The organism is Bacillota bacterium (assembly GCA_040755295.1).
GTDB lineage: Bacteria > Bacillota > Desulfotomaculia > Desulfotomaculales > Ammonificaceae > SURF-55.
Genome location: JBFMBK010000015.1, coordinates 1 through 57671 on the forward strand (window position 1 = coordinate 1; position 57671 = coordinate 57671).

At 54.5% G+C, this 57671-nt stretch carries 56 protein-coding genes, 2 tRNA genes, 1 other RNA gene and 1 pseudogene (1 of these 60 running past the window's edge); 7 read left to right on the forward strand and 53 right to left on the reverse strand.

What is annotated here, in order from left to right; genetic code table 11:
• Positions 1-397 precede the first annotated feature (397 nt).
• From AB1500_10570 to AB1500_10680, 23 genes are all read right to left on the reverse strand, one after another.
• Positions 398-832 carry a universal stress protein gene (locus AB1500_10570; protein MEW6183598.1) on the reverse strand — a complete coding sequence of 145 codons (435 nt, stop codon included), beginning with the start codon at positions 830-832 and terminating at the stop codon, positions 398-400.
• A 105-nt stretch (positions 833-937) separates the two neighbouring features.
• The gene (locus AB1500_10575; protein ID MEW6183599.1) at positions 938-2338 is read right to left on the reverse strand and encodes a sigma-54 dependent transcriptional regulator; all 1401 of its coding nucleotides are present in this window, start codon (positions 2336-2338) and stop codon (positions 938-940) included.
• The gene (gene atoS / locus AB1500_10580) at positions 2316-4208 is read right to left on the reverse strand and encodes a two-component system sensor histidine kinase AtoS (protein MEW6183600.1); all 1893 of its coding nucleotides are present in this window, start codon (positions 4206-4208) and stop codon (positions 2316-2318) included. The genes AB1500_10575 and atoS overlap by 23 nt, the downstream gene beginning before the upstream one ends.
• 168 nt (positions 4209-4376) lie before the next feature.
• Complete coding sequence (locus AB1500_10585) at positions 4377-5468, reverse strand: sulfite exporter TauE/SafE family protein (protein ID MEW6183601.1); 1092 nt, start codon at positions 5466-5468, stop codon at positions 4377-4379.
• Between the two features lie 18 nt (positions 5469-5486).
• Positions 5487-5726, reverse strand: coding sequence for a hypothetical protein (locus tag AB1500_10590; GenBank protein ID MEW6183602.1), 240 nt, complete (start codon positions 5724-5726; stop codon positions 5487-5489).
• Between the two features lie 268 nt (positions 5727-5994).
• A complete protein-coding gene (locus tag AB1500_10595) occupies positions 5995-6192 on the reverse strand; it encodes a hypothetical protein (GenBank protein ID MEW6183603.1) in 198 nt (65 codons plus the stop codon).
• Positions 6193-6241: 49 nt separating this feature from the next.
• Complete coding sequence (locus AB1500_10600) at positions 6242-6442, reverse strand: hypothetical protein (protein MEW6183604.1); 201 nt, start codon at positions 6440-6442, stop codon at positions 6242-6244.
• A gap of 111 nt (positions 6443-6553) precedes the next feature.
• Complete coding sequence (locus AB1500_10605) at positions 6554-6880, reverse strand: hypothetical protein (GenBank protein MEW6183605.1); 327 nt, start codon at positions 6878-6880, stop codon at positions 6554-6556.
• A 274-nt stretch (positions 6881-7154) separates the two neighbouring features.
• Complete coding sequence (locus tag AB1500_10610) at positions 7155-7586, reverse strand: universal stress protein (protein MEW6183606.1); 432 nt, start codon at positions 7584-7586, stop codon at positions 7155-7157.
• Between the two features lie 400 nt (positions 7587-7986).
• Complete coding sequence (gene leuS / locus AB1500_10615; GenBank protein MEW6183607.1) at positions 7987-10461, reverse strand: leucine--tRNA ligase; 2475 nt, start codon at positions 10459-10461, stop codon at positions 7987-7989.
• Positions 10462-10780: 319 nt separating this feature from the next.
• Positions 10781-10855: transfer RNA gene (locus AB1500_10620), tRNA-Ala, on the reverse strand.
• Between the two features lie 31 nt (positions 10856-10886).
• Positions 10887-11255, reverse strand: a complete 369-nt coding sequence (rsfS, locus tag AB1500_10625) for a ribosome silencing factor (protein MEW6183608.1) — start codon at positions 11253-11255, stop codon at positions 10887-10889.
• Positions 11256-11287: 32 nt separating this feature from the next.
• A complete protein-coding gene (locus AB1500_10630; protein ID MEW6183609.1) occupies positions 11288-11551 on the reverse strand; it encodes an RNA-binding protein in 264 nt (87 codons plus the stop codon).
• Between the two features lie 205 nt (positions 11552-11756).
• On the reverse strand, positions 11757-12365 hold the full coding sequence (gene nadD / locus AB1500_10635) for a nicotinate-nucleotide adenylyltransferase (GenBank protein ID MEW6183610.1): 609 nt from the start codon (positions 12363-12365) through the stop codon (positions 11757-11759).
• Between the two features lie 546 nt (positions 12366-12911).
• Entirely contained in the window at positions 12912-13400 is a 489-nt protein-coding gene (locus tag AB1500_10640; protein MEW6183611.1) for an HIT domain-containing protein, read from the reverse strand.
• A 244-nt stretch (positions 13401-13644) separates the two neighbouring features.
• Positions 13645-14772, reverse strand: coding sequence for a glutamate 5-kinase (proB, locus tag AB1500_10645; GenBank protein ID MEW6183612.1), 1128 nt, complete (start codon positions 14770-14772; stop codon positions 13645-13647).
• A gap of 269 nt (positions 14773-15041) precedes the next feature.
• On the reverse strand, positions 15042-16307 hold the full coding sequence (obgE, locus tag AB1500_10650) for a GTPase ObgE (protein MEW6183613.1): 1266 nt from the start codon (positions 16305-16307) through the stop codon (positions 15042-15044).
• Between the two features lie 3 nt (positions 16308-16310).
• Positions 16311-16835, reverse strand: coding sequence for a Spo0B domain-containing protein (locus tag AB1500_10655; GenBank protein ID MEW6183614.1), 525 nt, complete (start codon positions 16833-16835; stop codon positions 16311-16313).
• 166 nt (positions 16836-17001) lie between these two features.
• Positions 17002-18222 (reverse strand): cofactor-independent phosphoglycerate mutase, encoded by a 1221-nt coding sequence (locus tag AB1500_10660; protein ID MEW6183615.1) that lies wholly within the window; start codon positions 18220-18222, stop codon positions 17002-17004.
• A 430-nt stretch (positions 18223-18652) separates the two neighbouring features.
• A complete protein-coding gene (rpmA, locus tag AB1500_10665) occupies positions 18653-18916 on the reverse strand; it encodes a 50S ribosomal protein L27 (protein ID MEW6183616.1) in 264 nt (87 codons plus the stop codon).
• A gap of 114 nt (positions 18917-19030) precedes the next feature.
• Positions 19031-19339 (reverse strand): 50S ribosomal protein L21, encoded by a 309-nt coding sequence (gene rplU, locus AB1500_10670; protein ID MEW6183617.1) that lies wholly within the window; start codon positions 19337-19339, stop codon positions 19031-19033.
• Positions 19340-19553: 214 nt separating this feature from the next.
• Entirely contained in the window at positions 19554-20042 is a 489-nt protein-coding gene (locus tag AB1500_10675) for a methylated-DNA--[protein]-cysteine S-methyltransferase (GenBank protein MEW6183618.1), read from the reverse strand.
• Positions 20032-22446 (reverse strand): AAA family ATPase, encoded by a 2415-nt coding sequence (locus AB1500_10680; GenBank protein MEW6183619.1) that lies wholly within the window; start codon positions 22444-22446, stop codon positions 20032-20034. Before AB1500_10680 ends, AB1500_10675 begins: the two co-directional genes overlap by 11 nt.
• Positions 22447-22755: 309 nt before the next feature.
• Between AB1500_10680 and selD the strand changes: the two genes are divergently transcribed.
• Complete coding sequence (selD, locus tag AB1500_10685) at positions 22756-23775, forward strand: selenide, water dikinase SelD (GenBank protein ID MEW6183620.1); 1020 nt, start codon at positions 22756-22758, stop codon at positions 23773-23775.
• Positions 23776-24024: 249 nt separating this feature from the next.
• Here selD and AB1500_10690 read toward each other — a convergent pair whose 3' ends face one another.
• Positions 24025-25347, reverse strand: coding sequence for a methyl-accepting chemotaxis protein (locus tag AB1500_10690; protein ID MEW6183621.1), 1323 nt, complete (start codon positions 25345-25347; stop codon positions 24025-24027).
• A gap of 330 nt (positions 25348-25677) precedes the next feature.
• Here AB1500_10690 and AB1500_10695 point away from each other — a divergent pair, with 330 nt between their 5' ends.
• Positions 25678-25932 carry an AbrB/MazE/SpoVT family DNA-binding domain-containing protein gene (locus tag AB1500_10695; protein MEW6183622.1) on the forward strand — a complete coding sequence of 85 codons (255 nt, stop codon included), beginning with the start codon at positions 25678-25680 and terminating at the stop codon, positions 25930-25932.
• A gap of 9 nt (positions 25933-25941) precedes the next feature.
• On the opposite strand, the gene rsmI is transcribed toward AB1500_10695, so the two are convergent.
• From rsmI to AB1500_10775, 16 genes and pseudogenes are all read right to left on the reverse strand, one after another.
• Positions 25942-26808 carry a 16S rRNA (cytidine(1402)-2'-O)-methyltransferase gene (rsmI, locus tag AB1500_10700; GenBank protein MEW6183623.1) on the reverse strand — a complete coding sequence of 289 codons (867 nt, stop codon included), beginning with the start codon at positions 26806-26808 and terminating at the stop codon, positions 25942-25944.
• Positions 26809-26840: 32 nt separating this feature from the next.
• Positions 26841-27491 (reverse strand): annotated as a pseudogene (locus AB1500_10705) (stage 0 sporulation family protein).
• Between the two features lie 458 nt (positions 27492-27949).
• Positions 27950-28918 carry a DNA polymerase III subunit delta' gene (gene holB, locus AB1500_10710; protein ID MEW6183624.1) on the reverse strand — a complete coding sequence of 323 codons (969 nt, stop codon included), beginning with the start codon at positions 28916-28918 and terminating at the stop codon, positions 27950-27952.
• Positions 28915-29544 carry a dTMP kinase gene (gene tmk / locus AB1500_10715; GenBank protein MEW6183625.1) on the reverse strand — a complete coding sequence of 210 codons (630 nt, stop codon included), beginning with the start codon at positions 29542-29544 and terminating at the stop codon, positions 28915-28917. Before tmk ends, holB begins: the two co-directional genes overlap by 4 nt.
• Before the next feature lie 206 nt (positions 29545-29750).
• Complete coding sequence (locus AB1500_10720; GenBank protein ID MEW6183626.1) at positions 29751-31172, reverse strand: aminotransferase class I/II-fold pyridoxal phosphate-dependent enzyme; 1422 nt, start codon at positions 31170-31172, stop codon at positions 29751-29753.
• Between the two features lie 349 nt (positions 31173-31521).
• On the reverse strand, positions 31522-31770 hold the full coding sequence (locus AB1500_10725; protein MEW6183627.1) for a ferredoxin family protein: 249 nt from the start codon (positions 31768-31770) through the stop codon (positions 31522-31524).
• A gap of 13 nt (positions 31771-31783) precedes the next feature.
• Positions 31784-32350 carry a 2-oxoacid:acceptor oxidoreductase family protein gene (locus AB1500_10730; GenBank protein MEW6183628.1) on the reverse strand — a complete coding sequence of 189 codons (567 nt, stop codon included), beginning with the start codon at positions 32348-32350 and terminating at the stop codon, positions 31784-31786.
• Positions 32343-33113, reverse strand: coding sequence for a thiamine pyrophosphate-dependent enzyme (locus tag AB1500_10735; protein MEW6183629.1), 771 nt, complete (start codon positions 33111-33113; stop codon positions 32343-32345). Before AB1500_10735 ends, AB1500_10730 begins: the two co-directional genes overlap by 8 nt.
• Positions 33114-33127: 14 nt before the next feature.
• Entirely contained in the window at positions 33128-34216 is a 1089-nt protein-coding gene (locus AB1500_10740; protein ID MEW6183630.1) for a ferredoxin oxidoreductase, read from the reverse strand.
• 37 nt (positions 34217-34253) lie between these two features.
• On the reverse strand, positions 34254-35048 hold the full coding sequence (locus tag AB1500_10745; protein MEW6183631.1) for a hypothetical protein: 795 nt from the start codon (positions 35046-35048) through the stop codon (positions 34254-34256).
• Positions 35049-35135: 87 nt separating this feature from the next.
• Positions 35136-35399 (reverse strand): pro-sigmaK processing inhibitor BofA family protein, encoded by a 264-nt coding sequence (locus AB1500_10750; protein ID MEW6183632.1) that lies wholly within the window; start codon positions 35397-35399, stop codon positions 35136-35138.
• A gap of 133 nt (positions 35400-35532) precedes the next feature.
• Entirely contained in the window at positions 35533-36132 is a 600-nt protein-coding gene (recR, locus tag AB1500_10755; protein ID MEW6183633.1) for a recombination mediator RecR, read from the reverse strand.
• A gap of 5 nt (positions 36133-36137) precedes the next feature.
• Positions 36138-36434, reverse strand: coding sequence for a YbaB/EbfC family nucleoid-associated protein (locus AB1500_10760; protein MEW6183634.1), 297 nt, complete (start codon positions 36432-36434; stop codon positions 36138-36140).
• 49 nt (positions 36435-36483) lie between these two features.
• Positions 36484-37797, reverse strand: a complete 1314-nt coding sequence (dnaX, locus tag AB1500_10765; protein MEW6183635.1) for a DNA polymerase III subunit gamma/tau — start codon at positions 37795-37797, stop codon at positions 36484-36486.
• A 174-nt stretch (positions 37798-37971) separates the two neighbouring features.
• An RNA gene (gene ffs / locus AB1500_10770) (signal recognition particle sRNA large type) lies at positions 37972-38235 on the reverse strand.
• A 39-nt stretch (positions 38236-38274) separates the two neighbouring features.
• Positions 38275-38368, reverse strand: a tRNA-Ser gene (locus AB1500_10775).
• 310 nt (positions 38369-38678) lie between these two features.
• Between AB1500_10775 and AB1500_10780 the strand changes: the two genes are divergently transcribed.
• Positions 38679-39473, forward strand: coding sequence for an HD domain-containing protein (locus AB1500_10780; protein MEW6183636.1), 795 nt, complete (start codon positions 38679-38681; stop codon positions 39471-39473).
• 98 nt (positions 39474-39571) lie between these two features.
• On the opposite strand, the gene AB1500_10785 is transcribed toward AB1500_10780, so the two are convergent.
• From AB1500_10785 to AB1500_10795, 3 genes are all read right to left on the reverse strand, one after another.
• The gene (locus AB1500_10785) at positions 39572-40735 is read right to left on the reverse strand and encodes a M48 family metallopeptidase (GenBank protein ID MEW6183637.1); all 1164 of its coding nucleotides are present in this window, start codon (positions 40733-40735) and stop codon (positions 39572-39574) included.
• Positions 40736-40956: 221 nt separating this feature from the next.
• Positions 40957-41715 (reverse strand): acyl-CoA dehydratase activase, encoded by a 759-nt coding sequence (locus tag AB1500_10790; GenBank protein MEW6183638.1) that lies wholly within the window; start codon positions 41713-41715, stop codon positions 40957-40959.
• Positions 41716-42990, reverse strand: coding sequence for a double-cubane-cluster-containing anaerobic reductase (locus AB1500_10795; GenBank protein ID MEW6183639.1), 1275 nt, complete (start codon positions 42988-42990; stop codon positions 41716-41718).
• Between the two features lie 167 nt (positions 42991-43157).
• On the opposite strand from AB1500_10795, the gene AB1500_10800 reads away from it, so the two are divergent.
• The 3 genes from AB1500_10800 to AB1500_10810 all read left to right on the forward strand — a co-directional run bounded on the left by AB1500_10800 (position 43158) and on the right by AB1500_10810 (position 45631).
• Positions 43158-43760, forward strand: coding sequence for a TetR/AcrR family transcriptional regulator (locus tag AB1500_10800; GenBank protein MEW6183640.1), 603 nt, complete (start codon positions 43158-43160; stop codon positions 43758-43760).
• Positions 43761-43828: 68 nt separating this feature from the next.
• Entirely contained in the window at positions 43829-44767 is a 939-nt protein-coding gene (locus tag AB1500_10805) for an alpha/beta hydrolase (GenBank protein MEW6183641.1), read from the forward strand.
• A gap of 105 nt (positions 44768-44872) precedes the next feature.
• Entirely contained in the window at positions 44873-45631 is a 759-nt protein-coding gene (locus AB1500_10810) for a glycosyltransferase (GenBank protein MEW6183642.1), read from the forward strand.
• 278 nt (positions 45632-45909) lie between these two features.
• On the opposite strand, the gene AB1500_10815 is transcribed toward AB1500_10810, so the two are convergent.
• The 5 genes from AB1500_10815 to AB1500_10835 all read right to left on the reverse strand — a co-directional run bounded on the left by AB1500_10815 (position 45910) and on the right by AB1500_10835 (position 48963).
• Positions 45910-46248: a cupin domain-containing protein gene (locus AB1500_10815; protein ID MEW6183643.1), complete on the reverse strand. Its 339-nt coding sequence runs from the start codon at positions 46246-46248 to the stop codon at positions 45910-45912.
• A gap of 214 nt (positions 46249-46462) precedes the next feature.
• On the reverse strand, positions 46463-47269 hold the full coding sequence (locus AB1500_10820; GenBank protein ID MEW6183644.1) for a prohibitin family protein: 807 nt from the start codon (positions 47267-47269) through the stop codon (positions 46463-46465).
• A gap of 501 nt (positions 47270-47770) precedes the next feature.
• Positions 47771-47995 carry a hypothetical protein gene (locus AB1500_10825; GenBank protein MEW6183645.1) on the reverse strand — a complete coding sequence of 75 codons (225 nt, stop codon included), beginning with the start codon at positions 47993-47995 and terminating at the stop codon, positions 47771-47773.
• Positions 47996-48059: 64 nt separating this feature from the next.
• Positions 48060-48431 (reverse strand): hypothetical protein, encoded by a 372-nt coding sequence (locus AB1500_10830; protein ID MEW6183646.1) that lies wholly within the window; start codon positions 48429-48431, stop codon positions 48060-48062.
• A 211-nt stretch (positions 48432-48642) separates the two neighbouring features.
• Positions 48643-48963, reverse strand: coding sequence for a hypothetical protein (locus tag AB1500_10835; GenBank protein MEW6183647.1), 321 nt, complete (start codon positions 48961-48963; stop codon positions 48643-48645).
• A 424-nt stretch (positions 48964-49387) separates the two neighbouring features.
• Here AB1500_10835 and AB1500_10840 point away from each other — a divergent pair, with 424 nt between their 5' ends.
• Positions 49388-49897 carry a DUF3231 family protein gene (locus tag AB1500_10840; protein ID MEW6183648.1) on the forward strand — a complete coding sequence of 170 codons (510 nt, stop codon included), beginning with the start codon at positions 49388-49390 and terminating at the stop codon, positions 49895-49897.
• A gap of 743 nt (positions 49898-50640) precedes the next feature.
• Here the strand turns inward: AB1500_10840 and AB1500_10845 are convergent.
• The 5 genes from AB1500_10845 to AB1500_10865 form a co-directional block, all read right to left on the reverse strand.
• Entirely contained in the window at positions 50641-51711 is a 1071-nt protein-coding gene (locus AB1500_10845; protein ID MEW6183649.1) for a hypothetical protein, read from the reverse strand.
• 252 nt (positions 51712-51963) lie between these two features.
• Positions 51964-52197, reverse strand: a complete 234-nt coding sequence (locus tag AB1500_10850) for a hypothetical protein (GenBank protein MEW6183650.1) — start codon at positions 52195-52197, stop codon at positions 51964-51966.
• A 167-nt stretch (positions 52198-52364) separates the two neighbouring features.
• Entirely contained in the window at positions 52365-54869 is a 2505-nt protein-coding gene (locus tag AB1500_10855) for a LuxR C-terminal-related transcriptional regulator (GenBank protein MEW6183651.1), read from the reverse strand.
• 1666 nt (positions 54870-56535) lie between these two features.
• Positions 56536-57558, reverse strand: a complete 1023-nt coding sequence (locus AB1500_10860; GenBank protein MEW6183652.1) for a hypothetical protein — start codon at positions 57556-57558, stop codon at positions 56536-56538.
• Positions 57542-57671, reverse strand: partial view of a serine/threonine-protein kinase gene (locus AB1500_10865; protein MEW6183653.1) — the 3' portion only. Its footprint extends 2591 nt past the window's final position; 130 of the gene's 2721 nt are visible here — the last part of the coding sequence; its start codon lies beyond the right edge, outside the window; it ends in the stop codon at positions 57542-57544. Before AB1500_10865 ends, AB1500_10860 begins: the two co-directional genes overlap by 17 nt.

The window sequence follows — 57671 nt, forward strand, 5'->3', positions numbered from 1 at the left end:
ATACCGATAATAAACGTGGAAACCAATAAGAGTACGGGCCATACCCACCAGGCGGTGGTGCTGCTTGCGCCCGCTGCGGTTGCGGCGGTAGACATGGCTTCCGGCGCCGCCGAGGCGACGTGGGCCAGGGCCACCGCGCTCGCTGGAATAATTTCGAACATATCTATTTCTCCCTTATCATGGTAATATGAAATAACGCTGAAATACTCATTTTTATATCTAGGTCTAACTGTCTAAGGAACGCATGTGATTTAAAGCACATATACGGATAAAAAAATTTCGGTCGTTATAATTCACTTAATAATTCAATTGTTCTCCTTTTAACTTTCACCTCCTTTTTCTGAAATTCTTTATCTATGATTATCAATCCAGATTGACAAGAAGCAGACAAGCTATCTTATTTAACCACTATTACGGGCTGTTTAGCCAGTTGAAGAACCTTATGGCAGATTCCCCCGAGCACCAGTTCCTGAATGGCGCCCGTACCCCTACTGCCCATTACGATTACGTCGGGCTGCTTCTCTTCGGCGTAGTCGATGATTGAAGTCACGGGATCGCCGGTGAGAACAACCGTTTCAACGTCGGCGCCGCTTTCCGCCAGCGCGCTTTTAGCCTTTTCCAGACCGCCGGCCACTCCTTGCTTGGCCTTGGTGATGGCTTCCTCCTGTTTCTCTTCGGATAAGGTTAAAAAACCCCAGGCCCCTGTTTTCCAGAACTCTACAATCTGCAAGACTGTAACCTGAACCCCGGAATCCAGGCGCGCCAGTCTTCCCCCGAAATTCACCGCCCGCATCGCGTTCTCGGAACCGTCAAAGAGAACCAGAACCTTCATAACACCCGCCCTCCTTTGAATAATTTATGCACTTGTTCGGCGTAAGTTTTCTTTTTCCTGCTGTGAAAGTGAATATTTTCACTAAAATTTTTGTTTTTTCTTCGCCTATTCGCCCCGTTCGTCAGCTGGAAGCTCAAGATCGAGGCCATGCTCTTTGATCTTTGCGTAAAGGGTGCGCCGGTTTATCCCCAGCACCTGGGCGGTCTTCGTGCGGTTGTAATGGTGTTCCTGAAGCGCGCGAAGGATTATGTTGCGCTCCACGTCGCATAGGATCTCCTGCAGCGTTTGTCCCGTCCACTTCTCCTCGGCGTTTGCCACCCTAAAGTCCGGGTGCAGGGAGGTGGGGATATCCTCCGGGGTGATTACCATCCCTCGGGTTAAAACCACGGCGCGCTCACAAATGTTTCTCAGTTCACGGACATTACCCGGCCAATCATATGCCTCAAGGAGTTGGAGAGCCTCGTCCGAGACCCCCTTCACCGGTTTTTCAAGTTTTGTAGACGCCTGTTGAATAAAGTATTTTACAAACAGCTGGATGTCCTCTTTCCGCTCCCGCAGCGGCGGTACCCGTATGGTCACTACGTTTAAGCGGTAGAAGAGGTCCGCCCTGAATGCACCCTCACATACCATTTCCGACAGATCCCGGTTCGTCGCCACTATGATCCGCGCATCCACCTTGATGGTCTTCGTGCCGCCCACACGGTCCAATTCCTTCTCCTGAAGCACCCGCAAGAGCTTGGCCTGCATCGCGAGCGGGATTTCACCGATTTCGTCGAGGAACAGCGTACCGCCGTGCGCAAGCTCAAACTTCCCCAGTTTCCGGCCGGCGGCACCGGTGAAAGCGCCTTTTTCGTACCCGAAGAGCTCGCTTTCCAAAAGATTTTCCGGTATCGCAGCGCAATTGATCCGGACGAAGGGGCCCTCCTTGCGCCTGCTGTTCCGATGGATCGCCCCGGCCACAAGCTCTTTCCCGGTACCGGTTTCACCCACGATCAGAATGGTATAGTCGGTATCGGCAAACTTACCGATCTGCTTATATACCTCGTGCATGGCGGCGGAACGCCCTATCAGCTCCTCTATCCTTTCCCCCGGCGCCTTTCCGGCGAGCTCCTGCCTCAGGGCTTTCATCTCCCGCGCCATCTGGTCGACCTTGACCGCCTTTTTAACCGTAAGGACGACCTCATCGATGTTAAAAGGTTTGAGAACATAGTCAAAGGCCCCCAGTTTCATGGCCTGGATCGCGGTATCGGTTGTCCCGTAAGCCGTCATCACTATCACCGGAACGTTGTATCCTTCAAACCGGACCTTGGCGAAAAACTCCAGGCCGTCGATGTCAGGCATCCTTACGTCGACCATAACGGCGTTGATCTCTTGGCCCCCGTAAAGGATTTCCAGTGCCTCTGAAGCATGCAACGCTACGGAAACCTTATAACCTTCCGATTCCAAAAGGTCGTGCAACATCCGGCAGACGCTTTCTTCATCGTCAACCACCAGTATCCGCAGCATTTTCCACCACCTCCTCCACCCTGGGAATGCACACCCGCATTATGGTACCGGACCCCACCCTGCTTTTAACATCAATATATCCCCCGTGCGCCTCGACGATCTCGTGGGCCAGCGCCAACCCCAGGCCGCTTCCCCGAGCCTTGGTGGTAAAAAACGGGTCAAAAATGCGCGAAAGGTTTTCCGGCGGGATCCCGCAGCCGGTATCGGCCACGGTAACCACAACATACCGGTTGTCGGGGCTCGGTCCCGTTTTCACCCGTACAACACCTCCCTCGGGCATCGCGTGATAAGCATTATAAATGATATTCGTCAAAACTTGCTGCATTTGCTCCGGGTCCACTTTTGCCGGCGGCAGGTCGCTCATCAGCCTGGTGTGAACCTCTACTCTACTGCCATATGCCTCGCCTACGAACTGCAAAACCCGCTCCACCAGGAGGTTAAGGTTGTAAGGCTGAAACTTTGACTCCGCCGGTCTCGCGAAAAAAAGAAGTTTATCCACGATGGCGTTAAGGCGCATCGTTTCCTGGGCCACCGTGGAAAGTGCTTCCGGCGTTGTCTTGCCGCGCCGCTGCCAGATTTGGATATAACCGCTGATCGAGGTAAGGGGGTTGCGGATCTCATGGGCTACACCCGCCACAAACTTTCCGAGAGCCGCCAGGCGTTCCTGCCGTTTCATACGCTCTTCCAGATGGTTGCGTTCGGTTACGTCCTTGAAGGTAAGCACCGCGCCTATAAGGTTCCCCGCCTGGTTGGTCAGTGGATTGCTTCCTACGATGAGTTCCCGTTCCCCGTCGGAGAAGGCCGGTTTCTCAGAAACCGGGTCGCTGCCCTGAGCCGTCGCGGCCAGCGCCGGGTATCTAACTGTAAAATCGGTGACCGTCTCCCGGTCGGAAAGCGCCCGCTTCAGAACCGAACGGATTGGGTCATCCTCCGGAAAGACCTTCCCGAAATACTGTCCCAGGACTTCCTCCGGGACGAGACCGAGAATTTCCGCCGCGTTCGGGTTAACCATAACCAGGCGCCCTTTCAGATCTGTCGCCAGAACCCCCGCGTCTACATTATCCAGAATGACCTCGTTGTAACTGCGCATCTGTTCCAGCCGTCCGGCAAGGTGGTTGACGGCCGTGGCGATTTCGCCCAACTCACCGAAAGCGGGAGGAAGCCGGTAACTCAGGTCCCCTTCGAGGTTGGCCAAACCTTCCTTCACCCGGCTGATAACCTCCAGGAACCGGTTCAGCAGGAAGAAAAAGCCGCCCACACCGATAATAATTCCGGCAAAGATGGTAAGATAGGCCTCACGGCGCATCCTGCCCAGGCGCTGGTAAACATCCCTTGCGTTTTCCTGCGCCACCACCGCTCCTATCACCTTTCCCCCGCGGATTAACGGCCGGTAGATCTCTATAAGTCCTGAACCTCCCAGGCCGACCACGTTCTTTTGCGGCTGTTTGGATTTGATAGTTTGCTCAATATCCGTCTTGCGGCGCATGGAGAAGTTTTCCCCGTAGGTTTCCGTCTTGCCGTTAATAATCACGTCCAGCTCGAGAGAGTAAAAACCAAGTTCAACACCCGGAAAATCCACGGATACCGAATCCAATACAGGCTTTAACTCGTTATTGAGCACCTTAACTTTATCCCTGTTCCGCGCGTTCGCCGGCACATGTTTTTCTTCGAGGATATTATCGAACGTGTTCTGAAACCGCTGGTCAAGAACGTACAACGCGTGTTCCAGCTTTGCCTGGTCGCCCTCCACCATACCGTGTTCCGCCCGCTGCACCACATGCAGCATGTAGAAGCTTAAAAGGCTCGGAAAACCCAAAAGGATTATCGTAAACAAAAGCAATTGCCGGCTAAAGCCGAGTTTACCCCGCAAAACAACCACCTTTCATCCCCTGCCTCAGTACCAAAGTTCTTATTCTCTACAGGCCCGGGAAAACCTTTTAGTACGATTTGGTGGTGCATTCCGTAATCTGCCATGTCTGGTGTGAAACGAATCCCACCCCCGTCCGGAGGTGGGATTCGTATATGAAGCCCTTTTATTTTAGTGCGAAGCCCGTGCCGGCGCGCCGACCGCCGCGGTTTTTTCCGCGCGTCGCCCCCGCGCCATCGCGCCCAGGATGATAACCCCCGAAACCAGGAGCGACAGCAGCATTATATAGAAACTGGTTCTGTCAAGGTAATGCGCCGCCGTCCCGCCGAGCGCTAATAGGTTCAAATCTTTCAGATAAACCGGGACCATCAGGACACGGCTCACCATCACGATAAGCATCACCGTAGCCATCACCAGCTTTATGACCCAGTCCTTTACGAAACTGGTGCCGATGGCGCCGAGCTGCACTCCGAAGAGCGAGCCGGAAAGGATCAGGAGCACGATCCGCAGGTCCACAAAGCCCGCCATAGCCCAGGTAAGGCTGCCGGCAAGCCCCATCACGAAGGCGATGATCAATTCGGTTCCGGTCCCGACAAAGCCGGAGGCGCCAAGGATATAAATCATGGCCGGAACACCGATGAAGCCGCCCACCGCAATCGTCGCCGCCAGCAAACCCGTAGCGAACCCGAGCGGCACGGTGATCCAGAAACTTACCCGTGTCTTCGCTGTCCTGAAGCTGATCATAGGCGGTATATTCAGTCTCTGCGCCCAGAGCTTCTCCGTTCGTTTTTCCGGTTGCGCCGGAGCCTCTTCCTCACTCTTGCACCGGAAGGCGTCCCGGAGCACCGACGCCCCGACCAGGCCGAGTACCAGAATAAACACGGCGCTGATATAAAGGTTGGAACCCGCTTCTCCCCAGGTGTGCAGTATCCATTTCTGAACCACGATTCCTACCTGGACTCCGATTATGGCCGAAATCCCCATGATCAACCCGAGCAGTACGTCCACGTGCCCGTATTTATGCCGCTTCAGCGCCCCCACCAGAGCCTTCGGGAACTTGTGGCACATGTTGCTGGCCACCGCCATCGGCCCCGGTACACCCACGCTCATCATCCCCGGCGTCAGAACGAACGCCCCGCCGCTCCCGATGAAGCCGCTCAGGAGACCGGCAAAGAAACCGAGTGTAGGCAAGAAAGCTTTCATCGCCGGCGTTAGTTGTACAAATTGTTTCACCGCATTCGGATCCACGGCATATCCCGCCATACTAATCCACCCCCTCGCTTAATGCTTTTTTCCCTGAATCCCGATTACTTCCCAAAAAGTGCCCGCAAAGTTGCCGTAGATAAGAGAGACACAGATTGCTATCCCCACGATAATGGACGCCTTGATAATGCCGCCTTTCGCGAGATAATCCTGGAGCGTTTCCGCATTAAGGAAGAATAACGCGTAAAGCGCGATTGATAATACCGCATACAGGATAAACTTACCTACCGGTCTATTTTGGCTGGTTGAATCGGCCACCTGCAATCCCTCCTTGTAAGGCATTCCCATAAGTGCGTTTTAACCATCTTATTAAATTGTGCTTAAAATCACTAGTTCCCTGAAAAAAGGGGGCGAAACTTGCCTCGCCGTCTAGAAACTATGCCCAACAGCGCCTTAGGCGCTTCTGTCCACTCGTCATCTATTTGCTCAGTTTGCAGCTGTTCAGCCGGTCACCTACACTTACAGAACGCGGTGGGAAATGAGCAGTGCGTTGTTTATCACCGCGCCCCCCGGAGTACCTGAATAGCTACCTTAGTCTCAATGCCACCTCCCCTATCAGGTAAAGCGCGCCCAACCCCGCAACCGTGCCGATGATTACCCAGAGATCAAACACGGAAAGGTCGAGCCGCACCGCCAGTTTTTGCATCCAAGAACGCCGGTTTTCAACGGCGGCCGTTGCCTTACTCTTTGTCATTACATCGCCCGCTGACAGTTTAACTGCCATTTTTGAAATCATCCCCATCCCTTTTATTTATTTTCCCAAACCTGTTCGCCTACCCGGCAAGTGTCGCCGCCAGTTCTCCGATCAGGTAGAGCGCGCCCAATCCCGCAACCGTACCCGCAATGACCCAGAGATCCAAAACCGAGAGATCAAACCGCACCGCCAACCGCTGCATCCAGGTACGCCGGTTTTTAATCGCAGCCTTGGCCTTACTTTTCACCATCGCTTCGTCCGCCGTGAGTTTTACCGCCATCCGAACCATCCTCCTTTAGATTTTTTAAAAAGAGGGGTATGGCGGCCGACCCTTTGAATCGGCCAGCCATACTACCACGATAAGGGCTTTGTTTTCAAGCAACAGCGACTGCTAGACCGCGTATGTGTTTTCATCGAACCCTTTTTCCGCCGCATCGTTTATCCCGGTTACCAACTGCCTGACCAGTGAGAACGCTATGTAATGTTCAATCAAGAGCATCCACAGACCGTAGAACACGCCGCCCAGAAACAACACCACAAACCCCACAACCACCGCGGTAAGACCCGCATCACTGCCGGGAGCCATTCCCAGTTCCATTTCCACCCTTAGTACGGTCGACCATAAGAAGAAAACGATACAAGCCAGAACCCCCAAGCATATAATCACCTTTAACGAGTTGAAACGCCTTCGGCGGCCTTCCGTTTTGTCTGTTTTCAAGATGCAGGTCGCCTCCATATTGATTTTTGTTTCTCAATTAAATATAAAGTGCAAAAAGCGTGCCAAATTGGAACCGGCCCGGGAAACAAGAGGGGGACGCCTTTTATGACTTGAGGCGTCCCCCTTTTTATCAAGAGTATGGGAGTTTATTTCCCACCGGCGGGTGAAATTATCCCACCCTTATAGTACGGCTTGGGGCTGAATGGCTTTTATAAAAACTAAAGAGGAATCCATTAAAGGAATTCCTCTTCCGAGATGATACGCTTATTATTGCTTACTTTCCGAGGAAAACAGGACACTCGGCCAGCTGCAGCACTTGCTGGCTGACGCCGCCGAGCAGGAGTTCCTTTAAAGGATTGGTCCCTCTCCGCCCCATCACGATTAATTCATAGTTTCCTTCCTTGACCGCCGTCACTATCTCCTGGGCGGGGTTTCCCACTTTAACGACCGGCGTTCCCTCGATGCCGGCCTCTTGCAAGATCGCCAGGGCTTTGTCAAGATCGCCTTTCGCGCGCTTCTTTTCCGCCGCTTCAAGCTCTCCGGCCGAAGCCCAGGGGACGTAGACGATGCTCGGGTCAGCCGGGGGTACGACCTCGATCACCGCCACCTGGGTCAACTGCGAAAGTTTCAGAACATCCACCGCCCGGCGGAGCGAAGCGTAAGCGTTTTCGGAACCGTCTATTGCCCCCAGTATGCGTCTGAACATCAACAAACCTCCTCAGAAAATAGTACTTCTTTCGGTGGACTCGGCGATAAGCAACGCATTGCTGCGTGTTTCAGAAGTCAGATGCATGATGTCGTAAGTCACAATTCTTGAAGGAATTCGCAGTTGCGAATTCCCACTTTAAATCTGACCTCTGATTTCTGGTATCTGACCTCTGAACCCAGTACGCTCCGGTTCGTCTCCGCAGGTCTTCCTTGCACTGCATCACTTCTCGCCGCGTTCCGTTTATGATACTCTTCTGCATCTAAGTAACCAGCTTACGGGTCGCCCCATTTTCAGATTTCGTGGTGTCGCCGCAGGCGACATGTGGGACTCCCTTTACAAACTTCGTATTCCTGAATATATGATTTAGCAAAAAGCTTGCCAAAATAGAAGTCGCTACTTATTTTACCACGATGTTTACCAGTTTGCCCGGAACGGTTATAACCTTTACCATATCTTTATCCCTAAGCATTTCCTGAATACGGGGTTCGCGAAGGGCTTCTTCCCTCATCTCCTCCGACCCGGCTTCCGCCGGCACTATGATTCGGCTGCGCACCTTCCCGTTTATCTGAACCACAACGGTAACCTTGTCCTGAACAAGGTGCGCAGGGGCATACTCCGGCCAGGATTGCCGGTGAACGCTGTCTGTGTTTCCAAGACGTTCCCACAACTCCTCGCAGATGTAAGGAGCAAAAGGTGCAAGAAGGATAGGAAGTGTTTGACACGCTTCCCGCAAGGCCCCGGCATCCCGGTCGCTCGCGGGAACGCAATCATAAAAACGATAAATCCCGTTGACCAGTTCCATAATGGCGCTGACGGCGGTGTTTAAGCTAAACCGCTCAATGTCCTCGGTGACCCTCTTAATCGTGATGTGGGTAAGCCGCCGGAGTTCCCGGTTGACCCCGATGAGCTTATCCTTTGGAGCGACCGCCCCTTTTATCTCCGGCAACACAGAATCGACCAACCGCCAGACGCGGTTTAAAAACCGGGCGCAGCCCTCCACTCCCTGGTCACTCCACTCAAGGTCGCGTTCCGGCGGCGCGGCGAACAGAATGAAAAGTCGGGTTGTATCCACCCCGTATTTTGTCATAATATCCTCGGGGCTAACGATGTTTCCTTTGGATTTGGACATCTTGGCCCCGTCTTTGAGGACCATCCCCTGGGTCAAAAGGTTGGTGAAAGGCTCCGTGCAGTCAACCAGGCCGGCGTCATTAAAAAACTTTGTAAAGAAGCGGGAATAGAGCAGGTGGAGAATGGCGTGTTCGACGCCACCGATGTATTGGTCCACCGGGAGCCAGCGGTTAACCTTGTCTTTGTCCCACGGCGCGCTTTCCTCCCGGGCGCTCGCGTAACGAAAATAATACCACGACGAACAAATGAACGTGTCCATGGTATCGGTCTCCCGCTCGGCGGGAGCACCGCAACGCGGACAGGAGGTATTAACGAATTCCGGGCAGCTTTTTAAGGGTGACTCGCCGGTGGGCTTAAAAGCCACTTCATACGGCAACAGCACCGGCAGGTTTTCCTCCGGAACCGGCACGGCGCCGCACCGCCCGCAGTAAACCACCGGGATGGGCGCCCCCCAGTAACGCTGCCGGGATATCAACCAGTCCCTCAGACGGTAGTTCAACCGCCCCTTCCCCAAACCCTTTTCCTCCAGGTAGGCGGTGATTTCTCTGATCGCCGCACGGTTGCCCATCCCTACAAAGTGACCGGAATTGACAAGGATACCCTCGTCAACGTACGCCTCCGTCATCGTCTCCGGGGAAAGCTCCCTGTCCCCGGGCTGAATGACCACCCTTACCGGAAGCCCGTACTTCTTAACGAATTCAAAGTCCCTCTGGTCATGCGCCGGTACGCCCATTACGGCCCCGGTGCCGTATTCCATAAGAACGTAATTGGCGATGAATACCGGAACCCTTTCCCGGGTCAACGGATTCTCGCAATAAGCGCCGATAAAAAGGCCGTTTTTCTCGCCTTCGCCGGCTGTACGCATCAGCTCGCTCAGGTTTTTCGCCTGGGTTACGAACCCCTCAACCGCAGTCTTTTTATCCGGCGTCGTCAGTTTTTCGACCAGGGGGTGCTCCGGTGCAAGGGCCATGTAAGTAACTCCGTAAAGCGTGTCCGGACGGGTCGTGTAAACGATTATATTTTCTCCCGTTCCCGGGACCGGGAAAGAGGCTTCCGCACCTTGGCTTCTGCCGATCCAGTTTTCCTGCATCACCTTGACCTTATCAGGCCATCCTGGCAGTTTTTCGAGGTCATCGAGCAGGCGCTCGGCGTATGCGGTAATCCTTAAGAACCACTGCGCCAGTTCGCGCCGCTCCACCGGCGTCTTGCAGCGCTCGCAGCCACCGCCCACCACCTGTTCGTTGGCCAGCACCGTCGCGCACGAAGGGCACCAGTTTACCGGCGCTTTTTTCTTATAGGCCAATCCCCGGTGAAGGAATTGAAGGAACAGCCACTGCGTCCAGCGGTAGTAATCCGGGTGGCAGGTGGCAAATTCCCGTCGCCAGTCATAGCTGACCCCGAGTTTTTTAAGCTGCTGCCGCATGGTTGCGATATTGTCCCATGTCCAGTCACGCGGGTGAACACCGTGCTTTATAGCCGCGTTCTCCGCCGGCAGCCCGAAGGCGTCCCATCCCATCGGATGCAGCACATCGTTGCCCTGCATTGTTTTAAACCTGGCCACAACGTCACCGATGGCGTAGTTCCGGACGTGCCCCATGTGCAGCTTCCCCGAAGGGTACGGGAACATTTCCAGACAGTAATATTTCGGCCTGTCGCTGAAATCTTCTATGTTGTACAATCCTGTTCTATCCCAGCGCTCACGCCATTTCTTCTCTACGGTGCGAAAAGGATACCTTTCTTCCACCAGTCTCCTCCCTCTAAAATAAGCGTTCTTCCGTAGGGCGCGGCGATGAGTTCCTAGTCGCGTTTCTTTATGTTATACTACTGCAGCTAAGCAACACGCTTACGGGTCTACATTTTCATCCTTCGTGGCGCCGCGCTGAATGCGTCATAAGGGACTCCTAAAAAAGACGTCAGACGCAGGAGGTCGGATGTCGGAGCCATCAGGAATCCGCCGCACGAATCCCACTTTCTTTCAACTCGTGACTTCTGACTTCCGGCTTCTGACTTCTGACTTGAAAAATAAGAGCCTCTCTGAGACAAGAGGCTTTGGGCAAAACCTTTGGTGGAGCTGGCGGGAATTGAACCCGCGACCTTTTCCATGCCAAGGAAACGCGCTCCCACTGCGCTACAGCCCCACGCAAAACAATTATAAGTGACAAACCCCTCTCAGGTCAAGCCGTTGACTACCGGTCTCAACACCGGCGCATCGTGCCACAGACGTTCGAGACCGTAGAACTCGCGCTCCTCCTCTAGAAAGATGTGTACCACAATATCCCCGTAATCCAACAACACCCAGTGGCCGTCGCGGAACCCTTCCCGGCGAAGAACCGGTACGTTCTGCTCCGTAAGCTTTTCCTGGATGTGCTCGGCAATTGCCTTGACCTGAACCGTCGACCTGCCGCTCAACAAGACAAAATAATCTGAGATTGGTGTTAGGTTCCCAACATGTAAAATAAGGACATCGAACGCTTTCTTTTCCCCTGCGGCCCGGACGATCAGGTCAAGCAAACCCTGGGGACCTACGTCCAACATCATTCCCCCTCTGAAAACCACTATCCAAAATAAGCTTACCGCCTGACGTCGTTCTGCCGCTCCCGGGCCTCGTTAACAACAATAACCCGGCCGCCGAACTCCGTGCCGTTGAGAGCGTTGATCATTGCGTCCGCGTCCTCATCGCGCACTTCGACAAAGCCGAAACCACGGGAACGCCCGGTTTGCCGGTCGGAAATAATCCGGCTGGATAGCACCTCGCCGTAAGACGCAAAGGCCTCTTGGAGATCCTCGGCCTTGGTCGACCACGGAAGGTTGCCCACGTAAAGGGTCCGCGCCACTTAATTCACCTCTTTCCCTTTTGAAAATTATTATTAGCAGCGGGAAACACCCCGATGCACCTCTGGGATGTCCGGACTCACCGGCCATCCCTAAAAGGTCGCCTTATTGCACATATGGATTGGGGGTGGTTGGGGGAATAATCGCAACCAGTATTCGTCAGAATGCGCTTTCCCGTTTCCATTACCCGATGCTCGTAATTCAAATTCATGCTTTTACCGTTCGGTATAACCCGTGTCGTATGATATAATCCTCCACCGTCTCGGGAAGGAGGTACTTAACCGGCTTCCCAAAATACACCCGCTCCCGGATTTCCGTTGATGAAACGGCAACCGCGGGGACTTCGACCAGATGAACCCTGCACCGGATTGACTCCGGTAACCGCGCCAGGCGCTCCTGAACCTCTCGGGTGCACCCCGGCCGGATGGCGGATGTTAACCTGCAGAGCCCCAGCAATTCTTCAAACCTGTGCCATGAAGCTATCTCGGCCACCGCATCCGTTCCGGTTAAAAAATAGATCTCCGCTCCAGGATAAAGGCGGCCGTATTCCTTAACCGTGTCCACCGTAAAGGAAGGACCAGGACGGTCGACCTCGATGTCGGACACCTCAAAAAACGGGTTGGAGGCCACCGCCTGACGGACCATCGCCATCCGGTGAACCGCCGGCGAAACCTGATGGCCTGCTTTGTGGGGTGGACGTCCTGCCGGAACAAAGACAACCTTCGCGAGTTCCAACTCGTGCCGGACCGCTTCTGCAGCCGCCAGGTGACCATAATGAATAGGGTCAAACGTACCGCCCATCAAACCTAGTCGCATTTTTTGGTACCTATTTTATTTGGTCTAAATTATAACCGCTTTGTCAAAAACAATCAACAAAAACCCGGTTTTTTACCGAAAATTAGAACTTTTTCAACCTACGCTTTTCTTTCCCGGACGCCGGAATTCCCATATTGCATCGCCGGACGCCTGTCAGGTAAAGCATGCTCCTATCATTATACGGCGGGTTCTATCGTAATGGTTACTCCTCTGAAAATAGTGCTTCCTTCGGTGGGCACTGTGATAAGCAACACATTGCTGTGTCCGCCGGGGGAGTCGAATCCTCACGTACGCACCTAGTACGCTCCGGTTTGTCTCCGCCCGCCTTCCTTGCACTGCATCACTTCTCGCCGCGTTCCGCCTTTGTTACGTTTACTGCTTCTAAGTAACCAGATTAAGGGTCTTCATTTTCATTATTCCGTTGGTGCAGGCTAAAGTCCCGCATGTGGGAACTGAGGACTTAATTTATGATTCGTGCTTCCCGACTCGTGACTCGTGAATTTCTATTAGTTCTCCTCCGTGTGCTCTGTGTCTCTGTGGTTAATCCTACCCACCAGCTTCCAGCGCTTCCTTTAATTTTGCGTAAGTCCGGTCAAGGCTCTCGGAAACCACCTTGACGTCGCCGATCACCGGCATAAAGCTTGTATCCCCGTCCCACCTGGGCACGATATGAATATGGAAATGCCCGGGGTAACCCGCCCCGGCAACACGCCCGAGATTAATGCCGATGTTGAAGCCGTGCGGTCCCATCACCCGCCGCATCAGGTCGACCATCTCCTGAGTAAGCTGGAAGAGGGCGAGTGACTCTTCCGGCGTAAGCTCGGTGATGTCCGAAGCGTGCCGGTTCGGCGATACCATAAGGTGCCCGCTGTTGTAAGGGAAGATGTTAAGCAGCACAAAACACAGCTCCCGCCGTACCAGCAGATGATTTTCCGCGTCCCGGTCGTCCTTAAGTTTATCGCAAAAAATGCATTCCCCTTCGCGCTTGTCCTTTGTTATGTAAACCGCCCGCCAGGGCGCCCATAGTGTTTCCATCACCATCCCCCATCTAACAAATATTAGTGAACCCTGTAGGGCGTGGCGATAAGCGGCGCATAGCTGCGTCAAATGATCGAGCCGAATCCTCACGTACAATCCGGTACGCTCCGGTTCGCCCCGACCATCTTCCTTGCTCTGCTTGCTTCTCGCCACGTTCCGCATTTGTAGCATTTTGCGCTTTGATGTTTTACAAATACGCGTGCTCTGGACATTGACGGCAACCTGAAGTGTATATGGTTTTTTACTGAACATTCGCAACAAGATTATTTCGGTGAATCACTTCGTCGTAAGGCTGCGCCCCAATAAGCTGAGCGATGCGCGAGGTCTTGGCTCCCTTAATCCGGTCGACCTCCGAGGCTGAATAGTTGACCAGCCCTCTTGCGATCTCCCGCCCCTGTGGATCGACGACGCTCACGGGGTGCCCGGCTTCAAAATCACCTTCAACCCTTACAACACCCGACGGGAGAAGGCTTTTCCCCCCTTCCGTCAGCGCCCTGGCTGCGCCGTCATCGACGTAAATACGACCCTGGACGGTTGCGCCGAACAGTATCCAGCGTTTCCGTCCCTCCATCCGTTCGGCCGGCCGGAACACCGTACCGACGTTTTCGCCCGCAAGCACCCGTCGGATGATGTCATCCGCGGCCGCCGCCGCGACAACCATCACCGCCCCGCTTCGGCCGACCATCTGCGCCGCCTGAAACTTGGTCGCCATTCCGCCGGTACCTACCGCGGAACCGCACCCACCGGCAAGCTTTTCAATTTCCGCGGTAATCCCCGCGACCTCGGGAATCAACCGGGCATCGGGGTCCTTGCGGGGATCGCCCGTATAAAGCCCGTCCACATCCGACAGTATCAGGAGCATCTCGGCTTCTACAAGGTCCCCGACAAGCGCCGAGAGGGTATCGTTATCGCCGAACCGGATTTCGTCAACGGCCACGGTATCATTTTCGTTGATAATAGGGAAGACCCGGAGCTTTAGAAGAGTAAGGAGCGTGTTGCGGGCGTTCAGGAACCGTCGCCGGTCGGAAAAATCGTCCCGTGTAAGCAGCACCTGGCCCACCGTAATCCTGTGTTCCGCAAAAAGCTTCTCATATCTCTGAAGCAAGAGACCCTGTCCGACCGCGGCGCAGGCCTGTTTCTCGGGGATCGTCCTGGGACGCGATTTAAATCCGAGACGTCCCATTCCGGCACCGACCGCGCCTGAGGTAACCAGCAGGACCTCCCGTCCCTCGTTGTGCGCGACGGCCAGTTCTCGGACAAGCTTAGCGATCTGCCCGAGGTTCAGCTTCCCCGTTTTATTGGTCAGGGAACTTGTGCCGACTTTGACCACAATCCGTTTAAAACGGCTGAAATCCCTAGGTTTGCCCAAGGATTACGCTCCTCCTTCGAAAATAGACCAACCGCCAATCCAGCACTCAGGCTCTGAGTGCTGGACAAGAACCCATGTATCAAGAATAAAATTATATGATAACACTTAACTCGCTGGTTCCACGTAAATTTTCATTCGACGTGGTGCCGCCTAAGGCGGCATGGACGACTCCCTTTCAAACCTGCAGGTTTACGCTGACGCCGTTACGGGCTGCGCCGTCCGAGCGTGTTTCTTAAAGCCCGTTCACAAAAACGAGACGGCCTCCGCGCCTATGTTTTTTCATCCGGCCAGTACTCGAAATGGTCCTGGCCGATGCGTACCGTCTCCCCCGGTTTTATCCCGGCCGAACGAAGGTTTTCTTCCAGCCCGGTCTGGGAAAAGTACCGTTTTAGCCGGCGGACGGCCTCGGGGTTGTCGAGGTCGGTCATTGCTACCCGACGCTCGATTTCTCTGCTTTCCACCACAAAGACCTCATCTTCCCGGCGCACGCGCAAAGGTTCTTCTACGACTACGGCCCGCGTGAGCTCCACGGGCTCCGGCGCGGGTAACTCCCGCAGATGCGCCGCCACCCGGGACATCAGCCGGTCGAGCCCCTCCCCGGTAACGGCGGAAACCGGATATATCTCCCGGTTACGCAGAGCGGCCCGCAGCCGGTCCAAGTTGGCGCGGCCTTCCGGCAGGTCCATCTTGTTCGCCGCCACCACCTGCGGCCTCAAGGACAGTTCCGGACTATATAGCTCAATTTCGCGGTTGATCGCCGCAACGTTTTCCACCGGGTCCCTGCCGTCGGTACCCGCGGCATCAACCACGTGCACCAGCAGCCGGGTTCGTTCGATATGCCGGAGAAACTGGTGCCCGAGTCCGGCGCCGGAATGCGCGCCCTCGATCAGGCCCGGAAGATCCGCCAGCACAAAGCTCTCCCCCTCGGCCGGTCTAACCACACCGAGATAGGGCTCCATGGTCGTAAACGGATAGTCCGCGATTTTCGGCCGCGCGGCCGATACACGCGACAAGATGGTGGACTTCCCAGCGTTCGGAAAGCCGATCAAGCCTACATCCGCAAGCAGCTTCAGCTCGAGTTCAAGCAGGCGTTCCTCGCCCGGTTCCCCCTTTTCCGCAAAACGGGGCGCCTTCTCCGTAGGGGTGGCAAAGCGGGCGTTTCCACGGCCTCCCCGCCCGCCGCGGGCAACAACGGCTTCCTGCCCGCCGCCTGTAAGGTCGACCAGCAACTCACCTGACGACGCATCGCGGACCACGGTACCGACCGGTACGCGCAGGACGAGGTCGGCGCCGTTTTTCCCGTGCATCTGTTTCCCTTCGCCGTGCCCGCCCCGCTCGGCTCTAAGGTGCCGCTTGGAACGGAAATCTACCAGCGTTCTCAACTCCGCGGCGGCCTGGAGGATAACGTGCCCGCCGCGCCCGCCGTCGCCGCCCGACGGACCGCCGTACGGAACATACTTTTCCCGGCGAAAAGCCACACAGCCGTTTCCACCGTCGCCCGCCTTTACGGAAATTTTCAAATAATCATAAAACATATTCTATCGTTCACCCGGTTGCAACACGACCGTTACCGCGTTTTCCCCGCCAAGTTCGAAGGAAGAGCCGGAATCGGCGGCAGCGTCGCCAACCGTCTCTATTATTTCCCGCCAGTCCCAGGGTCCGGCATAGGTCAAGGCGTAGCCCCCCGGAACGTTACGGCCGGTTATCTTTAACGGCCACTCCCGCCCCGTGCCCGAGACCCGGGAAATCATTGCCGCGTGCAGTTTACGCAAAACGGCCGCATTCGGAACTCCACTCTCCACTAAAGCCTTTTCCAACTCGCAGGAGACTTTGAGCCCCGCGGGAACCGCGTCCATCTGCAAAAGAAGAAGCGCCCAGGAGACCTCCGTCAGGCCCATCTTGGCCACCCGTCCCCGCGTCTCGAACTCTCCCGCCGCCCGCCGGACAGCATCTTTAATCTTATCCGTCCGTCCCAGGTCCACCAGACCGGATACGATCTGAAGATGGTTTAAAAAATCATGGTACTGTCCCCGTAACAACCTCAATGCCTCTTCCAGGTCCATTTCTTCCCCCGTGTTTTTAACCTTATAATTCCGCCGTCTGATTCCAACTCGACTGCGGCTCTCTTTAAATATCCGGAACTTCCTCTAATTGTACCATAAACCCAGCCCGGATGCGGATTCGACGGTGCGCGCCACGCAAAACCACGTACAGCCGCTATTGAAGCTCTTATGCCCGGCGCGACAGGAAATGCGGCATCAGCCGCCAGCCGTCGAAAATCTCCCCCCCGGAATTCCTGGCTGTTTCCTCCGTGAAGACTGTCCCCTCGACGGCCCCCGGCGCCGCGCTGTCGCCCGCGATAACGAAAGGAACCGGTTCCGCGGTATGGGTTCGCAGCGCCAAGGGCGTTGGATGGTCGGGTAAGACCATAAGCCGCCAGTCGGGGGAGACGTCCTTCAACCCGCTCAGGATCTCACCCAATACCTTGGCGTCTACGTCTTCAATAGCCCGGACCTTCGCCTCGATGTCCCCTTGGTGTCCGGCCTCATCGGCGGCCTCGACGTGCACGAAAACAAAGTCCCGGCCTCCCGCCAGCTCTTCGAGCGCCACCCGGGCCTTACCCCTGTAATTCGTGTGGATGTTGCCCGTCGCCCCCGGGACCACCGGAACCCGCATCCCTGCAAGCGCGCCGATCCCACGGATCAGGTCCACCGCCGCGATAACGCTCCCCTTAATCCCGAAAAGATCTTCGAACGCCGTAAGCTGCGGCCTTCGGCCCTGACCCCAGAACCAGACGGCGTTTGCCGGCCGCTTGCCGCCGTCGATAAGCCGGAGGTTTACGCGCTCGTCCGTAAGGAAGGCCGCGCTGGTCTCGATAAGACCGCGCAGCACCTCGCTTCCCTTGCCCTGGGGCAGGTAATCCTCCACCGTCCTGTCCGTGATGTCGTGCGGCGGGGTGAGAACCGTGTCCGCAGGACCTCCCCGCCATACCATAAGGTGGCGGTAGCTTATCCCGGGGTAAAACGAGATTTCCCCGCTCCCCAGACGCATCTGCACCGCGGCGATCAATTCCCGCGCATCATCGGAGGATATTTCGTCGGCGCTGTAATCAAGCATCACCCGCGACCCAAGTGCCCCTCCCGGTGAAAGCGTTACCAGGTTGCACCTGAAGGCCACGTCTTCGAGCCCGAGTTCAACGCCCATGCTCGCCGCTTCGAAGGGTGCCCGGCCGGTGTAACACTCACGGGGGTCATAACCCAGAACCGACAGGTTGGCCACGTCGCTTCCCGGAGGCAGTCCTTCCGGAACCGTCCGCGCCATACCCAACCCGCCGCGCGACGCAAGGAGATCCATATTCGGTGTAAGAGCGTAGGCGAGAGGGGTTTTACCTCTCAGTTCGGCACATGGATAATCGGCCATCCCATCGATCAGTACGACGACGTATTTCACATTAACCCCCGGAAATTGTTTATGTAACTATTCAGCCGTGACCTAATGCTTACGGAACGCAGCGAAAAGTAATGCAGTGCAAGGAAGACCGGTGGAGACGAACTGGAGCCCAGCACTCAGCATTTAAGTAGGCTCATCTGCACCTTTACAGGTGTAACTGAGTGCTGGGTGAGGATTCGGCTTCTCCGGCTGACGCAGCAATGCGTTGCTTATCGCTGCGCCCCACGGAAGTACCTGAACAGTTACTTGTTTTGCCTATTATAACAAAAAGGCCTCGACTTCCCAATACGATAGCCGGAATTCAGGAGTGGGGAGTGAGTTAGAGTCAGTAGATAGCATACGGCTTAATTCTATATTCTGAATTCTATACTGCTTTAAAAATAAAAACGGGGACCCGTTTATACGGATCCCCGCATTCTAATACGGAACCTTAATCAGTAATTTCCGGCAAAACGCTTACGAGCTTCTTCTCCTGGCCGCGGGAGTGGAACCGGACGTACCCGTTTGCGAGAGCAAAAAGTGTGTCATCGCCGCCCCGGCCGACATTCTTTCCGGGGTGGATGCGGGTTCCCCGCTGCCGGACGATGATGGCGCCGGCATTAACCAACTTCCCGTCCGAGCTCTTAATTCCCAAGCGCTTCGCGGCGGAATCGCGCCCGTTGCGCGAGCTTCCCATACCTTTTTTATGCGCCATGAATATACACCTCCTGACTAAAAAAGTTCAACGTTCAAGGTTCAAAGACCCGCAATCCGTAAATTTCCGTTTTCCTCTGCTGATCCCGGAATCGCGACTCGGGACTTAGGACCATTAATACGCTATCTTTTCCACCAGCAGCTCACTGAAAGGCTGGCGGTGACCCTGCTTGCGCCGGTAGTTTTTCTTCGACTTGTATTTAAATACCGTAACCTTCTTGCCCCTGCCGTGCCGGAGCACCTTCAGGCTGACCTTCACGCCCTCCAACTCGGGCGTCCCGATCTTTACCTCATCTTCCTTCGCCAGCATAAGCGCCTTGGTTTCGAACGTCTCGCCAACCGGAACGTCCATCATTTCAACCCTGAGCTTCTGACCCTCTTCAACCCGGTACTGCTTTCCACCTGTTTGAATAATCGCAAACAAAGTTTTTCTCCTCCTTTATCTGGGGACACGCCGGGAAAAGGTGCGGTGTGACTATTCAGGCATCCCGTTCCATTAATGTAATATAGGTCTGAATAGTTACTGTGCGGACCGGCTTATACCTTTCCCGCGCGGTAAAATGGAGCCAAAGTTTATTTTAACACAATAACCCTCAGTGTCAACAGACTATTATGTTTATCACTTTAGAGCAAGCATTTCACGTTCCTTCAAAGCCCTCGAGCCGCAGCAAGGTCTCCTTCCAGGAGAGTCCCGAGCTGAACCCGCCGATGGAACGACTTCCAAGGACCCGGTGGCAGGGTATGATTATCGGTGTGCGGTTTCTCCCGAGCGCCTGTCCCACCGCCCGGGCTCCACCCGGACGGCCTATGCCGCCGGCGACCTGGCCGTATGTGGAAACCGAACCGAAAGGCAGTCCCCTTATAAAACTTAACACCTGCGCCTGGAAAGGGGTGTAACCTTTAAGGTCCACCGGTATACCGGAAAAATCAACCGGCCTGCCGCAGAAATAAGCCCTCAGGTTTGCGTCCAGAACCGCGTGCCACCCTGGCAGACAGCCGGAGTTTCTTTCCACACTCAGGCGCGGTGCGCGGATCTCGCCGGGAAAAAGCAGCTGTTCCAACCCCCGCATATTCCAAACGGCGGTAAAAAACCCTTTACCCGGAACCTCTATGGTTTCAATTGTCATTGGGCTTTTTTCTCGGACTTCTCGCCGCTTTTTGCTTATCGGGACGCAGCTTTGCCGCCGCTTCTTTCAAATACGCCGCCACCTTGCCGTGTACGGACTTCTTCGGGAATGAGCCGTCCCGCCTGCGTTTACCGGCGGGCATCCCCGTTAAAATCTCTATCCCCTCATCCACGTCCCTTACCAGATATATATGGAAGCGACCTTCACTGACCGCTTCGACCACGTCCTCGCGAAGCATCAGGTTCTTCTTGTTCGTCTCGGGTACCAGTACCCCCTGAGTGCCGGTCAGCCCCTTTGCCTTGCAGATGTCGAAATAGCCTTCGATCTTCTCGTTGACCCCGCCGATGGCCTGGACCGTGCCTTTCTGGTTGACCGATCCCGTAACCGCGAGGTCCTGGCGGATGGGGACCCCTGAAAGAGCGGAAAGGAGCGCGTACAGTTCCGTACTGGAAGCGCTGTCCCCTTCGATCCCTTCGTAACTCTGTTCAAGCACCAGCCGGGCGGAAAGCGTCAAAGGCGCCTCGTTCGCATATTGTTCGACCAGATAACCGTTGAGTATCAGCACTCCTTTGGTATGGATCCTGCCTCCGAGCTTAGCCTCCCGTTCAATGTCGACAACCCCTTCTCTTCCGGCGGCGACGGTCGCCGTTATCCGTTGCGGCTTTCCAAAGCTTATCTCGCCGAGGCTCAACACCGCAAGGCCGTTTACCTGCCCTACCACCGCTCCGTCGGTGTCAATCGCTATCGTTCCCCGGACAATCATCTCCTGGAGATGGTCCTGGATCATGTTCGACCGGTAGAAGCGTTCCTCGATCGCCATGCGCACGTGCGCCTCATTCGCGTAAGCCGCGTTGTCCTTCTTGGCGTAGTGGCAAGCCTCTCTTACCACGTCCGCCAGTTCCGAAAAGCGCGTTGCCAGTTTGGTCTGGTCTTCCGCAAGCCGCGAACCGTGCTCAATCAGTTTCACCACCGCTGACGAATCGAGGTGCAGGAGATTCTCTTTTTCGCAGAGCATGCCGAAAAAGGCCGTATACTTCTGTACATTTTCGGACGTGCGGTCCATCCGGGTTTCGAATTCCGCTTTCACCTTAAACAATTCTTGAAAATCGGGGTCGTAGTGGTAAAGAAGATAGTACAGCATCGGGTCCCCGAGGAGTATAACCTTGAGGTCAAGCGGGATCGGCTCGGGCTTAATGGACTTCGTGGAGAAGAAGCCGAAACGCTCACTGGCGTCTTCAATGATCACCTGGCGCTCCCTTAGCGACCGCTTCATAACCTCCCAGGAAAAAGGGTTGCGCAGAAGTTCTTCAACCGGGGTTACCAGGTAGCCTCCGTTGGCCTTATGGAGCAAACCCGACCGTATCATGGTAAAGTCTGTAATCAGCGCCCCGAATACCGCCTCTTTCTCGATCCGCCCGATAAGGTTGTTGTAAGTAGGGTTGTATTCCATCACCACCGGGGCGCCCATGGTCTCGCTGTTGTCGACGATTACGTTTACGTCGTACCGGCGAAAAGGGTCCTCCTTCGCCCAGGGTGGGGTCTTTGACTCCGTTTCCTGGGTGCCCCGGAAGGTATTCAGGTTATCAAGTATATCCGCCTGAAGACTGTCAAGATGCGCCGAAACCTCCGGTTCTCCGGCGTACTTTTCCTGGAGTTCTTTTACCATGAGGCTGAGGACAAAACCCGCAACCTGCCGGTCGAGGTCCCGCATCGCCTCGTGGGCGTTCCGCTCTATGGTCTGTACTTCCCTGAAGGTGGCGGCCACACCCTCCTCAAGAACCTGCCGGCGTCCGATGATCTCCTGCTGCTTTTCGGACGGCAAAGCCGCAAACTCTTTCTCCTTAACAGGTTCCCCGTCAATTAACGGAATAATAAAAAGACCCGTGGGAGTAGGCTGAATCACAAATCCCGCATCGGTTGCACGCTGGTTCAACTCGGCGAAGAGCCGGCTTCGCTGCGCGGCGAAAGCCTCCCCGGTCTCCTCCCGCTTCTTGGCGTACTCCTCGCTCTCAAAGGCCCGGGGGATCTCCCGGCGCGCCGCTGAAATAAGATCCTTTATGTTGCGGGCGAACTCCGCCCCTTTCCCCGCAGGGAGCTTGAGTGCCCGGGGGCTGTATGGCTCCTTAAAATTGGAGACGTAGCACCAATCCGGAGGGGTTGGTTTAATCTTCGCCAGGTTTTCTAAAAAACTCTGCACCGCGGTGTTTTTACCGGTACCCGGCAGACCAGCGACAAAGATATTAAAGCCGCGGTTGTCGATATCCAGCCCGAACTCAAGCGCGCGGACAGCCCGCTCCTGGCCGATGATGGTGTCGAGCGGATCGATTTCGTCCGTGCGCATGGAGCCGAACTCTTCGTTAGTACTAACCGCTCTGACTTCTTCCGCCGTAGCACGCTTTATCAACAGCATCTACTCCTTTCGTGACAGAACATCGCACAGCCTTTGGGAAGTCGCCGTCTTCATTTATCTGCGATTATATTTCATTAACCGCTGAAACGGCAAGAAAACTTACGCCAAACTCCCGGCGGATTAAAGTATGCGCGAGCCGACCGTTCTTTTAAAATGGTTTTGCGCATCCATTTTTGCACACCCTAACTGAAGGGATTAGGTGAACCCCCGCGAATTCTTCCAGGTAGTGGTCTGAGACTTTTTCGGCAGTCGGACCGGAAAGGAGGCTCCCGGAGCTTGACAACTCGTAAAAAGCTGACCTCCATGACCACTAGTTCGGGGTGAGCGGCCAAGATCGGGCCCGGGACGCTGGCCCGCATACTTGATAAACTGCCGGTCGTCAACGACGAACGCCTTCTCACGAGCATTAAAACCGCGGATGACGCCGGGGTTTATCTTCTTAACGGTGACCTTGCCCTTATTCAAACGGTGGATTTCTTCACCCCCGTGGTGGACGATCCATACCTTTTCGGTCAAATCGCCGCCGCCAATGCCTTGAGTGATGTTTACGCGATGGGCGGAAAGCCGCTGACCGCGCTTAACATCATCTGCTACCCCACGGCCTGCGGCGACCTGGAAACGATGGAAAACATCCTCCTGGGCGGCGCCGCCAAGGTTAAGGAGGCGGGCGCCTTACTTGTAGGCGGCCACAGCATCGAGGACAATGAACCCAAGTACGGCCTGTCCGTTACCGGCGTGGTTCGTCCCGAAAGGCTTGTTACCAACCGCGGCGCCGCCGAGGGCGACCTTCTGGTTTTAACCAAAAAACTTGGCTTCGGGATCGTAAGCACCGCCATTAAGGCCGATTTGGCCCCGCCGCCGGTTATCGACGAAGCCTGTCGGGAAATGGCCGCCTTGAACCGCGCCGCCTCTGAAGCCATGCAGGAAGTAGGAGTAAACGCCTGCACCGATATCACCGGTTTCGGACTTCTGGGACACGCCCTGGAAATGGCCCGCGCCAGCGGTGTACACCTGACCATTGAAACCGGCAAGCTGCCGCTTCTTTCGCAGGTCAAGGATTTGGCGTCATCCGGTCTTATCCCGGCCGGGGCTTACGCCAACCGTGATTTCGTAGCTCCCCGCGTTCAATTCGCACCGGGGGTCCCCGGCGTCCTGCGGGATTTACTTCACGACCCGCAGACCTCCGGCGGCCTGCTTATCGCCGTAGCGCACGACCGGATCGAACAACTGCTCACAGCCCTCGAAAAACGTCCGGTACCCTCCGCCGCAGTTATCGGCGCCGCAACCCCGGGCAGAGCGGGCACAATCACGGTGGTTTATTAAGAAAGAATTCAGTAGTTAGTAGTCAGTATTTAGAATAACAAAACCAAAGATTATAAAGGTAGTGTTCAAAACAGGAATTTGGTAAATGTTCAGTACACCACGCACCCATCCAGGTTGTATTAAAAATTGCCCGGCACCCAACCCACTTGGCATAGATTCCGCAAAAAACGCTTTCCTTCGCAGGAACTATTCCTATTTCCAGTTGGGTTGAGTGCCGGGCCGGACCCACGTTTTTTTCGTAATAATGCTCTAAAGCTTGAACCGATCCACCAGCTGCTGGGCGTTCTCCGCCAGTTTCGCCAGCGCCTCGGCTGAAGACGAAACCTCTTGCGTCACGGCGCTTTGCTGCTCAACGGACGCCGCCACGCTCGTCACCGCGCTGCCGATCTCCTTCGCCGCCTTATCGATATTCCGTATCTGGTCGGTCACCTCGCGCACGCTATCGATAATCGCCCGGAAGGAGGCACCCGCTTTCCCGACCACACTGCTGCCCGCTTCCACCAGTTCCAGGCTCTCACCCATCGCCCCGACGGCCTGTTGGGTTTGCGACTGCATCGCCATAATCAGCGTGCGAATATCATCGGCCGCCTTTCCGGACTGCTCGGCCAGTTTGCGGACCTCTTCCGCAACCACCGCAAACCCCCGGCCGTGCTCCCCGGCGCGGGCCGCTTCGATGGCGGCGTTCAGTGCGAGAAGGTTGGTCTGATCGGCGATCTGGGTAATCAGTTCCGTAATCTTGGTGATTTCTCCCGCCCTTTTGCTCAGTTCCTCCACAACCGCGCCCACGTTCTGCGCCGCTGATTTAATCTCATGCATCTGACGGTCGACTTCCACCAGATCGCTGCTGCCCTCGCCTGCTTTTGCCGCCGCGCCCTCGGCCATGCCGGCGACCATATGAATGTCCTGGTTGATGTTTTCCACCGTGGAAGCGATTTCGTTGACCGTTCCCGCGGTCTCCGACGCCCCGACGGCCGCCTGTTCCATGCTGGCCGTGAGCTCTTCCGCGGAAGAGGCCAGTACATGCGCATTGTTTTTAATGCTGTGGATTACGTCCTTCATGACATCGGCCAAATCGTTAAGGGCCACCGCCACCAGCATGAACTCGTCCCGCCGCGGGACGATCGCTTCCTTAGAAGACAGGTTGCCCAAACCTAATTCGTACAGTTTTTCCTTCAGAATGGTGACCGGGCGCATCATTTTGTAGGCAGGCGCAAACGTAAGAATCCCGCATATCGCCATAGCGACTAAAAAGACAAGGAGAAAAACCTCGTTGGATTCCACCATCCGCGACAGGACAGCCGCAACCGTCAAAATAACTAAAGCGGGGAGAGCGACAAAAAAAGCGAACCGCGCGTAATTCGTCTGATACCACTTCAGTCTGACTATATTAGCGTAGGCCTCACATTTAAGGCAGTCGGCGAGTTTTTCGGCCATGTTTCTCGCTTCTTTTCCGGTGCAAAGCGTCCCGTTAACCCGCCAGCAACGGCGCCCCAGGTTTTGAACGTAAGCGGGGCATTGTCTCATTCGGTCGACGGAACAGTTCTTAAAGTCCCAGCAATTGGGTTTGCCCATTTTGTCCTAACCTCCTCGCAAAAACTAAGCAGGCCCTGTCATATATTCGGCACAAAGTTACCCTTTATTAACACGGTTTCACAAATTTTTTTATCACCTATTACCCACAGACCTACCAGTCCGGATTATTTAATTGGCGTTTAAAATAAAGGTTCATTGGGCAGTTTTCCGCTTTACATGGGTCTTACATTTTTTAAAACATAAAAAAGAATATGTAAACGGATAAAATTTTTTGTAATAATGTTGACTTTAACTGCCATGCCTGGTAACATTTATTTGTATTTATTTAGAGGTATTCTGACAAATCATTTCAAAGGGAGGGAAAGCGGAGTGAAATCAACGGGCATTGTACGCAAGGTGGACGAACTCGGTCGGGTTGTTATTCCCATCGAGTTACGGCGTACGTTAGGCATCGAAGAGAAAGACGCGCTAGAAATCTATGTTGACCAAGAGAAGATCATCCTGAAAAAGTACGAGCCTGCCTGCGTCTTCTGCGGCAACGCCTCCGAAGTGCAGCATTACCGCGGCAAACTGGTATGCCGTGAATGCGCTGTTGCGATGTCTGACCGGGCGAAAGCAATGTAAAAAGGCCTCCTAGCCTCTCAGATTTTCCACAATGGCATATACCTTCCGCGAGGACACGCCAAAACGGCGAGCAGTTTCTTTTATGGCTGCTCGCTTTTGCATTCCTTCCGCCGTTAATTGCTGTACAAGGGAAAAAACCACGCCTTCGTCGGGAATCGTATCTTCTTTTTCCGGTTTTGCTCCGGCCAGGACAATGGTTATTTCCCCTTTAGGCGGTTTCGCTTGAAAGTGTTCCAGCGCGTTGGAAACCGTGCCCCGGAATACCTGCTCGTGGATTTTGGTAAGTTCGCGGGCTACCGCCACCGGTCTGTCCCCTAACAACGTCATGATGCCCTTGAGGGTGGCAAGGAGCCGGTGCGGCCCTTCGAAGATGACTATGGTACGCTCTTCATTAATGAGGTTTTCTAAGGCCCGCCGCCGGTGTTTCACCGGGAGAAACCCCTCAAAAACAAACCCGCTGGTATCGAACCCCGAGGCTACTATCGCCGTGAGAACCGCGGACGGTCCCGGAAGAACCTCCACCCGCAACCGGCGTGCCAGCGCCTCCCGTATCAGCGCCGCGCCCGGGTCCGAAATACCGGGCATCCCGGCATCGGATACCAGGGCCACGGTATCGCCGCGGGAGAGCCGTCCCAGTAACTCCTCTCCCCGGGCCTGCTGGTTGTGACTGTGATAACTCTGGAGGGGCGTGTTTATATTGTAGTGGGCCAGCAGTTTCCGGGTGTGCCGCGTGTCCTCGGCGGCGATCACGGTGGCTTCCCGCAGGACCCGTAAGCTTCGCAATGTAATATCCTCCAGATTCCCGATGGGCGTCGGGCATACATAAAGGGTTCCCGGAGAAACCGTCTGGGTTTTCGAACCTGGAGCGTCGGGCATAGAGCTGATTATTCCTCTCCTCCCTCGTCCTCCTCGGGCACGCCGTCTTCCCCCCGGTAGTTCGGGCTTTCGTACCTAAGACAGCACATCAATCTGCCGCAGATGCCGGAGATCTTGGTGGGGTTTAATACAAGATTCTGTCCCTTTGCCATACGTATCGAAACCGGCGCGAAATCGAACAGCCACGTTGTGCAGCATAATTCCCGGCCGCAGGAGCCTAACCCTCCGAGCGCCTTGGCCTCGTCCCGGACACCGATTTGACGAAGCTCGATCCTGGTTTTGAAAACCGCCGCCAGGTCACGCACCAACTGCCGAAAGTCGACCCGCCCTTCCGCGGTGAAATAAAAAATAACCTTGCTTCCGTCAAGGGTATAGTCAACCCCGATGAGTTTCATGGGCAGACCGTGCGCTGCGATTTTATCCCGGCATGTCTTAAATGCCTGGCGTTCCTTTTCCCGGTTCGCCAGTATCTGTTTTATATCCTCGGGCGCCGCCAGCCGTATGACCGGCTTTAAGGCCGCCGAGTCAATATTGACGCTGGTGGGTCCGGCAACCACACAGCCGAACTCTACTCCGCGCACGGTTTCCACAATCACCTTGTCGCCCGGCTTCAACTCGAGCGAGCCGGGGTTGAAATAATAAACCTTTCCGGCCTTTTTAAAGCGTACGCCTACAGCCTCCAAACGTTCTCCTCCCTCTGAAGATAGTACTTCTTTTGCTGGGCGCCGCGATAAGCTTCGTATAGCTACGTCAGCTTGACAAGGCCGGGTCCTCACGTACCTCTTATGTACGCTCCGGCTCGTCCTTGCCAATCTTCCTTGCTCTGCTCGCTTCTCACAGCGTTTCGTTTATGTTACACTACTGCAGTTAAGCAACAAGCTTACGGATCTATATTTTATCCCTGTGGTACCGCTAGCGGTATGTGGGGGAATAAGCTTTTCTCGCTCGCGGCCCGTTTTTATACTTTGTTACCCGTTATTGTCTTAATAAATCAGGGGCGTCCCGTCGGCGAAACCACCCTGGGCATTCCTTCGTTTCGTATGCGCCGATTCTTATTATACTTGGTAATCCGCCGCCGCACTAAAAAAACACGCGCGCAATCATTTTAACTTCCGCCGCGGCCGTATCGAAAAACCCGCAGTCACCCCGAAGTGCGCATAACAGAAGCAAGGCGTACCACGAGTCCCTCGAAAACCAGGCGCGGGTTGACGTTGGCCCGCAACATCTTCTTCCCGTCCTCGACCGCTTCCACCGCCGCAATCAGGTTCTTAAGCGGTACGCCCGCCTTTTCGACCGCCGCCAGATGGTCTGTGTTGATCACCAGTTCGGGGTCTTTGGTAAACCTGTATAACAAAAGGTCGCGGTACCAGAGGCTGAAGAACTCCAGCCCTTTTTCCGCCACCGTTTTTTCAACTTTATTGTTTTTGACGAGTTCCTGAACCTTGGCGAGCGCCGGCTTCCTGGCCATTTCTATTACCTTCTCTTTCAACGCTGCCACCAGGGGGTCCATCAGCTCAAGCGCCCTGCTCATACTTCCCCCGGCAAGAACGGCCAGCACCCTTGCTTCTTTTTCAGGAACGCCGTACCTCCGGACCAGTTCCCCGGCGATGATCTCGGGCTTGAGACGGTGAAACCTCACGTCACAGCAGCGGGACACAACGGTCGGCAGGAGTGCTTCCGGCCGCGCGGAAACAAGGATGAAAACCGTTTCTCCCGGAGGTTCTTCAAGCGTTTTCAAGAAGGCGTTCTGGGCCTGGGCGGTGCAAAGCTCCGCCTGGTCGATTATCACCACATGCCGTCGATGATAGGGTTTACGGCCTACGGTAAAGACCGTCGCTCGCACCTGGTCGATGCCGATTGAAGCCCCGTCGGGAGCTATTTCGTGCATGTCCGGGTGGCCCGCGCCGCTGACCATCCGGCACTGCGGGCATCTGCCGCAGGCGGTTCCCGTGGCGGCTCCCCCGTCGCAAAAAAGAGCGGCGGCAAAGGCCTTGGCGGTGGCGACTTTCCCGACGCCGGGAGGTCCGGTAAAAAGGTAGGCATGCGCCACCTTCCCCAGACGCGCCGCGGTTTTCAGGCGTATTATCGCCGTATCCTGCCCCCGAATCATCTCGTACAATTTTCCAGGACCTCCCGAACCACCTTGTATATCCCGGTTTCCACCTGCTCCTCCGTCCCGGTGCCGTCAACAACCGCAACACGGTGTCCGCCTTCGGCGGCAAGCTGCAGATACCGTTCCCTTACCCGTTCGAAGAAAGACAAATCGAGCCTTTCCATGCGATCCGCGGTCTTAGTCCGCGACAGTCTGGCCAGCGCCTCGTCCGCCGGGAGGTCTATGATTATGGTAAGACCAGGATAAAGACCGCCCGTGACCAGGGTGTTAAGCGCACGCAGAAGCTCTTCAGAAAGACCTCGTCCCGCACCCTGATAGGCGATCGTAGAATCCGCGTAGCGGTCGGCCAGGACGATCTTTCCGGCCTCCAGCGCCGGCTGGATCACCTGCGCCACCAGTTCGGCCCGGGCGGCAGCGTACAGGCAGGCTTCCGCCCTTGCGTCGATGGTCCTTGCCGGATCCTTCAGAACGTCCCTGATCGCCTCGCCGGTTGCCGTCCCCCCGGGTTCGCGCACCGTTACCAATTCAAGTCGCTGCCCCCGGAGCCTTTCCGCCAGCCGTCGTACCTGCGTGGTTTTTCCCACGCCGTCGATTCCTTCGAGAGATATGAAAAATCCGCCCACTGTATCTGTTCAGCCTCCTACATCACACTGACGGTCCTACATCACATTGACGGAACGTAGCAAGAAGCAATGCAGTGCAAGGAAGACCGGGCGGGGGCGAACCGGAGTGTACACGGAAGTACATGAGGATTCGGCTCCGCTCGGCTGACGCAGCAATGCGTTGCTTATCGCTACGCCCACCGAGTATCTAAAAAGCTACCGCCCGCTTATCGCACCACCCTGAGGGTTTCCAACCGCCGGTCGGCGGTTCCGTGAACCGCAACACCCGCATCGCGCAATGACTTCAGATAGGCCACCGCTTCGGGGGTAACCTCCTCGCCCGGGACCAAAACCGGAATCCCCGGCGGCGCCGGCGCAGCCGTTTCGGCGCTCACAAGCCCCACGGCGCTTTCGAGCGCAACCTGTTTCGCGGGGGCCAGCCAGGCCTCCCGCGGGTTAATCCGCAACGGCGGCGCTTGGGGAAAAGGTACCGTCATCCTCGTTTTCGGTCCCTTCAGTGCCGTTTCCACCGCCCTCAGCAGCACCTTCAGGTCCCGCATACGGTGGGCGGGGCTGAATAGAAGAACAACTCCGGTGAAATCCGCCATCTCAACGACCACCCCGCAGCGGCGCATCTGTTTCGCCGCGGTGAGACCGCTGACGCGGGCTTCTTTAAAGCTTACCACCAGCCGCGTCGGATCAATCATATAACCTTCCGGCAAACCGCGAAGCACACCCACCCCGGGCAGCCGGGAAAGCGCCCGGCGTGCATGCTCCGCCAGTTCGATCTGCCGCTCGCAGATGCTGAAGCCGGATACCTCTAATTGCCGCCGCGCCCCGTCGAGTGAAGCAAGCAGCAGATAAGACGGGCTGGTGGTGGTCAGAATCCGGAGGGAGTCCCGTATCCGGGACCGCTCCAGCCTGTCCCCCTGTACGTGCAGCCAGGCCGCCTGTGTAAGCGCGCCGGCCCTTTTATGAACGCTTTCCACCGCTGCGTCGGCCCCGCAGGCCATCGCTCCCGGCGGCATCCCCGGGTGGCGACCAAAAAGAACCCCGTGCGCCGCGTCGACAAGAAGCGGCAACTCGCATGCCCGCGCGAGACCGGACAACGCCTTCAGGTCGGCCGCAACCCCGTAATAATCGGGATAAACCGTAAACAGGGCCCGCACCCGCGGGTGCCGTTCCAGGGCTTCCCGGTAATCAGACTCCCGGGGCGGCAGAGGGATGGTGAGGCCGTCCGGACTCCACCCCGGTATAAACTCCGGTTGCGCGCCGCTGAGTACCAAAGACGAAATCACCGACCGGTGTACCGCGCGGGGAAGGATCACAGCGTCACCCGGACGGGTGGCCGCCAGGAACATCGCCTGCACGCCCGCAGTACTTCCGTTAACCAGGAAAAAGGTTTCCCCTGCGCCCGCCATAGCCGCCGTTTGTTCCTGCGCCCGCCGGATCGCCCCGACGGGAGCGCTGAGGTCGTCAAGACCCGGCACTTCCGTAAGGTCGGCCTCGAAAACGGAACGGCCCCACCAGTGGCTTAGCACCGGTGGAGCCGCCTTTCCCTGCAAGTGTCCCGGTGTGTGAAAGGGTATCAACCCTTTGCGCACGTAACGCTTGAGACTGTCTACAACCGGGTAGCGTCTTTGTGGCATATTATATTCGTTCTTTCGGAGGGCGCAACGATAAGCAATGCATTGCGGCGTCAGCCCGGCGAGCCAAATCCTCACGTACGTAATCAGTACGCTCCGGTTCGTCTCCCCAGCCTTCCTTGCACTGCATCACTTCTCGTTACGCTCCTTGTAAGTTACAATACTGCTTCTAAGTTCAAAGCCTACGAGTCTCTCGTTTCCGGTGGCTGAATCGCAAATCGCAACTCGTAACCCCGGTTTCCCAATTCCCCTGATTCCAGACTAGGGACTTTCGACTGAGGACTCGTAACCCGTAACTCGCAACTCTTAACTCTTAACTACTATCTACTGTCTGCTACCGACTGTTACTAAATTATGCTTCCTTGCCGTCCTTACGGGCCACAAGAATCGCGCAGTCAGGACAAACCCTCTGGCAAATCCCGCAAATGTTGCAGTCCTGGTTTGCTTCCACCGCCGGTGTGCCGTAAGCGCCGAGAACCTTCGACCAGCTCAGGGCGTGCTTTGGGCACTTCTCTATGCATAACCCGCACCCTTTGCACAGGTTCGGGAAAAGACAGAATGATCCTTTTTCCGCTTGGTAAACTACGGGCTGTGCCTCCACTTTGCCACCCTCCTTAAAGCGCCTTGCTTACGAGATCCATACCGCGCTCGATCGCCCGGTAGTTAAGTTCCCGTAGCTTCGGTTCTTTTTCGAATTTGTAGCCGAGGCGCTTTTCAATGGCCTTCTTGGCGTCGTCCGCCGAGACCACTTTGGTGGCCGCAACCACGGCGCCCATTACGAGGACGTTGAATACCCGCGGGTGCAGCTCCTTCCGGGCGACCTCAAGCCCGGGGATCGCCAGTACGCGCTTCGCGTTTTTCGGGAGATCTTTCTCCTCAACCTCCGCATAGGTATCGTACACGAAGACCGTTTCCGGTCCGACGTACTGTTTGGTCCGGTGCACCGCCCGGCCGCTCAGGGCCACCACGATATCGGCCGTCTCGAACTTCGGCGCCGCTATGGGTTCGTCGCCGACCTGCAGAAAGGCCAGCGAAACCCCGCCCCGCTGTTCCACGCCGAAGGCCGGGATGTATAAAACCTGGCGCCCTTCCTCATAGGCCGCCTCGGCCAAAATCTCCGCTATGGCCTGCACGCCCTGGCCGCCCTCTCCGGCCGCTACGATCCGAATGGGCTTACTCATTCTTCGCACCCCCTCCGGCGCGAAGAGCTTCCGGAACTTTTAATTCCCCTACGGGGAAGTAGGATGGAAGCGTCTTCTCTACCCAGTACCAAGTCTCCTTGGCGTTTGTCCGCCAGTTTGTAGGACAGGCGGAAACCACCTCGATAAAGGAAAAGCCCCTGCCGTCCAGCTGGTTCTGGAGCGCCTTTTTCATGAATTCCTTAAGCTGTCGCGGGCGGGCAACGGTTCCGCGCGCCACGTAGGCGCGTTCATCGGTAATCGCCGCCACCATCTCCGGTCCTTTGGTCGGATAACCCGCCACTTCCGGGTCCCTGCCGTAAGGAGTGGTCTCCGTCTTCTGCCCCGGCATGGTGGTCGGGGCCATTTGACCGCCGGTCATCCCATACTGGGTGTTATTGATTAGAATAGCGGTGATTTTCTCGTTCCTGGCCGCCGCGTTGACCATATGCTGCGCCCCGATGGCGTAACCGCCGCCGTCACCCATGTAAGCGATACAAACAAGTTCCGTGCGGGCGCGTTTCAGCCCGGTCATTACCGGAACGGTACGGCCGTGGTGCGTCTGAACGGTATCCACGTTAAAGAAATCCCAGGCCAGGAGCGAGCAGCCGATATCGCACCCGAAAACGGCCTTATCCTGGATCCCCAGTTCATCTATCGCTTCGCCCAGGGCTTTGAGCGCCAGACCGTGACCGCACCCCGGGCAAAACTTATGGGGCTTGGTGTCCCGCCGCCAGCTTTTCGGCATCGCCGGTGAAACCTGCATTACCTCCACCCCCCTTAACCCACATTTTCCCGGGCCCGGGCGTATATCTCTTCCGAAGTGACCCCGAGTCCGGGTTTATATAACGGTACAATCTCGGTTTTAGTACCGTAAATCGCCTCTTTAACAAGACGTGCCAGTTGCCCGTATGCCGATTCCGCGATCAGAAGCTTTTGCGCGCTTCCTGCAACCGCCCGAAGCTCCGCCACCGGCAACGGCCGTAATGTTACGGGCCGGAAATACCCCACCTTTAGGCCTTCCTCCCGGAGTGTCTCCACCGCATCCTTCGCCGCCCGGGCAACAACCCCGTGGGCTACGACTACAACGCTTGCGTCCTCCGTGCCGATAGACTGATATTCCGCAACCTCCGCCGCCATCTTCTCGTATTCGGCGGCGAGCCCCAAGATCACTTCGTAGAGCTCTTCCTCCGTGTTATAAGTGTTGCGGTATTGCCCCGGAGGCCGGTCGGCGCCCGGCATCCCCGGACGTCCGGTATAAGCTTCGGTCGGTACCATCTTGATGCCCCGGGCTGCAGGATCGTAGATGGTCAAGGGCTCCCTGAGCTTTGCCTGATACCCGTCGGCGAGAACGAAGGTCGGGAAGCGGTAGCGCCAAGCTGTGTTAAAGGCTTTGATGGTGTAATCGAACAGCTCCTGGTTTGTGGACGGAGAATAAACGATACGGAACCCCTCTCCGTTTCCGCCGAGCGTGGTCAGTGTAACTTCCTGCTGCGAGTAAATCACGGTAGCGGTGGAAGGGCCACCCCGCTGCATAACGACTACTACTATCGGAAGCCGCATCATTTCGGCCATAGACACCGGTTCCTGCATCAGTACGTTTCCCGGGCCGGCCGTTGCCGTAAAAGCTCTCCTCCCGCCCAAAACGCCGCCGATGGTGGTAAAGCCGGCTGAAAGCTCATCCTCCGTTTGCAGGAAAAGCCGCCCGTGCTTGGGCGCCAATCTTGTCCAGTAATGCATGATCTCGTTCTGCGGCGTTATCGGGTAGCCGTACATAATCTCCGCCCCGGCGGCCAGCGCCGCCCAGGCCACCGTCTCGTTACCGGTCATGAACATTCTCTTTTCTTTCGTGATCGGTCCCTCTTCCAAAAGATCCACCCCCATCAATCAAGAATACTTCTTCCGCCTACCAGAAACCGCGGGGCATAAACCGCCTCAGGAAACGTACCGGATTCCCCTCGCAGTCCCGGGAACCTATCGACGCGGCGATTCCGTCCAACGCCGTCGTAGCCGTCACCGGAACGCCGAGTATCCTCGCCGCCTCCGTAACGATTTTTGCCCCTTCCTGTACCACCGCGGTGTCCGTTTCTTCGCCGAGATGCGTGTTGTTGACCAGTCCGTCCACCCGTCCCAGGAAGCGGACATGGTCAACGATGTCCTGCACCGTGGCGGTCATCGGGCGGCTCGCGTTGATAACCGCAAGAACCTTAAGGTCCGTGTTCTCCGCGTAGCCCTCGATGATTTCCAGTACGCGGGCCCCGCCGACACCGTAACCGACGTCGAGAACAACGTCGCCCTCCCGGGCCAACGCCCACCGCGCCGCCGGTTTCAGCACCGTCCCGGCTTCGCCGAGACCCTCGGCGTCCTCGCGATCCCAGGCGATTACCGTGATTCCTAGTGCCTCGATTTCCTTTTTTAAGGGCCTCAAGGTCCAGAAGGGTTCAACCACGTCAAGGTCGACCAAATTAACCTTGGAAGCCGGAAAAAACCTCCGCTTTTTAGAGACCGGAGGTGACAAGCCGGTGATTGACCGGTTACCCTTTGGCCCTAAAACACCACGGCGGGTTTTTAACGCCCTCCGAATCCGTGAAAATACTTCTATTCGTCTTAATCGCGCGAGTTCCAGCGCCCGGTTAATAGCGCATTCACTCTTGCCGCTGGCATACTCGCCGATATACGCCTCAACGATACGGTCCAAAATAGGGGCCTAACCCCCAAGCACCTAGAATAATCCTTATATCTCGCAGGTTTTCTCTATGGTAATGCAAAACATGGTCAACGTCAACCGCTACACCACAAAAAGGACAAGCAGACTCATTAAAAGCACCCCGGGCAGAGGGAAAGCCCCTGCGGCAAGCATCGTCACCGGGTTTACCGCGATGTGGAAGTGAAAAACAGACCCTGCCGTGTTAATTACGGCAAGTACAAGACCGCCTATAACAAGTGCCGCTAAAAGACGCGCCAAAAGCCTTAACGGCGCCACGAGGGCGCTTCCAACCAAATAAAGCCCTACAATGCCTACAGCACTCAAAGCCACGAGCTTCCAGTCCATCACCTTACCCCCAGTTTCAGTAGTCGGACATCGGATGTCGGATGTCAGACTTTTTTATCTGGATTGTTTGCTGCAAGTCGTTATTCTTCAGCAACAACCTTATTCCCAGAGGAGGTAAATTATACCTGTAACTCTATTTAATTTCGCGTCGGCCCTCAATCGCCCGCGCAATTGTCTGCTCATCGGCGAATTCAATTTCCGCGCCAACCGGCAGTCCGTAAGCAAGCCTGCTGATTTTTATCTCAAGGGGCTGCAGCAACCGCTGCAGATAGATGGCGGTCGCCTCTCCCTCGGTGTCCGGACCGGTGGCAAGCACCAGTTCCACTACCGTGTTTTCCTTTAACCGCACCAGAAGTTCTTTTATCCGCAACTTCTCGGGCCCGATGCCGTCGAGCGGGGACAACGCGCCGTGCAGCACGTGGTACCCCCCCTTGAAACTGCCTGATCGCTCAATGGCCTCGACGTCACGCGGTTCCTCCACGACGCAAATTAATGAATGGTCGCGCGCCGGGTTGGCGCAAATTGAGCAGGGGTCGTTATCCGTAAAATTACCGCAAACCGAGCAATAAATAACCGTCTGCCGCGCCTCCTTAATGGCGTCGGCAAGGCGTTCGGCCTGTTCCACCGGCACTCCGAGGAGATAAAGCGCCAAACGCTGGGCGGTTCTGTGCCCGATGCCCGGAAGGCGCTTCAACTCTTCGATTAACTTAGCGATAGGAAGGGCGTAAGGCATGTCCTTTATAGAAGGCCGGGAGGGATGCCCATCCCTCCGGTTAAACGCGCCATCTCCTTGGCCGCCATATCCCTGGACTGCCGCAGTGATTCGTTAACCGCCGCCAGAACCATATCCTGCAGCATCTCAACGTCTTCCGGGTCCACCGCTTCCGGTTTGATTTCGAGCGTCACCAGTTCCTGGCGGCCGTTTGCAACCGCCCGCACCATACCTCCTCCGGCAGTGGCTTCCACCGTCCGCCCCGCCAGATCCTCCTGAAGCTTGGCCATATCCGTCTGAAGTTTCTGAACCTGTTTCATCATCTTGTTAATGTCCAAAACCAACCACCTCTTATCCTGTTGAGTTCTTCTATTATTCCGATACTTCGAGCCGCCACTTTCCCCCGAGAACGCGCGACAGGACCCTTTCCACCACCTCCCGGTGCTCCGGCTGTGCCAGGGCCTCGCGCCCGGGAGCGTTCTCAAGGGACACTTTCAGACGGTTCCCGTCGACGACTGAGGGCTGCGCCCGGCTCACATAGCCGAAGGTCACCGGCCGCGCCTCTTTTACCGCCCGAAGTATCGCCGGCCACATCCCTTTTACCCTTTCAAGGGCGGGGTCGGTTGTATCGGCGGCCGTTTCCGGCGCCTCAGCCAGCGCCCGGATTACCGCCAGTTCCAGGGGCAGCGTTTTAATCGCCGCGGTCCAGATCTCGCCCAGCGCCCGGCTTAACTCCTCCAGACAATCAACCATCCGGGGCGGAGCAGGTCTTCCCCGCCTGAGTTCCCCGAGCAGCTCCTCCCTCAACAACGCCAACAAATCCCGGGTAAAAAGCGCCATGTCCTTGCCCGCCGCATCCACCTCCTGGATCAGGCGTAAAGCTCCGGCGGCATCTCCCCGGCGCAGGAAGTCCATCATCTGGTTGAGCGCCCCCAAGCGTACTTTTCCCAGAAGGTCGGCGACCGTATCCTCGGTCACCTCCCCTTCACCCAGTGAAAGCACCTGGTCCAGGATGCCCAGCGCATCACGCAGACTTCCTTCCGCCGCACGGGCGATCAAGTCAAGCGCCGCGGGAGTAGCCATATCCGGCATGGCCGAAAGCACGTCTTCCAGGCGGGTCCGTATATCCGCGGGCTGTACCCGGCGAAAATCAAAACGCTGGCAGCGCGAAAGGATCGTTACCGGCATCTTATGGGGTTCGGTGGTGGCGAGAACAAAGAATACCCTGGGGGGAGGTTCTTCGAGTGTTTTCAGGAGAGCGTTGGCCGCCTCCGTGGTAAGCATGTGCGCCTCGTCGATGATGTACATCTTATAACGGCCGCAAACCGGAGCGAGCTTCACCCTTTCCCGAAGCTCCCTCATCTCGTCGATACCGCGCCGCGACGCCGCGTCTATTTCGAGTACATCCATCGAATTCCCGATGGTTATCGCTCCGCAGGACGCGCAGGCGTTGCACGGCTCCGCCGCCGGACCTTCGGCGCAGTTCAGGGCCTTCGCCAGGATCCGGGCCGTGCTCGTTTTTCCGGTACCCCGCGGCCCGGCAAAAAGGTAGGCGTGCGCCACCTTTCCCCTTGTCAGGGCGTTTTTAAGCGTGCGGGTCACATGTTCCTGCCCTACCACGGCGGCAAACGTCTGCGGCCGCCACTGGCGGTAAAGGGCCACCGAAGCCGACTCTTCCGGATTCACTCTCCCGCCCCCAAAACCAGTTTTAGGGAATGCCCCGTCCCATAGAAATTACTTCTGTGCGTCGCGGCTTAATCCTTGTAAAAGCTTTTGTAAAAACAAAAAGCGCAAAAAAGATGCGCCGTCCGGGAAATCCAAACCGCGAAAACTTAATGATGCGCCTTTGATAATATTTGGCCGTGCACCTGCCTTTGAAAAACAGCTTCCGGTCGTCACCCGCCGCAGGTGGCTCGGGCCAGGCACCCTCACGGCACCCGGAGGATTTCCTTTAGTGCTGCTTCCGTCAGGACCTGACACGGTTCAGGAAGCTCCGTCGCGCGAGACCCAACCGTCTTCACTCCTTACGAGAGCCGTTTCCACAAGCCGCTTCCGGGGGCAGGATTCAACCCCGCTATAGCGGATTGCGGGTTCAGGGCACCGCTACCTCCCCGTTTAGCACGGCCAAAATTAATTATAAATTCCAACCTCTCACATATCAAATGGCGGAGAGAGTGGGATTCGAACCCACGAGACAGGGTTGTGCCCGTCTACTCGCTCTCCAGGCGAGCGCCTTCGCCCACTCGGCCATCTCTCCGTAGTGCGTTACTTCATACGCTGCTTCCCGCAGCCTCTTTATTTTCACCGCATTACGTGAATGCGGCATTCGTGCTTCGAACCCCAACAGCTATTATATTATACGAATATCGAAGTCAAACTTCAAGCGGTCCAAAACAAGTCCTAAGCTCGCGAGTTGAAAACTGAACAACCGTAAAATGAACCGCCAAGGCTCCAAGAGCGCTGAATATAAAGGGACTGGTAAAAACGTAGTATCCTAATAATTGTTTTCCTGGCGTCTTGGCGGTTATAAAATATTAAACAAGTATTTCTTGAAAGGAAGCGGGAGTTTGAACTACGCGCATCTTGAGGCCTTCCGGTCATGGTTTGAAAACCACGTAAAAGGTTACCGCAGCGACGACCGTGAGGTGCAGGCCGCCATGCGTCTCAAAGAAGAACACACCGGCAGGGTCTGTGCGAACATAGTCCGGATCGGTCGCTCCCTGAACCTTAACAACGCCGATTTGTTCCTGGCCGAGGCGATCGCTCTTTTTCACGACGTCGGGCGGTTCAGGCAGTTCGCGGTTTATCACACCTTCAGCGACCGGCGGTCGGAAAACCACGCGCTGCTGAGCCTGCGGGAGTTGGATGAATCAGGCGTGCTCTTTGTACTCCCGGAAGAAGAACGGTTTATTGTTACAAAAGCCGTCGAGTGCCACAACCTCCGCGAACTGCCATCCGATCTACCGGACCGCTGCCTGCTGCATGCACGGTTGATCAGGGATGCGGACAAACTGGATATCTTGATGCTCTTTACCGATGAGTGCACACACAAGGACGGCAGACCCGATCCGCTCCTGGTCCCGGAACCCCCCGACGATCCCGGATACTCCCCGGCGCTGGTGGAAAACCTGCTCCAACAACGACGCTCCAGTTACGGTGAGATTAAAAGCTTCGGCGACCGGAAGCTGCTGTACCTCTCCTGGGTTTATGACGTTAACTTTTCCCATACCCTTTCGGAGATCACCGGAAACGGCTACATCGAAAAAATCATCGGCAGCCTGCCCGATACCGCGGGGATCAGGGCGGTCCGCGACCATTTAACGGCTTATATCGCCGCCAGGCTCACCCCAACTCCAGAATAAGCGTTCTTCCACAGGGCACGGCGATAAGCAACGCATTGCTGCGTCAGCCCGGCAGAGGCGACTCCCTGAAAGGAAGTTGCATAACTGCGCTCCCAGACTTATCGGCCGGCCTGCTCAATAATCTTAATTCGCTCTAACACGGGCGGGTGGCTGTAGCTGAACCACCGGATGAAAGCGGGGGGCGAGACGTCGGACAGGTTCTTTGCGGAAAGCTCCGCCTCAAGGCGCACCGCCGCCGGAGCATCGCTGGTCAGTTGCACCGCAAGCTGGTCCGCCTCCGCCTCCATGCCCCGCGAAATGTAGTTCTGCAGTGGGCTGCTCACGAAGAAAACGAGCAGCGCGAACAACAGGGCCGCCGCCCAGACGAAGGGCGGGTAGCGTCCGGCCGCGGATACCGTCGAACGGAGCAGGACGAAAAAGAACCCCCACAGGACAAAGTTTCCCAGGATGCCCCATACGATCCCCCGCACGATGTGACCCTTGCGCCAGTGCGCCATTTCGTGGGCCACCACCGCCTCCACCTGGTCCAGGGGGTATTTTTCTATAAGGGTGTCGTAAAGCACGATGCGTTTGGTGCGGCCAAGCCCGGTAAAATAGGCGTTTGCCCTGGTCGTGCGGCGGCTGGCGTCCATGACCAGCACTCGGCCCACTTTAAGGCCCGCCTTCTCCGATAACCTCTGCACCATGTCGATTATAGCGGGGTCCTTTGCCGGTACAAAACGGTTGAAAAGAGGCGATACCACGACCGGCCAGAGAAAGGACTGAATTATAAACCAGGCCGAGATGAAGCACGCCCCTGAAAACCACCACATGTTCGGCCAGCGGTTTACAATCCAGAAAAACACGAAAACCCCGGCGGCAGACAACACAAGAGTCAGCCCGGCGGCCTTAAAGTAGTCGGCCCACCAAGCACCGAAGGTTTGCGTGGAAAAACCCCATTGGTGCTGCCAGAAATAGCCCCCGTATATCCTGAAGGGCAGGTTTAAAAGCCGCAGCGCCAGCCACAGAGAAAGGAAGAACAGTAATACGCCGCCCCAGTAGCTGCCCCCCGCAAACCTCTGCGCCCATGCCGAAAGGGCCGCCGCCCGGCCGCCGAAAACCAGCCAGAATAAGAAAGACGTCTGCACCGCAAACCCTCCGATAAACAGGAGTTGCAGCACCCTTTGATACTGCCGGCCCCGCTCTATCTGCCCGGCGCTGAAATACTGCCCGGCGCCGGAGGCCGCCCGTCCCGGGAACAGGGTAAACCAGAGGTACAGCAAGCTGAAAACGCCCGCCAGAACGACTAAAGCCAGCCAGATCCCGTTAAACCGCGGCAGTTAAATCCCTCCCATGGTCCACTACATCAGGGGGCGAAAGCCCCAAACACCACCTTCTATAGCATAAACTGCTTTCGGGGTTTTTTACACGAAAAACTTGGGTGGAGCTTGTTTAAAGATAAAAAGGGCACTGCGTTAGAACAGCACCCTTTATGGACCAAGGTTTATTTCTTAAGTCCGGCCAGAGCCGCTCCAAGCGCCCCTACCATCTGCGGCGTTTCCGGTAAAAGCACCGCCCCTTTAATTCTTTCTCTCAACAGCGCTACAACGCACGGGTTCAACGCCACGCCGCCGGTAAAGACCAGCGGGGCTTCACAGCCGACGCGCTGCAGCAGGCCGAAGGCCCTTTCAACCACCGAGGCGTGCAAGGCCCGGCCGATATCCCTCCGGTCGACACCCCTGTGCAGCAGGGAAACCGCCTCTGATTCCGCAAAGACAGTGCACATACTCGTGATTTTCGTACCCGGGCTGCCGGCCATGGAGTCGCGCCCGAACTCCCCGACCGAACCATAACCTAGAGCGCCGGCCATAACCTCGAGAAACTTACCCGTGCCCGCGGCGCACTTGTCGTTCATCTGAAAATCCGCCACATCGCCGCTTTCGTCCAGGGCAATGACCTTCATATCCTGCCCGCCGATATCCAGAACCGTCCCGGCTCCCGGGAACAGACAACCGGCCCCCAGGGCGTGGGCCTTTATCTCGGTGACAACACGCTGCGCAAATTCGGCCTTTGCCGCGTGCCTACCGTACCCGGTAGCGATAACGGCCGCTTCCGGCGGCAGTAAAGCGACCATTTCCCTCGCCCTTTCACCGGGGTTGAACCCAGTGTCTTCGATAACCGACCGGACGGTTTTCAGCCCGTCGAGGACCACCAGCGCGATCGTCCTGGACCCTATGTCGATCCCGGCTCTTACGGTCTCCACTTACCCAATCATCTCCAGGAACGCCTCTAGCCGCGTTTTGAGCTGGCCGGAGTCTTCCTGCCCGTAATCCGTTTCAATCTTCAACAGAGGAATCCCGCGCTCCTTGAGCACCTTCTCCACCCGGTTCGCCTCCACCATGTACGGGTCGCAAAACGCCAGGGAACAGTGGATGACCCCGTCCGCCTTGTATTCTTCCGCAAGCTGCGCCAGTTTTTCCGTCCTGCCGCCGTTGGGGGTGAAGCAGGCGCAGTTTATATCAAGATACCGCTCCGCAATGTCATCGAGCATCCGTTCCGCGTCCGCGCCGTCCTCCGGCACCGTGTTTTCAAAATAGCGCAGGCCGGTGCACAGCTCCTCGGCCACGATCGCCGCGCCGCTGCTTTCAATGATGTGGGGCACCTTCCAGTTCGGGATCGCCATCGGCGTGCCGGACACAATGACCCGCGGCGCGCCCGCGCCGTCAGCCCCCCTACCTTCCCCGACGCGGGTTTCAAGTTCGTCGCACAATTCGTTGACCTTGGCGGTAAAACGTTCCACGTCGTCGTACATGGCGATCTGCTCGATCAGCAGGCAGTCCTTGCCGCTGATGGGCGAAGGAGTGTTTTTGCGAAGCTCGGCGAGTCGCATCAGAGCCCGGCGCTTCGCGTTAACCTCCCTGACGGCGCGCCCGAGGGAATCTTTCGTGATTCTGCTCCCGGCGATTTCCTCCACGTATGCCATGAAATCCCGTACCTCGCTCCGCCACAAGGATCTGTCCTTCGCCCTTTTCATCTGCGGGGTCTCCATGACATGGACGGGGACGTAGTCGCTTAAAATCTCAAAAGCCTTCTTCTTGCCGTCGCAGGTCGTCTCTCCGACGACCACGTCGCAGGACTCGAAATACGGGCACACCCGGGACAGCTTAAACCCCATGAAGGACTTGATCAGGGGACAGATGTTCCTTGGCAGAACCTTTTCGGCCTGCGCGGCGCCGATCTCGATCCCGGAACAGAGCCCGATACAGATACCGCCCGCCGCGCGGACTATCTCCTCCGGCACGAAGACGCAGAAGGCGCCGACAACCTTGCCGCCTCTTGCCTTGTGCTCCTGAAGCTCCTGGATGCGCAAGCCGTGAATCTCGTTGATCACGAAATCGAAATACTCCATGCCCGCCGGCCGGTCGCTCTGCGCCAAATAGACATCCCCGTACGTGGGCGGCAACGCCTGCAAAAGCTGGTCGTGGGCCTCCAGGTCAAGCCCGAGCGATTCCCACATCGAACGGTAATCAGAAGCCATAAAGACACCTCTCTCCGGGAAAATCAGTTTTTGCCATTATACTATGACATTAACTTATCAGGCAAATAACTAAATGTTATGATAAGTTCTCTTATTGCAAAGTCAATAATATCTTTATATACTATAAACATACCGACCGTTCAGTACATTAATAACGGAGACGGCCTATGAACAAACGCAGACTCGAAGGAGAGCAAACAAAAAGACACATCGTCGACAAAGCCAAACTCTTGTTTTCACGGAAGGGATACGCCGCCACCTCCATAGAAGACATCTGTGCCGCGGTAGGATGCAGCAAGGGCAGCATCTACTACCATTTTAAAAACAAAGAAGACCTGTTCCTTTGTTTGGCGGAACAATCCTTCAAGGAATGGTGGGAGGGGTGGGAAGCAATCTCCTCTCAATATGAATCCGTTACCGAAAAACTATATGCTTACGGCGACTACACCGTAGACAATTTCCAAAAACCGATGAACAATGTCGGCGAGGAGTTTTTTGAAAAGGTAGGAATGGACTCGGAAAGCGGTAAAAAATTACTCGCCGTTATCAACACCTTCATGGAGGGTTTAGAAAAGTTAATGTCGGAGGGGATCGCCGGAGGCGAGTTTAAAAATGAAGACCCCAAGGAATTGGCCTTTTTTTTCGCGACTTTTCATATCGGACTGAGTCATGGTTTTCCGATGGGTACGGATAGGGAAACCATGAGAAGTCAATATCGCAAAGCGACTACCCTGTTTTTACAAGGTATAAGCACCAGGAACGAGACCTAATTTTTTTTGCCGTCTACTATACCGACCGGTCAGTATCTATTTTCAATGCTACCGGGGAGGGAGATGATGTGAAATCAGCGACCCAAACCGTCTCTGATAAAAGAACAAACGAGGTGGTTGCAAAGATGACAAAAAGATTCAAAAGCTCTGAAGGACAACGATTGCTGTACGAGTCTTACGACCGGTTGCTGGGATTATGGGGAGTGGATAAAGAGGAACTGTATATAGAAACCAGGTATGGGACGACACACGTCATCGCCACAGGCGACACGGCTAATCCCCCTCTGTTGCTTTTTCATGGCAGCGGTGATAATTCGTCAATACAGTGGTTGTCCAACATGCACGAATTAGCAAAGCATTTTCATGTCATAGCCGTGGATTCTTTCGCTGGGGCGGGTAAAAGTGAACCCAACGAAAGATACTCCAAAGAATTCGACCCGGCTTTATGGATCGATGACATCCTAAACGCTTTGGCGATCAACAAAACCCACATGGCCGGAGTATCATACGGCGTCAACCTGGCGTTAACCTATGCCGCCGAGAATCCGGACAGGGTAAGCAGGATTGTATGTATGGCGGCGTATGTCCACGTAAAAGGCATACAATCCCATTTACAGATACTCAGAAGCCTACGGGTTTTCTTCCCGGAAGCTTTAATCCCTACGGAAACAAAGGCAATAAAGTTATTTCAAAAACTATGCGGTCCAAATTTTAATACCCTCTTATTAAACCAAGAGCTGATGAATCACTGGTTTTACATATTGAAATATACCCGGCTTGCGAAACAGAAAATGACAAAATTTAATGATGAAGCAATCGCCGCGTTTCGGGATAAAGCGTTGTTTCTCATCGGTGACTCCGACAGGGTGGTTTATCATCCGTCGGTGATAAAGATGTTTAACGCCTACAATTTGAATTACAAAATTATCAAAAACGCCGGGCATGTAATTAACGGTGAACAACCGGAGTTAATTAACAAAGAAATCATCCGGTTTCTTTCGGCTTAAGGCGCGCCCATGTGCCGGAGATTGCGGATCGGGCGCGGTTTATCAACAATCGAAATGAATCTCCCCTGATTGATGAAGGACCATTGTGAGAAGGAGGAATAATTCATGCGTAAAAGCGCCCAAGGGTCTGACGGTGGTATTGAGCGGAAGATCAAGTTTTCCATCATCATACCCGCTTACAATGAAGAAAAATTAATAAAAAGATGCCTGGATTCGATCGTTGCCGCATCAGCGCCTTACAAAGATCGGGTTGAAATAATCGTCGTACTGAATCGTTGTACCGACCGGACCGAAGAAATAGCGTTGTCCTACAACTGCATTATCGCAAAAGAAGATAGCAAGAATATGGCCAAAATCAGGAATGCCGGGGCCAAAGCTGCGCGAGGCGAGATAATAGTTACCATCGATGCCGACAACTGGATGACCGGCAATATGCTGACCGAAATAGAAAAACACTTGAAAACGGGAAGATACATCGGCGGCGGTGTCAGGGGTAAACTCGAAAGAATATCTTTAGGGATAATAGCATCCTTATTAGTATTTATCCCGCTGTTTATCAAGTACGGAAACGTCTCCGTGGGCCTCTTCTGGTGCTATAAGAAGGACTTTGACGCAATAAACGGGTTCAATGAAAACCTGCGTATGGGGGAAGACATCGACTTCGCACTGCGTCTTAAAAAATGGGGCAAGAAATCCGGTAAAAAGTACGGAACCATCACCAAAGCAACCATGATGACCTCGTGCAGGAAATGGGATATGTTCGGCGACTGGAGTTTATTCAAACAGCCCAAACTGGTCTGGGGCATCCTTAAAGGGGATGTGGAGGAATTCGCCGACGAGTGTTTCTATGACATAAAAAAGTGAGGTACGCTGCGGTACTATTCGGCGAAGCGGCAACCCAGAGCTGTAAACCGTACCGCCCGACGAGATTTGTAACGACAAGGATGTTTCAATTGGTTTAAGCTTTCATTTGATACCCGCCTGTTATTTGGACCACGCCGTCCGGGAAGTGACTTAAAGGCGGGAAGCCCTCCAACTCAACCAAGACTGGAGGGCTTCCGTTTTACCGCGGACAGCCGCATCCGTTGCCGCGACCTTAAACACTCGTGGTGCCGCCGCAGGCGGCGTATGGCACTCCTCTATTACTTCACTGCGTCTTTCGGCAGGTAATCCTCTCTAACCGGTGAGAACACTTCGATGGCCACCGATTCTTCCACGATCCCGGCGCCGTGCTCGACGCCGCCCGGGATACACCAGCTGTCGCCGGGTCGCACGTCATACTCCTCCGCGCCGATTGAAAGACGGATACGGCCTTTCACAAGGTACCCCGTCTGTTCATGAGGGTGCGCGTGCCGGGGCAGGGTGGCGCCTTTTTTCAATAGAAACTCCGCCATCAGGGTCTTAGCGCCGTACACCAGCGTCTTCTGTTCAATCCCGTCCAAAACGGGCATATATCCGTTTTTTCCGTGCCCTGTGAACATGCTTGACTCCATTTTTCACATATGTTTGGTAGCATTATATTCCACTAATCCCGCTCTCGACAAGCCGGTGTTCGAGTTAACGGCGCTTATCCCCACAGCAACGCGCCGACCGCCCGCGGCTGATCGCTCCCCCATAGAAAGAACCTCCCGTGCCGTTACAACGGGAGGTTCCTGTTGTCTTTAAACCGAAGGTTAAGTCGAGTGACTGTCGCCCCTACTTTTTATCCGGCGAGACCTGGATGAAAGGAACCGTCCCGCCCGTGACGTTCGGCAGTCGGCCGTCCCACTTCTCCACGGCCTGCTTCTGAACCTCGATCTCCCGCAGCCTCACGAGTTCCGTTGTAACCTGCTGTTTCTGGATGCGGAGCGCCTCCGCCTCCGCCTTGGCGGAAGCCACCTTCTGCTCGGCCTCGATCTTGATGCGTTCCAGGTCGCGTTTGGCTTTCAAGGCGCGCTGTTCCGCGGCCAGCTTCTCTTCCACCGCTTCGTTGAACTTCGCGCTAAAGTCGAAGTTGACGACGTTGAACCCGTCCACGTAAATGCCGTACGGCCGTATCTTGCTATCGAGCAGCGCCTTGATGTCGGCGCTTACTATGCGGCGCTCGCTTATCAGTTCCTCTGCCGTATATTTCGCGGTGACCGCTTTCACCGCTTCCTGAATGGCCGGTTCGATAATCGTAACGCCGTAGTCCTTCCCCACCTGCTCATACAGGTGCGCCGCCGAAGAAGGGTTGACGTGGAAGTTGAGGGCGATCACCGACGTGACGGTCTGCAGGTCCTTACTGGCGGCGTCGGCCTCCGCCTGCTCTTTCTGCACCCGCACGTCCATCTTGTAGACCGTCTGCATCAGCGGTATTCTGAAGTGAATCCCTTCGTCAAGCGTGGCCTTAACCGCGCCGAACTGCAGCAGAATCCCCTGGTGCCCCGCCGGAATAATCACCCACGGACAGAGTACCACGAAGAAAAGCACAACGCCGGCGATTCCCGCCAAAGTCCGGGGTACCGGTTTACTTAAATTCAAAAGAAACACCCTTTCTTCCCCAATGTAGGGTTATATACGGAGCCGCCCTCTCACCTCCAACCCCTCGTTGTAAACGCCCGCAGCCGCAGGTCCCCGGACGGCGCTGTTTTTCGTCCCCGGGCGCCGTGCCCGCGGGTTCAGCCCCGATAAAACGCGTCCGGGTTAGTAAAATTCGACGTTTTGCACGCTCTTCCTGTGGGCTGTGAAAAAATCAACGGTTATTTCTTGCCGAAGGGATTAACGCAGAAGATAGAGGAGGGGCAGCCTTTTCCGGCATATGTCCGCCGGGGTTCAGGGAAGTGCGCTCCCATTTCTCACATCTTGTAGAGTGCACCTTGTGAACAAACGCCGGCAGCTAAGATTCTTGTCGCTGCGTTCCATCATTCAACAGAGATGTTACAGGAACTAAGTTATGGTATAGCATATCTGGTAACATTCAAAAAGTAACCTGTTCCATTTTCCCCTTCCGTGAAGAGGTTGTTGGATGATGTACCCGAAGAACTAACGCAGCAACATCGCAAGGGAGATGATTATCGCCAGCACGAAGCCGACGGCGGCCGCAAGGGCACCGCCCCGGGTGATGCTTTTCCTGAAGAACAGTAAACCGACAGCGAGGCCGACCGCCCCAAACACGAACATGGCCAAGGCATTCCCCCATGCCGTAAGCAGGAGCATCACGGCTACCGCCAGGGCTGCCAACCTATCGTTAGACGACTGGCTGCTCATGGATTTTAACTCCTTTCCAGTTCCTGCGAATTCCTTACCCGTTAAAAATTCTTGCAAATATGTGCTAAATAAATCCGCCGAGCAGGATGAGGACCGCGGAGGCCGTAAAGATGACCGGGCAAAGCTTGAAGAGAAAGAAGTTTACCTCGAACCCGGTGAACAAAGAAACGGCCGCCAGCACCAGCAGGCCAAAGAAGGATAGGCCGTAAACCGCTCTGGAGACGGCGCTTACAGGATCGATGTAAGTAACCGCCGCCACCAAAACGCCGATGAAGATTAAGGCTATCCCCTCTACGATCCACTCCATAGTAATAATGCGCCGGTTGTCGGCACTGATGTCACCAAAGTCTCTCACCACGGCCTTCGTGGGGAACAGATGCGCGATCCCCCACAGACCCGTTAAGGCCGCGGCAAGATATAACAGAACCTGGTCCACCGATATCCCTTCCCGAAAACTTCAATGTTTGGATTAACAAGAATTCGCCCGATAAAGCCGTTTTTCCTTTAAGCATGGAAGGAATAAGGTTTCTACGATTACGGCTTAGCGTCCCGCAGTACCCGCAAATAAGTATCCTATCCCCTTATTTCCCTCGCAAACAAGAAAAGCCGCCCCGGTGAGAGCGGCTTATTCTCAGGAAACCGTACAATTACTTAAGACGATACTCGCCTTTTTCGTCTTTAATCAGCAGACCCTCATTATAAAGCTCTTCCATCACAAATAGAAAAGCAACATAGTTTTCAAGCCCTACTTTTCTCATGACTGTCCGGTTGTCGCTGTAATATTTCTTCATTGCTTGATATAAGGGCTCTTTGTAGGCCTTAACAAACTTTTTAACCTCTTCTTCTCCTTTTTGGGTCAAACAATGGTCAGAAGTCAGAAATCCTTTTTCTATTAGTTCCTTTGTTTCCGGGCTCCCTACCCGATGCATCAAGCATAATTTTACGAACAATTCTTCGTTCCGGGCCACTTATTCACCTCCCCCCTATGATTATTATCGTTAAGGGAGGTTTTACCTTTAGTCTTTTTTACCTAAAAATCTTTTTGAAGGGCGAACTCTGTCAGACTGTACCCGAGAAGCATCCCTGATACGACCGGAATTATGGAAGCCGCTGCCCCATTCGAGTAGCCTTTTCCCGGTGTATGTCCATCAACAATTCTCACTTCCGACATCCCGTTTCTCACATCCCACAGGCGACCCTTCATAGAGCGCACCTTGCGGACAAACGCCGGCAGATGAAATATGTTAACAAGTTAGGTGCCTGGCACCGGAATTCCTCGTGGCTTGCTTAAAAAAGCGCTGCGCACTTTCGGATTTTAGTGCATTTCTTTTTTGGTTTCGATCAAAAATATAGATAATCCAAATCCTAAATACTGAGGATGCGTTATTCTTGGTGCAAATCGGAGATATCCATATAGGAAGACCCGAAACAGCTAACCCAATTGTTGCTGATGTGCTGGAAGTATCCGCTTTATGGGATGAATTAGTTTCCAGGTATAACGCTATCGAATTCACACAAATCGTTCAAAACTTTGCTCACGATGTAGACTTGAAGCTGATCCTGAGCAAAGGCTTGTTTAATACCCTTGAACGACAGGTTGATAAGTTAGAGGCGGAAATGAATAAGCTGAAAATACCGTTACCGGAAAGACCTCCCAAGTCCGTTAACACCCCCTCCACAAGCGGTATATTGCAAGATAAGTTCATTTTCGGCTTGTTGTTCACGGGTATGCAGAGTATGTTAAGCTCTCACATCAAACATGTTCAGGTAATAACCACAATGGATGGCCTGAGGAAAATGCTTATAGATTTTGTTCATGAAGAACTGAGCCTTTTTGACAAAATGATCCTATACGGCAAGCTTAAGGGTTGGCTCAGAAACCCGCCAAAATTCAGCCCGTAATAATTTAGCCGCCACTTTTAGCCTGTCCCCTATTTCAATACAGACGTTCATGACACCTACGGTGTCACGATCAGAGTATGAAAATGAGCTTTTACTTCCGTTGTCCCCCGGATCGCTGTGCTCCATGCCGACGCGACATCGGCTTGGCTTGGAGCGAACAGGGCTCGCTTATGCGAGGCCGCTGCAAAACTGCGCCTATCTTTGTCAAGCTTGCCGTGCGGTGCTCACGTACTGCCGTGTACGCTCCGCGCCGTCCGGCTTCACTTTCCGCGCTATGCTTGTTCTTCACGACTCCCGGAACCTTTCTGAGTTTGATCGCCGACAATGCTATGTCATTTTTCTCCCGACCATGATATCTCGCGCACTCTCTAGAGCCGATATTAATTTCCTATGGAATGTCGTTGAGATTATCGGAAGGAATATCCGTCTGATTCAAACCTTTACCTTTAACACGGGCACGATGCGCGCGCCTGTTAGCTTAGCCGACTCTTCGCCGTGTCAGCGTTGACGGCCCTTCATAGAGCGCACCTTAACGGACAAAATGCCAGCCTAAAATATAGTTAGGTGCCAGGCACCCCAAAAGCCCCTGGGAGGGGTTAGTCTCCCAGGGGTTATTATATGTCCACATCATTGCCCACTAAAGTTGGCATCATTTTGTGTAATCTGACCGTCCCGGCAGTTCCGTCCCAAACCACAGCAGGAACGAGGGTGGACGACAGTACGCGACGCTCATGCCAAGCTTATCACGGGCTTGGTGGGTATATGCCGTATGACGTATCTACCGTTCTTTCATAACCGCCCAATATTGAAGAAGAATTTGCGCTGGCTGTGTTTTTAAAGCCGCCGGAGACTGTAGAAAGATACCCACTGGCCGTGTTAAAAGTGCCGCCTAAGACTGTAGAATACTGGGCTTCGGCCTTGTTGTCGCTGCCGCCTAAGACCGAAGCCAAAGCCCCGCTGGCCGTGTTGTTCCAGCCGCCTAAGACCGAAGCGAAACCCCCGCTGGCCATGTTGTTCCAGCCTGCCAATATTCCACCATAACTACTGTAATTTTGCGCTGCACCGACAATAACATAGTGTGAGCCTGATCTCACATCAGGACCGCTAATCCTAGATTCATTATAACCGATAATAAGGTTGCCCAGTCCGTTCGGGGATGCCCATGTGCTACCATTACCGTTGACAATCTGCACATTCATCCCGCTGAAGCGTATGGTGGGGTAGCCTCCAAACTCTACCCGGGAAACGCCGGCCAACAGATTCTCCAGGGCACTGACTCTAGTAACCAGGTTAGCATTTGCCGTCTCTAGGTCATTTACTTTTGTTTCTAAAGCAGTAATTCTTGCGAGTATCGAGTTTAAAGTCTCAGCATCAACGGTTCCCGCTGGCCCCTGTTCACCTGTATCACCCTTATCGCCCTTTTCACCCTGCGGCCCCCGGGGTCCCATTGGCCCGGTTTCACCTTGGGGGCCCTGCTCTCCCTGTGGCCCCATTGGCCCGATTTCACCCTGCGGCCCTGGAGGGCCCTCTGGTCCTGCCGGCCCCGCCGGCCCGGTTTCACCCTGGATACCCTGTGGCCCCTGCTCACCTGTATCGCCCTTTTCACCCTGCGGTCCAGTTACGTTCCAGGAGATAGGCACCTCATCTTTTTTGATACCTACACCCTCATCAAAGATAAGTCGAAGAGTGCCATCCCTTTTGTGATAAGCCGCATTGATGATGCCGTTTCCAGGCTCTGTTGCTCCAGCAGCAATTATAACGGTCCCCAAAACGATAATTGCAATTAATATTGCTGTCATCCACTTCCTACTCATTATAGTCACCCTTTCATTTAAAATATGATATGCCCCAGGTTTAAGGCTTACTGATTCGCGCTATAATTCGCGCTATAATAAGCGTTTGTATGCAATCTTATAAAACTGGGGGGTTGGTTGACCATGCGCCCGCAGGCATCAACTCCTTAAGAGAAATTGTTTTTCTAGCTGTCCGCCTAAAAGAGCATCTTGTTTATATTCGGATCCACGCATGAGCGCCCGTTCAAAGAGGGACTCTTAATTCATTGTCCTTTATCTTTCAAGCATATTGACAATCTCATCGATAGTCAGTTGGCAGATACTGTCCCAGACCAAGGTGTTTGCATGCTCCACCCTGACCGACTTGAACCTGGCCAGGTCGCTTAGCCCGCCAAAGCGTACGGTCTGCAGCTTGGGCCGCATATCGTAGATGATGCGGTGGCGGTTGTCAAGTCTGATCAACAGGGTATGGTCGTCATTCGGGATGACGCTGACGATTCTGGCCAAATAGAATCCATCCTTTATAGATGAGATGGCAGCCTTGACCCGCCCCGGCGGAACCTATCCTATTTTGGGGAATGGAAAACCCTGCCGTAGCAAGAGCATAGCAGGGTTTTTTATTGGTTGATATTATCCGAAAGGATACATTTATTTCTTATCTGACCTGGCGAACCTTAATCCCCACCGCCTGCCGGAGAGATAATTGTGCCAATTCCCAGTTCCAGAGCTTTTCTGACAGCAGCAGCCCGTCCTCGGGCCCCCAGTTTCCGGTAGACGGCGGTGATATTTTTTTTCACGGTAACCTCGGCGATAAACAGCGTGGCGGCAATCTCCCGGTTGGTTTTGCCTTCGATGACCAGCCGCAGGATCTCCTTTTCCCGCCCAGTCAGGGGGGACGCAGGTGTTTTCCCCCTGTCAAGTCTTTGCAGGTTGGCCTTGTAGCGAGCCGCCTCCGCAGCCAGCCTGCCCAGGTATTCATCGGCGGGGCTTTCCTTTTGCAAGACCTTGAGGAGATCGCTGATATACACGCCGTATTCGGCAAATGGCAGTATGAGAGCATCCGCACGGGCCAGGTTTAAGGCCGGCAATAGGGCGGCCTTTGCTTCCGGCAATCCGTAAAGCCTATACTTGGCGGCAGCATCGAGGATATGGGCGTGAATATGGCCGAGCAGGTTGTTAAAAATAGAGAAATGTTGATGCAGCTCCTCGCAGAGCACTTCCAGTTTAAGAAAGTTTTCTTCCAGCAGGAGGTACTTGGCGTATACCAGGTAATTAAAAGCCATACCCTGGTAAAAGATTTCACTGTGTTTCATGTCACCGGCTTTAAGCCATGGGGCAAAGCTTTGCACATCGCCAAGGACTCCTCCCATATAGCCCAAACACAACTCAAGAGTATTATCGAAAACAGGATTATTGTACTCCGTTACCGTGCTGCTTAAATCATTTAAAACCGATCTTGCCGTTAAAAATCGGCCGCGCGCAGCCCACATCCTGGCCAGGGTAAACTGGGCGCTGATAATAATAGGGACCTGATCCATGGTTTGGGCCCTGAAAATGGCTTTCCGGGCATAGCGTCCGGCTCCGTCCAGGTCACCGGTTTCGAGGCAGTATTCCGCCCTGGCCAGATACTCGAAACCTGTACCGCAGCCGTTTGACAACTCCTGGAAGTAATGGAAGACGCGATCTAAAAATTCTACAATTTTAAGCAATTCACCCTTTTCCCGGTAGTAGAGGTAAAGGGTATGGGGGCTGCCGAAGGTAAACATCATCTCTTTGTTGGCGATGGAAGAGCTGCCGTCAAGGAGTTCGTGTGCCTTTAAATGCAGCGAATGCATTTGCTGCACGTCATTAAAGTAAAGGAAACTTCTGGCCAGCGTGATTTCGCCGGAGATACGCCTTTTTAGTGTTGGGGATGTAGCGTGATCGTCCCGGTAATACTCCTCGATTTGGTCCAGGAGTCGCGCGCCGCCCTCCATGTCCACATCGATAAGATAAAAGTTGGCATATTTGATGTAGCCGATGGGATGACGGTATTTCGCCTCGGCGGGTATTTGTTCAAACAGCTCCACTATTTCCGCTGTGGCCGCATCGATCACCCGGGTTATACCGGGGTTTTCAAACTCAGTCAAAATAAGGTCATATTCACCGGCCTTTAAGAAAAATTTTAAGCCTCCAAGCAGGTTGCTGTTTTGAATCTCCCACTCGCCCGCACGCCTGTACAGATCGGCAAGCTCAAGTTCATCGGACTGTGCAACAAGGAGTTCTTTTAAATACCCACCGAAAATGTTGTGCAGGATATACTTATCATTCTGACCATCATAGCGTATCAGGGAATTGTCTCTGCTCAACTTTTGCATCAACCCTGCGGCTTCCTTTTTACCCGTCATATATACTGCCTGCCGCGGTGTAAAGCTGTTGAGGACGGATAGGGACATCAGCAAGTGTGCTTCATCGGCAGTATACCGTGCCATGATTGCGGTTCCCATGAGCGTATTGATATCTGTCCCCTGGTCAAGAGCGCCGGTTTCAGCGTAGCGCTGCATGATTAGGTAGACAGCGGTAATCCAGCCCTCGGTAATCGCATACACCTGATTTGTCATGGCGGCAGAGATGTCATAACCAAACAGCTTGAAATACTCTTTTATATCATTTGGCGACAGTTCGAATAAAGAACTTTTCAGCTGGAAGCAGTATCCCTTGAGTCTCAACTCTTCAATGTTGAATAGGGGTCTTGTCCTGGAGATGATGAGGATATGAAAGCCGGGTATTTTTTTCCTGATAATTCTCTCTATCAGCACATCCAGTTCCGGCGCCTGGGCAGAATGGTAGTCATCGATGACCAAAATGGTGTTGGTAAGATAGGTATAATCTTCAATAAGATCAAGGATCCTGTCCCGCTGCGGCGCGTCGGTGGGGAAGCCCAGGGTGTTAAGCCGGTGACCAAACTCCGGCTCAATTCTGGACAACTGCCTGGTAAGGGAGTGCCAGATAGAGTGGGCCGATGTTTCATCACTTTCAACGGACAACCAGGCGTATCTTGCCTTCTGCTGATCAAGAAAATCCCTTACTGCGGTGGTTTTGCCGTAACCCATGGCCGCTACCACCAGTGTCAGTGGGTATTTAAAAATATTATTAAGATGAGTGGTAATTTGTACGCGCTTTAAAATGCGGTGTTCCATCTTGCTTTCGTCCCCCGTTAATTGTCACTGAGGCTGAAACCAAGGGCTAAGTCTAGATTTTTAGCATATTTCGCCGATAATAGTGATTTCTCCTGCATTGTTGCCAACCTTGGGCGTATTGAAGAGATGCAGGCGGGCGACCTTATAAGTTAGGTGCCAGGCACCCCAGAAAGACATCAAGTAAAAGCCGCTCGACTGAAGCAGTAAGAATTTGAGAAAGCCTTCCGGCGTATGTCCACCGGCGCACAGTATTCCATGCCGACGCGACATCAGCTCGCCTCGGAGCGAACCACGGCTGCGCTCTAAGGGCTTGCTATGGTCGCCCTCCGTTGCAGGTGGTACATTTGCAGATTATATCACTACAACTGTAGTGTTTACCGGCCCTCTCACGCAGCCTGTTCGCTTAGCCGAGCCTTCGCCGTGTCGGCGTCAGCGGCCTTCCATAGAGCGCGCGTTGCGGACAAAACGCCGGCGCCTCATCTGGTTCTGCAAAGGCTTTCTTTGGGGAAGTGTGATGTGTAAGATTGGAGGTGGTAAATGGAATAAAATAGGACTTGGCATTCGGCTAAGTCCGCAACGCCGGCAGGAAATATGTTAATAAGTTAGGTGCCTGGCACCAGATTTCCTCCTACCACTTCTCACATTTCGTAGGCGCGCCTTGCGGACAAAACGCCGGCAGGAAATATTTTAATAAGTTAGGTGCCTGGCACCCCCTGGTCCAATATTCTTTTGAACGTCCTCCAATTTTTGTTATAAGCGGGAAGGAAAGTGAGGAGTTAACACAGAAATCACCTCTGATCAGGCAGTTGAAAACAATTCAAAAGTTCAGGGTATAGCACTACGCTTTTTAAGTGAATCGGCGTTACTAGTTTGAGTTTCGCTGTTGTTTTCACTAGTCAAGGTGAATCTTTTATATGTTGCGCCTTCTATGTAAATCCTTTTCCATTGATACCAAGATACTTGCCTTCATTAAACTTATGCACATTGCGCACGCCTGTTCGCTTAGCTGAGTCTTCGCCGTGTCGGCGTTAGCGGCCTTCCATAGAGCGCGCCTTGCGGATCAAACGCCGGCGGCTGAAATATGTTAATAAGTTAGGTGCCTGGCACCTGATTTCCACATATGCATATGCGCTCGATATAATTTGGGGTGTATTTTATCTAGCGGGCATCGAGAGCTACCCCGGATCAGGTCCCGTAGCTCCGGCCCCATGGTCACACGGGCTCTTTATGTCGGTAATCTGGTCGGTAACCCTGACGTCGGTGGTCTGGCTCATCAGCCGCAGCCTCCGCACCAGCCTGATCCTCGGGCTTTTTGTCTTCAGCCACTGGGTAGTGGACTTCATTTCACGGCCGATGGGTGCCGCATTCCCCGGAGATCCCGGACTGCCGCTTTTCTTTGAGGGATCGCAAACGTGGGCCTCGGCTTATACAGTTCGCAAATCGGCGTCTATGCGGGTTAGTTTGGGACACTCATCCTGGGGATCGTCATCTACACTCTCACAGTCATTAAGCTCAGAAAGGCAGAAGGAAAAAGCTGCTCGCCCGGGCAGTAGTCTCACTAACATCCCATTTCTCACATCTCATAGCCGTAGCCGCCTTGAGGATAAAACGCCGGCAGGAAATATGTTAATAAGTAGGTGCCTGGCACCGGATTTCCTCCATAAGTCTATATATTAATTTCATAAACGTATGTCTTGCCTGAACCACGAGAATATCGCTCCGGATTAAACCTCACTGGTGATGTAAACAACAATTGCACCTCCGGATGTCTTCTCCAAAACAAGTAAGCCGCTAAACCCTGCATCTTGCTACAATGAGGAGTAATTGCGACGTCAAAATGTTCTTTCACAATACGAAATTCTTCTTCTAGCTTTGCAAGTATTTCGTCTGTGACTAAAGTGGAAATCTCAGTTTCACGAAGGTGCCAGCGGGAAAATAGTTTTGAATGAAGTTGCCTAGACAAATCTGTACGCCATTGTAAGTCTTCATGAGGGGATTTACCGTAAAAAACAATTAGGGCTCCTGGAGCATAAAGCTCTACCAATCCCTCGATTCGGTTGGGTTCATAACCTGCAAAAACCATTAAACAAGTCTGGCGATCGGGACGGAAATTGCCGCCGAACTCAGGGGGGATATGCACCGATTTTAGAGCCGCACTTTGAAGATAGTCTGCAGCAGTATCGTAATCGTAAGTTATCCAGGCTTTCACTAAGCGTTTCTTGTCCCGCTTTAATGGGAAATACCACCGGGCTTCGGTATAAACCACTGATATACGAAAACCATGAGTAAGACAATAGTGAATTGCACCTATAGCCCACAAGTGAGTCATTCCGGAAATATCAATCAGAGCGGACCGATTGGATAACTTAGGGTATATATCACTAATTTTTGACTTAACGGCCGCGATTGATTGTATAGGTGTATTGGCATTTACAGGGACAATTTCGGGTGTTCCCCCAACCAATTCTGCTAACCTATCACCCAAACGTATATAGTTAGGTTGATTATCTTCGCGCTGACTTTCGTAATGCAATATCAACGCGCTTTCAAAAGAACAACGGGACTTACGAATACGCCGGGGAAACGCAAGAGATCGGTGTTCAAAGCCGCCTGCACATATAATTAGACCGGCTTCGGTATCGTTGTTGAAGTCAAATTCCTTGGGGGTTGAACTATTCATCATCCCCATTTGTAAATAAACTCCCTTGCCGAAATACTGTAGATTTATGTGTCAGATCCTGTAGCTTATTGCGATGTCGCTTAATAAAAAGATCTGGATGCAACAAGAATTCTTCAAATCGT

Excerpts from the sequence above, each read along its gene's own strand:
- AB1500_10675 (MEW6183618.1), bottom strand. The coding sequence starts at position 20,042 with ATGACAATTGAAACCATAGAGGTTCCGGGTAAAGGGTTTTTTACCGCC.
- AB1500_10595 (MEW6183603.1), bottom strand. The coding sequence starts at position 6,192 with ATGGCAGTTAAACTGTCAGCGGGCGATGTAATGACAAAGAGTAAGGCA.
- AB1500_10570 (MEW6183598.1), bottom strand. The coding sequence starts at position 832 with ATGAAGGTTCTGGTTCTCTTTGACGGTTCCGAGAACGCGATGCGGGCG.
- AB1500_10690 (MEW6183621.1), bottom strand. The coding sequence starts at position 25,347 with ATGGGCAAACCCAATTGCTGGGACTTTAAGAACTGTTCCGTCGACCGA.
- AB1500_10815 (MEW6183643.1), bottom strand. The coding sequence starts at position 46,248 with ATGTTCACAGGGCACGGAAAAAACGGATATATGCCCGTTTTGGACGGG.
- rpmA (MEW6183616.1), bottom strand. The coding sequence starts at position 18,916 with ATGGCGCATAAAAAAGGTATGGGAAGCTCGCGCAACGGGCGCGATTCC.
- AB1500_10760 (MEW6183634.1), bottom strand. The coding sequence starts at position 36,434 with ATGATGAAACAGGTTCAGAAACTTCAGACGGATATGGCCAAGCTTCAG.
- holB (MEW6183624.1), bottom strand. The coding sequence starts at position 28,918 with ATGATTCGGGGGCAGGATACGGCGATAATACGCCTGAAAACCGCGGCG.
- AB1500_10810 (MEW6183642.1), top strand. The coding sequence starts at position 44,873 with ATGCGTAAAAGCGCCCAAGGGTCTGACGGTGGTATTGAGCGGAAGATC.
- rsfS (MEW6183608.1), bottom strand. The coding sequence starts at position 11,255 with ATGATGTTGGACGTAGGTCCCCAGGGTTTGCTTGACCTGATCGTCCGG.
- AB1500_10825 (MEW6183645.1), bottom strand. The coding sequence starts at position 47,995 with ATGAGCAGCCAGTCGTCTAACGATAGGTTGGCAGCCCTGGCGGTAGCC.
- AB1500_10845 (MEW6183649.1), bottom strand. The coding sequence starts at position 51,711 with ATGAGTAGGAAGTGGATGACAGCAATATTAATTGCAATTATCGTTTTG.
- AB1500_10655 (MEW6183614.1), bottom strand. The coding sequence starts at position 16,835 with ATGGACCTGGAAGAGGCATTGAGGTTGTTACGGGGACAGTACCATGAT.
- AB1500_10800 (MEW6183640.1), top strand. The coding sequence starts at position 43,158 with ATGAACAAACGCAGACTCGAAGGAGAGCAAACAAAAAGACACATCGTC.
- rsmI (MEW6183623.1), bottom strand. The coding sequence starts at position 26,808 with ATGCCCGACGCTCCAGGTTCGAAAACCCAGACGGTTTCTCCGGGAACC.
- obgE (MEW6183613.1), bottom strand. The coding sequence starts at position 16,307 with ATGTTTTATGATTATTTGAAAATTTCCGTAAAGGCGGGCGACGGTGGA.
- AB1500_10585 (MEW6183601.1), bottom strand. The coding sequence starts at position 5,468 with ATGGCGGGATATGCCGTGGATCCGAATGCGGTGAAACAATTTGTACAA.
- AB1500_10640 (MEW6183611.1), bottom strand. The coding sequence starts at position 13,400 with ATGGAAACACTATGGGCGCCCTGGCGGGCGGTTTACATAACAAAGGAC.
- nadD (MEW6183610.1), bottom strand. The coding sequence starts at position 12,365 with ATGCGACTAGGTTTGATGGGCGGTACGTTTGACCCTATTCATTATGGT.
- AB1500_10855 (MEW6183651.1), bottom strand. The coding sequence starts at position 54,869 with ATGGAACACCGCATTTTAAAGCGCGTACAAATTACCACTCATCTTAAT.
- AB1500_10730 (MEW6183628.1), bottom strand. The coding sequence starts at position 32,350 with ATGAGTAAGCCCATTCGGATCGTAGCGGCCGGAGAGGGCGGCCAGGGC.
- AB1500_10600 (MEW6183604.1), bottom strand. The coding sequence starts at position 6,442 with ATGGCGGTAAAACTCACGGCGGACGAAGCGATGGTGAAAAGTAAGGCC.
- AB1500_10610 (MEW6183606.1), bottom strand. The coding sequence starts at position 7,586 with ATGTTCAGACGCATACTGGGGGCAATAGACGGTTCCGAAAACGCTTAC.
- recR (MEW6183633.1), bottom strand. The coding sequence starts at position 36,132 with ATGCCTTACGCCCTTCCTATCGCTAAGTTAATCGAAGAGTTGAAGCGC.
- AB1500_10575 (MEW6183599.1), bottom strand. The coding sequence starts at position 2,338 with ATGCTGCGGATACTGGTGGTTGACGATGAAGAAAGCGTCTGCCGGATG.
- AB1500_10795 (MEW6183639.1), bottom strand. The coding sequence starts at position 42,990 with ATGGCTTCTGATTACCGTTCGATGTGGGAATCGCTCGGGCTTGACCTG.
- AB1500_10735 (MEW6183629.1), bottom strand. The coding sequence starts at position 33,113 with ATGCAGGTTTCACCGGCGATGCCGAAAAGCTGGCGGCGGGACACCAAG.
- AB1500_10750 (MEW6183632.1), bottom strand. The coding sequence starts at position 35,399 with ATGGACTGGAAGCTCGTGGCTTTGAGTGCTGTAGGCATTGTAGGGCTT.
- AB1500_10860 (MEW6183652.1), bottom strand. The coding sequence starts at position 57,558 with ATGGGGATGATGAATAGTTCAACCCCCAAGGAATTTGACTTCAACAAC.
- AB1500_10720 (MEW6183626.1), bottom strand. The coding sequence starts at position 31,172 with ATGCCACAAAGACGCTACCCGGTTGTAGACAGTCTCAAGCGTTACGTG.